Genomic DNA, 51,207 nt, shown 5'->3' with positions numbered 1-51,207 from the left:
CCTCTTCTCGTTCTCGATGGGCTGACCGACATGCATCGTCGGGCGGTACTGGGGCCGTGCGGCGCTGCCGGCCGAGGTCGACTCGGCGATGGCGCATGAACCCAGCCACGACCTGCAGGGCGACACTGGTATGTTCGTGCTCGCGGTCAGCGACGACAGGCCAGTGGCGGGTGGGGGAGTGCGCTTGTCGAGGGTGGCACGTCGCCCCGTTCGGCACCGACCCCTATGCCGACCACTGGCTCGGCAAGAAGGTGCGCTGAATGCGGTGTGTGTCAAGCTCGCGCTCGACGCCCCGCTCCCGCGACCTGGTGCTCCCGAGCCGGCAGCAGCTATTTGAGCAGGTCGGAGTGGTGGATGGCCGCCACGTCCGGGTGCGCGCGCATCCGGCTCTTCAGTGAGTTCTCGCCGTAGGTCGTGAAGATCGGGTTCTCCGGGTCGACCGTGATTCCGGGGGCGTGCAGCTCCTCCGGCAGGGTGAGCACCGGGATGGTGGCGTCCAGCGCCGGACTGTAGAAGAACGGGATCGAGATGCGGTCGTCGCCGATCAGCGGCGAGATCACCCGGTGCACGGTGGCCTTGAGGTACCCGTCGGTGGCCACCTCCAGCAGCTCGCCGATGTTCACCACGAACGCACCGTCCAGCGGGGGCGCGTCGATCCACTCGCCGTCCTTCTCGACCTGCAGGCCGCCCTTGCCCGGCTCGACGAAGAGCAGCGTGAGTACACCGGAGTCCTTGTGTGCTCCGACGCCCTGACGCGGGGCGGGGTCCGACTTTCCGGGATAGCGAACAATCTTGATCAACGTCGACGGCTTGATCGCGAACGCCTCGTCAAATACGTGCTGGTCGGCGCCGAGCGAGAGCGCCCAGGCCTGCATGAGGCGCAGGGCCACGTCGTTGAGCTCGTCGCGCCACTGGGTCATGACCTCTTCGAGGGCGGGAAGGTTCTGCGGCCACTGATTCGGGCCCTCAAGGCGCAGGTAGTCGGCATCGTCGGCGGTGAGCTCGAGAGCGGGTCGCTCCGGGCCGATGTCGATCTGCTCACGCCAGTCCACCTTGCCCTGGGTGAGTTCGCCGCCCACCCGGGTGTAGCCGCGGAAGTGCGGGCTCTGCAGGTTCTCGATGGCCATCTTGTCGTCTTCGGAAAGGTTGAAGAACGCCCGCGAGGTGCTCATCACCCGGTCGATGAGCTCTGCCGGCACGCCATGCCCGGTGAGGTAGAAGAAGCCGTACTCGTGGGTGACCTCGCGCAGTTCCGTTCTAAACGCCTCGGCTTCTTCCGGCCCGGCATCGAGCCTGGACAGGTCCAGGATCGGCAGGGACAGGGTGGAGCTCTTCGCGGCGGGTGAAGTTATCATGACAACTATTCTGCCGTGATCCACCCGCAAAGCGGCTGTGTTACACAGCGTTGCCGGGGTCGAAGATCCTGCGCGTACGCCCCGGCGGGAAGGTGCCCGATCGCAGGAAACGACGTCAGGCGCCCGACTTCAGCAGGCCGCGGGCCGCCATGATCTCCTCGGCGCTGCCCGGCTGGGCGCGCGCGGGGATGCCGAGCAGGATCGACCGCGGCGGGGCGTCCTTCGTGACGACGGCGTTGGCCCCCACAGTGCTCCACGCGCCGAGCGTGATCGGGCCGAGAATCTTCGCGCCGGCGCCCACGGTGACGCCGTCCTGAAGGGTCGGATGCCGTTGGGCGCCCGGCACGATTCCATGCCGGCTCTTTCCACCCAGCGTGACCCCGTGGTACAGCATCACGTCGTCGCCGACCACAGCGGTCTCCCCGATCACGACGCCCATGCCGTGGTCGATGAACAGCCGGCGGCCGATGCTCGCACCGGGGTGGATTTCCACCCCGGTGAGGAACCGGGCGTACTGGGAGAGTAGCCGGGCCGGCAGGCGGTATCCGCCCAGCCACAACCGGTTCGTGACCCGGTAGGCCCAGACCGCGTGCACGCCGCTGTAGGCGAGCACGACCTCGGCCTTGCTGTGCGCGGCAGGGTCGTGCTTCTGCGCCATCGCGATGTCCTCGCGAATACGGGCAAACACTCCCATGCCGGGCACCTGTCTGTTATCTGTCGAGCGGGTTGATCGAGCGTTTCCGAACGCCTAGTCGACGAGGTCTTCGTAGAGGACCGTGCTGATGTAACGCTCTCCGAAACCGGGCACGATCACCACGATGGTCTTGCCGGCGTTCTCGGGCAGTTTTGCCTGCTCGAGGGCGGCCCAGACGGCGGCGCCGCCGGAGATGCCGGCGAGGATGCCTTCCTGGGTGCCCAGGGCGCGGGCGGTGGCGATCGAGTCGGCAAGGGTCACATCGGTGACCTCGTCGTACACCTGGGTGTCGAGCACCGAGGGCACGAAGTTGGCGCCGATGCCCTGGATCTTGTGCGGGCCGGGGGCGCCGCCGTTCAGGATCGGGGAGTCCTTGGGCTCGACCCCGACGACCCGCACGGAAGGCTTGCGTTCCTTGAGCAGCTGGCCGGCGCCGGTGATGGTGCCGCCGGTGCCGATGCCGGCAACCAGCAGGTCGACGGCTCCGTCGGTGTCATCCCAAATCTCCACACCCGTGGTGGCCTTGTGGATGGCGGGGTTGGCGGGGTTGTCGAACTGGCGGGCCCAGATCGCGCCGGGCGTCTCCGCGGCGATCTCCTTGGCCTTCTCGACCGCGCCGCGCATACCGTCGGGGCCCGGGGTCAGCACCAGCTCGGCGCCGTAGGCTCGCAGCAGGATTTTGCGTTCCTTGCTCATGGTCTCGGGCATCGCGAGGATCACCTTGTAGCCGCGCGCCGCACCCACCAGGGCCAGCGCGATGCCGGTGTTGCCGCTGGTGCCCTCGACGATCGTGCCGCCGGGCTGCAGTTCGCCGGACTTCTCCGCGGCGTCCACGATGGCCACACCGATACGGTCCTTGACGCTGCTGGACGGGTTGTAGAACTCAAGCTTGGCAAGCACCGTTGCGGTGGAATCGCCCGGAAGCCGGTTCAGCTTCACCAGCGGGGTGCCGCCGACGGTTTCGGTAATGTCTGAGTAGATCCGTGCGGACATCGGTAGACCTTTCCTGCGGGCTCATCAGGGAGCCTCGTGATTCTGCGGACGAGCCGCTGGGTGGGTAACGCCGTAACGGGAGCTGTGCAGTAAGCCCCGTTCAGCCTAGAGCCCTGACGATACTCAGGGAGGTGCGTAAGATTTCACTTTGTGACAGCTCCCAGCAATCCTCCAGCTTCATTCTCGGATGACCCCACCCCCGAACCGGGTCCGGTAACCGTCGATCGCGTTCGCGCCGACACCGTCGCCAGGCTCGCCCGAGCGGGTATCGAAGACGCCGAGGTGGATGCCGACCTGCTCATCGGCCACGTGCTGGGCCAGAGCCGCGGGCAGGTGCAAGCCGCCGCCATCATGGGCCGCGTCCTCACCGCCCCGGTTGCCGCCGCCATCGCGGACCTCGTGCAGCGCCGGGAAAAGCGCGAGCCCCTGCAGCACATCACCGGCCGGGCGCCGTTCCGCGGTCTGGAGCTGAACGTCGGTCCCGGGGTCTTCGTGCCCCGGCCGGAGACCGAGGGCGTCGCCCAGATCGCCATCGACGCCCTGCGCTCGATGGCGGATCCGGAACCGATCGGCGTTGACCTCGGCACCGGCAGCGGCGCGATCGCGCTTGCCCTGGCCACCGAGGTGCCGCACGCCAGGGTCTATGCCTGCGAGAACTCCGCGGAGGCGTTCCCCTGGACCAGCCGCAACTTCGCCGAGGTGGCGGCGCCGAACGCGACCCTGGTGTTCGCCGACCTCGCCGAGGCGTTCGGCGAACTCGACGGCACCGTCTCCGTCGTCGTCTCCAACCCGCCGTATATTCCCGCCGACGCCATCCCGCGCGACCCGGAGGTGCGCCTGTTCGACCCCGCCCAGGCGCTGTTCGGCGGCGAAGACGGCCTCGACGTGGTGCGACTGGTGTCGCAGACCGGCCTCCGCCTGCTCCACGCCGGGGGAGCGCTCATCATCGAACACGGCGAGCTGCAGGGCGCCGAGATCCGGGCCCTCCTGGATTCCGACGGCTGGCGCGCCACGGCCACTCACCGCGACCTCACCACCCGAGATCGCACCACAACCGCAGTGCGCCCGTAGACCGGAGAACGGTGCGGAACAAGGACAACGGTCCGAAATAAGGGCCCTGGGACCACTTTCGTCCTAGTGCCGCCACTTTTTCCTTAGAACGGTTCCGCCGGCCCAGCCAGGGCGCCCTCCGGCCCTCTCAGGCAGGCTGCACTAGAATCGTGCCCGATGACACGAATCTATGACTGCTCGGTCGACGAGGAATACGCGACCGGCATGCGACTGGCACGCGCGGCGATCGGCCGCGGCGCGCTCGTTGTCATCCCCACCGACACCGTCTATGGCGTCGCCGCCGACGCGTTCAACCCCGAGGCCGTGCAGAAGCTGCTGGATGCCAAGGGACGGGACCGGCAGTCGCCGCCGCCCGTGCTGGTCCCCGGCATCCCCACCCTCGACGCCCTCGCCGAGAACGTGCCGCAACCCGTGCGGGACCTCGTCGCCGCTTTCTGGCCGGGCGGCCTCACGGTCGTGCTCACCGCCCAGCCGTCACTGGTCTGGGACCTCGGTGAAACCCGCGGCACCGTCGCCCTGCGGATGCCGCGCAACCAGGTGGCCCTGGACCTCCTCGCCGAGACCGGCCCGCTCGCCGTCTCCAGCGCCAACACGAGTGGCCTTCCGTCCGCCATCGACGTGATCGGCGCCGAAGAGATGCTCGGCATCAGCGTCGCGGTCTACCTCGACGGGGGAGTGGCCGGCCTCGAGTACGAGGCGATCGGCGACCGCCCGGGCGACACCTCCTCCACCATCATCGACGCGACCGGTTTCGACACCAACGGCGGCAAACTGGAGATCGTGCGCAACGGTGTCATCTCCCGCGCCGCCATCGAGGCCGTGATCGGGGATGCGCTCGCCCCGGTACCAAAACAATGACCCTGTTCCTCATCCTGGCCCTCGTGTCGGCTGTCGTCACCTTCGTCATGTCGAAGGTGGTCCTCAAACTCACCCATAAATACCGGCTCTACCCCAAGATTCGCGAACGCGACGTGCACACCCGGCCCACGCCGCGGCTGGGCGGGATCGCGATGTTCCTGGGCATCCTGGTCGCGTTCGGGGTGTCCTACCTGGTGGCCTCGCAATTCGCGCCGCTGCGGCTGATCTTCGCCGACCCGCACCAGATCATGGCCATCCTCGGCGCCGCCCTGCTGATCGTGCTGCTCGGTGTGGCCGACGACATCTGGGACCTGGACTGGATGACCAAGCTGCTCGGCCAGTTCATCGCGGCCGGCCTGGTCGCCTGGCAGGGCGTGCAGGTCTTCTCCCTGCCCATCGGCGGGCTCACGGTGGGGTCGTCGTGGATGTCCATCGTGATCACCGTGATGGCCATCGTCATCGTGATGAACATGATCAACTTCATCGACGGGCTCGACGGCTTGGTCGCCGGGGTGGCCCTGATCGCCAACGGCGTGTTCTTCATCTACAGCTACCTGCTGGTGCGCGATACCTCACCCACCAACTACTTCAACCTGGCCTCACTGATCGCCGCGATCCTGGTCGGCGCCTGCGTCGGCTTCCTGCCGGTCAACTGGCGCCCCGCGAAGATGTTCATGGGTGACGCCGGCGCCCTGCTGGTCGGCCTGCTGATGGCCACGTCTGCGATCGCCATCACCGGCCAGGTCGACCCCACCGCGATCAACCGCGCCCAGCTGTTCCCCGCGTTCATCCCGCTGATCCTGCCCGTGGCGATCCTCATCATCCCGCTGCTCGACTTCGGGCTGGCGGTCTTCCGGCGGGTGCGCGCGGGCAAGTCCCCGTTCAGCGCCGACCGCAAGCACCTGCACCACCGGCTGCTGGACATGGGCCACTCCCACCTGCACGCCGTGCTCATCTTCTACGGTTGGACCGCGGCCGCGTCCATCGGCTGCCTGCTCTATTACGTGCTGCCCGTGTTCTTCGGCCTGCCGAGCGGTTGGGCCACCGTATTCCTGGTGACCTCCCTGGTCATCTGCACCATCGTGACGCTCGCTCCGCTGAGCCGCCGCAAGGCCATTGAGGCGGCCAGCCAGCTGGCGCCGGCCACTGCGGTCATCGGCACGGAGCCGAGCGCCGTACTCGACCCCCTCGACGAGGCGTCTGACGACGCCAAGGAGCACGCATGAGCACCGCACCCAGCACCCAGCCCACCTCGATCCCGGTCTTCCGGCAGGTCCTCGTCTACGGCGGCATCCTCGCCCTCGCCATAGCGCTCATCGGAATGGTGGTCGGCGGCCTCACCGTCGGCGGGGTCGGCGTGCTCAGCGCGCTGATCGGCACCCTGATGGCCGTCGTGTTCATGGGCATCACCGCCGCCAGTATTCTGTTGGCCAATCGTTACGCGGGCAACGAGAACTCGATCGGCGCATTCTTCGGCATTGTGATGGGCGGCTGGCTGCTCAAATTCATCGTCTTCCTGGTCTTGCTGCTCCTGCTCAAGGACCAGCCCTGGATTCACCCGCTGGTGCTGTTCCTGAGCATCATCGCGGGCGTTCTCGGCTCCCTCGTGGTTGACGCGATCGTGCTCTTCAAGAGCCGGATGCCCTACGCGAGCGACGTCGTATTGCCGCCCGCGCCGCACGACGACTGAGGCTGGCCTGACCCGCGACTCGCCGCACGGCCCAATCTCTCACTGAGCGGGCCCCTCTCGATTCGTAAGCTGGGCTTGTTTATTGCTAGGGTTATGAGCGATTCACCCCGGACCGACGTTGCCCATGCTGGCGCGAAGACCGGCATCATTATTCGTCGTTGCGAGAGCAGAGCTCCACGCCCCGAAACAGGAGAAAGCGCTGCTAGAAACCGCCGTAAACCTGCTCGTTCCGCTCGCGTCTGACGACGGTGAGTTCCACGGTCCAACGATCAACGAGTTTTTCCCCGACGCGATCTTCTTCGCGAACACTCCGTTCGAGATGAACCGCATTATCCTCATCCGCTTCATCGCGGTTGCCGTGATGATGCTGCTCTTCTGGGCCGGAACCCGTCGCATGAAGATCGTCCCGACCCGCCTTCAGAGCCTGGTCGAAATGGGCCTGGACCTCGTGCGTGTCAATATCGCAGAGGACCTGCTCGGCAAGAAGGACGGCAAACGCTTCCTTCCGCTGATCACCACCATCTTCTTCATGGTGCTCTTCATGAACCTCACCGGGGTGATCCCGTTCCTGAACATCGCGGGAACCTCGGTCATCGGCGTTCCGCTGGTGCTCGCCCTGGTCGCCTACGGCGCGTTCCTCTACGCCGGAATCAAGAAGCACCCGGGCAAGTTCTTCCGCAACTCGCTCTTCCCGCCCGGAGTTCCCCCGGTGCTGTACATCATCGTCACGCCGATCGAGTTCGTCTCCACGTTCCTGATCCGCCCGGTCACGCTCACGCTGCGACTGCTGATGAACATGGTTGTCGGCCACCTCCTGCTGGTGCTGTTCTTCGCGGCGACCCAGTTCTTCTTCTTCACCGCTGACGGCGGCTTCAAGCTGTTCGGTGTCGGTACCCTCGCGTTCGGCTTCGTGTTCACTTTGTTCGAACTCTTGGTGGCGACGCTGCAGGCGTACGTCTTCGCATTGCTCACCGCTGTCTACATCCAGCTCGCGCTGGCTGACGAGCACTAACCTCGTACCCGGCGATCGCCGGATACGTCACTACGGAAGGAAATACACGTGGACGCAGTTACCGTTCTCGCGGAAATCAACGGCAACATTGCCACCGTCGGCTACGGCCTCGCGGCTATCGGCCCGGCAATCGGCGTTGGTATCGTCGTCGGCAAGACCATCGAGGGTGTCGCACGTCAGCCTGAGCTGGCCGGCCGCCTGCAGGTGCTGATGTACATCGGTATCGCATTCACCGAGGCGCTTGCGTTCATCGGTATCGCTACGTACTTCATCTTCGTTTAGTCCTCTTTTCTACAACTAGTTAGGAGGCACGATGCTTCACTCAGTGATTGCAGCCGCCGCAGAAGCGGAAGAGACGGTCAATCCGCTCATTCCCGCGATCTACGACATCATTTGGTCGTCCTTCGTCTTCGTCGTCATTCTCTTCTTCTTCTGGAAGCTCGTTCTTCCACGGATGCAGAAGCTCCTCGACGACCGCGCAGAGGCCATTGAAGGAAACATCGCGAAGGCCGACGAAGCTCAGCGCAAGGCAGAGGCCGCTCTCGAGCAGTACACCGCCCAGCTCGCTGCAGCCCGCGTCGAAGCCGGCCAGATCCGCGAGCAGGCTCGCGCCGACGGTCAGCAGATCGTCGCCGAGCTCCGTGAGCAGGCGTCCAATGACGCCGGCCGGATCCTGGCCACCGCCAAGACCCAGATCGAGGCAGAGCACCAGGCCGCCATCACGTCGCTTCGCAGCGAGGTCGGTACCCTGGCTCTCGACCTGGCCTCCGGTGTCATCGGGGAGAGCCTGACCGACGACGCGCGCGCCAGCGCCATCGTCGACAGGTTCCTCGCCGACATCGAGTCCTCCGAGAACACGGCCCCGTCGGCCGGAAAGCACTAGACACATGGGAAGCGCCACCAGAGAAGCCTTGGCCTCGTCGCGGACGGCCTTGGCCGCCCACGCCGACTCGGCCGATCTGGCGACGGGCGAAAGCCTCTTCGACGCCGGCCGAGTCATCGGCAACTCCTCACAGTTGCTGGCCGCCATCGGCGACGCCTCGGCCGAGGAGACCGCCAAGACCGCCCTCGTCCGGGCGGTCTTCGCGCCGACCGTGACGCCGGTCGCACTCGAGCTGCTGCAGTCCGCTGCCGCAGCCCGGTGGTCCAATCACCAGGACCTGCTCGCCGGCATCGAAGCACTCGGTCTTCGCGTCGTCGCAGCATCCGCCCCGGCGGACGTGGCAATCGATGCCGAGCTGTTCACCTTCGGTGCAGCGGTGTCCTCGGACGCCGAGCTCGAACTGGCGCTGACCAGCAAGCTCACCCCGGCCGTTGCCAAGGTGAGCCTCGTTGACGCCCTGCTCAAAGGCAAGGCCAGCGACCAGACGCTCACCATCGTGCGTCACCTCGTGCGGCAGCCCCGCGGTCGCCGTATCGGCGAACTGCTGAGGGACGCGGCCACGATCGTCGCCGATCAGGCGGACTCCGTCATCGCCACCGTCACCTCCGCGACACCGTTGCAGAGCGCGCAACTGGACCGGCTGGCCAAGAGCCTGTCGGCCCGGTACGGACGTAACCTCACCATCAACCAGGTCATCGACGCATCCGTCGTCGGCGGCCTGAAAGTACAGATCGGCGATGACGTCATTGACGGCAGCATCGCCACTCGTCTCAAGGACTTGAGATTGCAGCTTGCTGGATAACCTTCGGGTTCCCAGATCACACAAACCTCGAGACGGTAACGTGTCGAAAAGACAAAGCCTGTACTGCTGTACAGAAAAGGGAAGATGATGGCAGAACTAACGATCAGCCCCGATGAGATCCGTGACGCTCTCCAGGACTTCGTAAAGTCCTACGAGCCGAACAAGACCGCGACGACCGAGGTCGGCTACGTCACCACCGCGGGCGATGGCATCGCCCACGTTGAGGGTCTCCCCGGTGTCATGGCCAACGAGCTCATCAAGTTCGCCGACGGCACCCTGGGCCTCGCGCTGAACCTCGACGAAGACGAGATCGGTGTTGTCGTCCTCGGCGAGTTCGCCGGCATCGTCGAAGGCATGGAGGTGTACCGCACCGGCGAGGTCCTCTCCGTTCCCGTCGGCGACGGCTACCTCGGCCGCGTCGTCGACCCGCTCGGCGCTCCCATCGACGGTCTCGGTGAGATCGCAACGGATGGCCGCCGCGCCCTCGAACTGCAGGCGCCCGGCGTCATGCACCGCAAGAGCGTGCACGAACCGATGCAGACCGGCATCAAGGCCATCGACGCCATGATCCCGATCGGCCGTGGCCAGCGCCAGCTGATCATCGGTGACCGCCAGACCGGCAAGACCGCCATCGCGGTGGACACCATCATCAACCAGAAGGCCAACTGGGACTCCGGCGACGCCAACAAGCAGGTTCGCTGCATCTACGTTGCCATCGGCCAGAAGGGCTCCACCATCGCTTCGGTGAAGGGTGCGCTCGAGGACGCCGGAGCAATGGAGTACACGACCATCGTCGCCGCTCCCGCCTCCGACCCGGCCGGGTTCAAGTACCTCGCCCCGTACACCGGCTCGGCCATCGGCCAGCACTGGATGTACGCCGGCAAGCACGTCCTCATCATCTTCGATGACCTGTCCAAGCAGGCCGAGGCCTACCGTGCGGTGTCGCTGCTGCTGCGTCGCCCGCCGGGACGCGAAGCCTACCCCGGTGACGTGTTCTACCTGCACTCCCGCCTGCTCGAGCGTTGTGCCAAGCTCTCCGACGAGCTCGGCGCCGGATCGATGACCGGCCTGCCGATCATCGAGACCAAGGCCAACGACGTTGCCGCCTACATTCCGACCAACGTGATCTCGATCACCGACGGCCAGATCTTCCTGCAGTCCGACCTCTTCAACGCCAACCAGCGCCCCGCTGTCGACGTGGGAATCTCGGTCTCCCGAGTCGGTGGTGACGCCCAGGTCAAGTCGATCAAGAAGGTCTCCGGTACCCTCAAGCTCGAACTGGCCCAGTACCGCTCGCTCGAGGCCTTCTCGATGTTCGCATCGGACCTCGACCCGGCCAGCCGTCGTCAGCTTGCTCGTGGCGCCCGCCTGACCGAGCTGCTCAAGCAGCCGCAGTACTCCCCGTACCCGGTCGAAGACCAGGTCGTCTCGATCTGGGCCGGCACCAACGGCAAGCTCGACGAGGTTCCCCTCGAAGACATCCTGCGTTTCGAACGCGAACTGCTCGATTACCTGGGCCGTAACACGGGTATCCTCACCACCCTGCGCGAGACCAATGTGCTCTCCGACGACACCGTCGCCGAGCTGACCGCGGCCGTCGACACCTTCAAGCGCGAATTCCAGACCGGTGAGGGCAAGTCACTCGCCTCCGTCGGCCGCGAGGAATTCGTCGCCACCAAGGCGGAAGACGTCAACCAGGAAAAGATCGTCAAGCACAAGCGCTAGCGCTTCGTTCCGGTTCGCGCCTGCGTCAAGGCGGCGCGAACCGGAGCTGCTCGACACCCACCGACACGATAGACAAGTAAGCACAGGAGACACATGGGAGCGCAACTTCGGGTCTACCGGCAGAAGATCAAATCTGCCCAGACGACCAAGAAGATCACTCGGGCCATGGAGCTGATCTCCGCCTCGCGCATCCAGAAGGCGCAGGCGAGGGTTGCTGCGTCCACCCCGTATTCGCGTGCGATCACCCGGGCAGTTTCCGCGGTCGCCACGTACTCGAACATCGAGCACGTCCTGACCACCGAACCCGAGGTGATCAACCGCGCAGCGGTTGTGATCTTCGCGTCCGACCGTGGCCTGGCTGGAGCGTTCAGTTCCCAGGTGCTCCGCGAAGCCGAGCAGCTCACCGAGCTGCTGCGCAGCCAGGGCAAGGACGTCGTCTACTACCTCGTCGGCCGTAAGTCGCTGGCGTATTTCAGCTTCCGCCGCCGCGTCTCGGAGCGATCCTGGACCGGAGGCACCGACCAGCCGCAGTTCGACACCGCCCAGGAGATCGGTGAAGCTCTCCTCGAGGCGTTCCTCCGCGAAGCGGATGACGGCGGCGTCGACGAGATTCACATTGTCTACAACCGCTTCGTCAGCATGGTCACCCAGGTTCCCGAGGTCGTCCGCCTGTTGCCGCTCGAGGTCGTCGAGGGTGAAGAAGCACCTGAGGCGTCCGCGGTGCTGCCGCTCTACGAATTCGAGCCTGAGGCCGAGACCGTTCTCGACGCCCTCCTGCCGGTCTACATCGAAAGCCGCATCTTCAACGCCATGTTGCAGTCCGCCGCTTCCGAGCACGCCAGCCGTCAGAAGGCCATGAAGTCGGCCAGCGACAACGCCGACAAGCTCATCAAGGACTACACGCGGCTGTCGAACAACGCGCGCCAGACCGAGATCACGCAGCAGATTTCCGAGATCGTGGGTGGAGCCGACGCGCTCTCATCCGCCAAGAACTAACCCAGAGAAGAGAGAGTTATGACTGACACCGCAATCGCGCCAGTCCTCGAGGAGGACACAGCCGGCGCTGTGGGCCGTATCGCACGCGTTACGGGACCCGTCGTGGACATTGAGTTCCCGCACGACTCGATTCCTGGAATGTACAACGCGCTCAAGACGACCATCGTCATTGGCGACGTGTCGACCGAGATCACCCTCGAGGTCGCACTGCACCTCGGCGACGACCTCGTTCGCGCCATCGCCCTGAACCCGACCGACGGACTCGTCCGCGGCCAGGAGGTCCAGGACACCGGCTCGCCCATCATGGTTCCGGTCGGCAACGTCACCAAGGGTCGCGTCTTCAACGTCATCGGCGAGGTGCTTAACGCCCAGCCCGGCGAGACCATCGAGATCACCGAGCGCTGGCCCATCCACCGCAAGCCCCCGCCCTTCGACCAGCTGGAGTCCAAGACCCAGCTGTTCGAGACCGGCATCAAGGTCATCGACCTCCTCACGCCGTACGTGCTCGGTGGAAAGATCGGCCTCTTCGGTGGTGCCGGTGTCGGCAAGACCGTCCTGATCCAGGAAATGATCCAGCGCGTCGCGCAGGACCACGGTGGTGTGTCCGTGTTCGCCGGGGTCGGCGAGCGTACCCGTGAGGGCAACGACCTCATCGGTGAAATGGAAGAGGCCGGTGTCTTCGACAAGACCGCCCTCGTATTCGGCCAGATGGACGAGCCGCCGGGAACGCGACTGCGCGTCGCGCTGTCCGCGCTGACCATGGCCGAGTACTTCCGTGACGTCGCCAAGCAGGACGTGTTGCTCTTCATCGACAACATCTTCCGCTTCACCCAGGCCGGCTCGGAGGTGTCGACCCTGCTGGGCCGTATGCCGTCCGCCGTGGGTTACCAGCCGAACCTCGCCGACGAGATGGGCATCCTTCAGGAGCGCATCACGTCGACCCGTGGCCACTCGATCACCTCGCTGCAGGCCATTTATGTGCCTGCCGACGACTACACCGACCCGGCCCCGGCGACCACGTTCGCCCACCTCGACGCCACCACCGAGCTCTCCCGTGAGATCGCGTCGAAGGGCCTCTACCCGGCCGTCGACCCGCTCACCTCGTCCAGCCGGATCCTCGACCCCCGCTACTTGGGCGCCGACCACTACAACACGGCCGTGCGCGTCAAGGCGATTCTGCAGAAGAACAAGGAACTCCAGGAGATCATTGCGATCCTCGGTGTTGACGAGCTCTCTGAAGAAGACAAGGTGACCGTGGCCCGCGCCCGGCGCATCCAGCAGTTCCTGTCGCAGAACACCTACATGGCGAAGAAGTTCACGGGCGTCGAGGGTTCGACGGTGTCGCTCAAGGACACCATCGAGTCGTTCACGGCGATCGCCAACGGCGACTTCGACCACGTGTCCGAGCAGGCCTTCTTCAACGTCGGTGGCATCGGCGACGTCGAAGAGAAGTGGGCTCAGATCCAGAAGGAGAACGGCTAAGCATGGCTTCGGCTCCGCTTTCCGTGAGTGTCGTCTCGGCGGACCAGCAGGTCTGGTCCGGCGAGGCGACCATGGTCGTGGCCCGCACCGTGGAAGGCGAGATCGGTATTCTCGCCGGCCACGAGCCGTTGCTGGCGATCCTCTCCAGCGGTGAGGTTCGGGTCACCCTGGCCGACGGCACCAAGGTCGTCGCTGAGGCGGCCGACGGTTTCCTCTCGGTCGAGAACGACACCATCACCATCGTGGCCCGCAAGGCCGCACTCGTTTAGGAACTAGCCCAACTAGGACACCGTGTTTGTATTACTACCGCCGTCGGAGACGAAACGCTCCGGCGGCGGTTTTGCGTCCCTGGACGTGGATTCGCTGGCCTTCCCGGCTCTCAACCGCCGCCGCTGCACCCTGGTTCGGGCGCTGAAGGCGCTGGCCAAGGACGAAGACGCCACCGTGCGCGCTCTCAAACTCGGCCGGACCCAGCTGGGTGAGGTGCAGCGCAACGCCACCGTCGGCAGCTCGCCGACCGCCCCGGTCATCGACCGCTACACGGGCGTGCTGTATGACGCTCTGGCAGCCGACACGTTGTCGCCGAACGGCCGCGCCTTCGCCGGGGAGCACCTGCTGGTGCATTCCGCATTGCTCGGCCCCGTTGGCGGCCTGGACCTGGTGCCCGCCTACCGGCTGTCGCATGACTCCCGGGTGCCCGAGCTTTCGCTTAAGAAGCACTGGGCAGCCGATGTATCCGCGGTGCTGGAGAAGACCAGCGGACTGTTGCTCGACCTGCGCTCGGAGGGGTACGTGTCACTGGGGGCCGCCGCCGCACACCCCCAGCGGCACTTCCTGCGGGTGGTCACCGAGGGCGCCGACGGTCAGACCCGGGCCCTCAACCACTTCAACAAGAAGTCCAAGGGAGAGTTCACTCGTGCCCTGCTCGAAAACGGCCAGGACTTCGGCTCCGTCGAGGAACTCCTCGCCTGGGCGCCGACGGCGGGACTGACCCTGCGACCAGGCGCGGCGGGGGAGCTGGAACTCGTCGTGACCGGCCACTGAACCCCGGCCGCCGCCTAGGATGAAGGCGTGCAGAGACAACGAGTAAACGTCACCGTCACCGGCGCCGGGGGCAACATCGGCTATGCGCTGATGTTCCGGATCGCGTCCGGCCAACTGCTCGGGTGGAACGTTCCCGTCGCACTGAAACTGCTCGAGATCCCGAGCGGCCTTCAGGCCGCAGCGGGCAGCGCATTCGAACTCCAGGACAGCGCGTTCCCGCTGTTGCGGGACGTGCGGGTGACCGATGACCCGGTGCAGGCCTTCGACGGCTGCAACATCGCCATTCTCGTGGGCTCCCGCCCCCGCGGGCCCGGCCAGCAACGCGCCGACCTGCTCGAGGGTAACGCCCGCATCTTCGGTCCGCAGGGTGCCGCTATCAACGCCGGCGCCGCCGACGACGTGCGGGTGGTCGTGGTGGGTAACCCGGCCAACACCAATGCCCTTGTCGCGGCGAGTCACGCGCCGGATGTGCCCGCGGACCGGTTCACCGCGCTCACCCGGCTCGACCACAACCGGGCGGTCGCCCAGCTGGCCACGCACCTCCAGGTGCCGGTGACCTCGGTGAGCGGGGTCGTGATCTGGGGCAACCACTCGGCCACGCAGTACCCGGACGTCACCCACGCCACCGTCGACGGCCGCCCGGTGCGGGAGCTGGTGGACGAGGCCTGGCTGGTGCACGAATTCATCCCGCGGGTGGCCAACCGTGGTGCCGAGATCATCGCTGTGCGCGGCGCCTCGTCGATGGGCTCGGCCGCCAGCGCCACCGTCGACCATGTCTACGATTGGGTGAACGGCACCGGCAGCGACTGGACCAGCGCCGGAGTGGTCTCCGACGGGTCATACGACGTGCCGGCCGGGCTGGTGTCGTCCTACCCGGTGCGCTCCCTCGGCGGCCGCTGGTCGATCGAACCCGGTCTGGAGATCGACGCGTTCTCGAGGGCGCGGATCGACGCGTCGGTCGCGGACTTGGTTGCCGAGCGGGAGGCCGTCAGCGCGCTGGGCCTGCTCGGACCGCGCTAGCGACACCGGCCCGGCTCTACCGCCTAGGCCGGCCTCGGAGCGAGGTGACAGCCGACCACGTGGTCGTTCACCAGGCCGCTGGACTGCATCAGTGCGTACATCGTGGTGGGGCCGACGAACCGATAGCCACGGGAGCGGAGTTCCTTGCTCAGCGCGGAGGACTCCGGAGTGATCGCCGGCACCTCGGTCAGGCTGGGCAGCGGCACCGACCGCTGCGAGGGGGCGAAGCTCCAGATCAACTCGGCGAGGTTCTCGCCGAGGGCGAGGGTGGTGCGGGCATTGCCGATCGTTGCGTTGATCTTGCCCCGATGTCGGATGATGCGGTCGTCGGCGAGCAATCGCTCCACGTCGTTTGCGGTGAAGGCCGCCACCGTCTGGACGTCGAAGTTCGCGAACGCCGCCCGGAACGCGGGTCGGCGGCGGAGGATGGTGATCCAGGAGAGGCCGGCCTGGAAGCCCTCCAGGCAGAGCTTCTCGAACAGCGCCCGCTCGTCGTGCAACGGGCGGCCCCACTCCTCGTCGTGGTACCGCCGGTACTCGGCGTCGCTCGCTGCCCAGCCGCACCGGGACAGACCGTCCTCGCCCACGATCGCTGAGGGGCGTGTCGCCAGCTGGGGCTGGGTCATCCGACGAACTCGATGCGCTCGTGTCGCAGCAACCACTGCTTGGTGGGGATTCCCTCACCGGCGCTGAAACCGGTGATGCGGCCATTGGAGGCGAGCACCCGGTGGCAGCCCACCAGGATCGGCGCGGGGTTCGCGCCGACGGCCCCGCCGATGGCCCGCCCCGCACCGCTCTTGCCGATCGACCGGCCGAGCTCGCCGTAGGAGAGATGATCGCCGAAGGGAACGGCGGCCAGGCCCAACCAGACACTCCGCTGGAACTCGGTGCCCCTGGAGAGCCGCACGGGAACGTCGAAGGCGAACCGATCGCCCGCGAAATACTCGGTGAGCTGCTGCACGGCCCGCTGCAGAAGGGAATTGGGAGCCTCCGGCAGTCCCTCGAACGGCAGGTGACCGTTCCGCATGATCGCCAGCGAGAAAATCTCGTCGTCGTCGCCGGTGAGTTCGAGGCCGCCGAGCGGGCTCTGCACGCGGATCAGGTTCTGGGGGAGGGAAGCTGGGCTGCTCATACTGCGACTGTAGTCGGCGAACCCGACCGGCCCCGGCGGTTTTCGGACACGGGAATCTTCCGCCGCCGGGTGGCCTGTGGAGGAGGGGAGAAAGGTCGTCACAGGGACTCGCGAGAGGAATAGTCTGGTGGAATGGCTCAGATCGACTATCGCGCTCTCGGCAAATCAGGACTGGTCGTTTCGACGATCGGGCTCGGCTGCAACAACTTCGGCCGCACGGGCACGACCACCGAAGACCAGGCCGGTACCTCCCGGGTGTTGGACGCGGCCATCGACACCGGAATCACCCTGTTCGACACCGCGGACATCTACGGCGCCGAACGGGGACTCAGCGAGACACTGATGGGGCACGCCCTCCGTGGCAAGCGGGAGAAGATCGTGCTCGCCACCAAGTTCGGCATGGACATGGCCGGGGCCAACGGGCCGGACTGGGACGCGCGCGGCTCCCGCCGCTACATCCGCCTGGCCGTCGAGGCATCGCTGAAGCGCCTGCAAACCGACTGGATCGACCTGTACCAGCTGCACCGGCCAGACCCGAACACTCCCATCCAGGAAACCCTGTCGGCCCTGGACGATCTCATCCGCGAGGGCAAGATCCGCTATATCGGCCACTCCAACCTCGCCGGCTGGCAGATCGCCGAGGCCGAGTTCACGGCCCGGTTGGCGGGGCATCCCGCGTTCATTTCCGCGCAGAACGAGTACAGCCTGCTGGTGCGTGACGCCGAGGAGGAAGTGCTCCCCGCCGTGAACGCGTACGGGCTGGGCTTCCTGCCGTTCTTCCCGCTGTACAACGGCCTGTTCACCGGCAAGTTCACGCGCGCCGGCGGCCCGGCCGACAGCCGCATCATGATGGTGCGCCGGCACCTGCTCGACGACGCCCCCTGGGACACCATCGAGCGGTACCAGCAGTTCTGCGACGACCGGAGCGTGAGCATGCTCGCCGCGACCCTCGCCTGGCTACTGGCTCAGCCGGGCCTGACCAGTGTGATCGCCGGCGCCACCAAACCGGAACAGATCGTGCAGAACGCCGAGGCGGCCAGCTCCTGGCGGCCCACCGACGAAGATGTCGCATACATCTCCGCCCTGTTCGCCTGATGCTCTGGAAACTACTCGTCCGTTACCTTCGACCGCATTGGCGGTTGCTGGTCGCCGTGGTCGTCTTCCAGCTGGCCCAGTCGATCGCGTCGCTGTACCTGCCGGCGCTGAACGCCGACATCATCGACGAGGGCGTGGCCACCGGGGACACCGGCTACATCCTCCGCACCGGCGGGGTCATGCTGCTGATCACGCTCGGGCAGATCATCTGCGCCATCATCGCCGTCTACTTCGGCGCGAAGGCGGCCATGGCACTCGGCCGCGACCTGCGCGGCGCCGTCTTCACCCGCGTCGGTGAATTCTCCGAGCAGGAGGTCAGCCGGTTCGGGGCTCCATCGCTGATCACCCGGTCGACCAACGACGTGCAGCAGGTGCAGATGCTGGTGCTGGCCACCTGCACCCTGCTGGTCTCCGCGCCCATCCTCAGCATCGGCGGCGTGATCATGGCAATGCGCCAGGATCTCGGGCTGTCCTGGCTGATCGCCGTCAGCGTGCCGGTGCTCCTGGTCGGCGTCGGCCTCATCATCGTGCGGATGGTGCCGCTGTTCCGGGTGATGCAGGTGCGCATCGACACCGTCAACCGGGTGCTGCGGGAGCAGCTCACCGGCATCCGTGTCATCCGCGCCTTCGTGCGCGAAGACCTGGAAACCCAACGGTTCGGCCAGGCCAACACCGACGTCACCACCACCGCGCTGCAGGCCGGGCGGCTGATGGCGCTGATGTTCCCGGTCGTGATGCTGGTCCTGAACGTTTCCAGCGTCGCCGTGATCTGGTTCGGCGCGTTCCGGATCGAAGACGCTTCGATGCAGGTGGGCACCCTGATCGCGTTCCTCAGCTACCTCATGCAGATCCTGATGGCCGTGATGATGGCCACCTTCATGGCCGTGATGATCCCGCGGGCCACGGTGTCCGCGGACCGGATCGGCGAGGTCCTCGACACCGCCTCCAGTGTGGTGCCGCCCGCGAACCCGGTGAACGCGACAACCGGGCACGGGGAACTGGAGCTTCGGGGCGTCGGCTTCGCCTACCCCGGCGCCGACCAGCCCGTGCTGAGCGACATCAGCTTCGTCGCAACGCCCGGCCGCACGACCGCCATCATCGGCAGCACCGGCTCCGGCAAGAGCACCCTCGTGAACCTGCTGCCCCGCCTGTTCGACGCCACCAGCGGCACCGTGCTCTTCGGCGGCGTCGATGTGCGGGAACTCAACCCCGACCTGCTCTGGGGCCACATCGGACTGGTGCCGCAGAAGCCCTACCTGTTCTCCGGCACCGTACGCAGCAACCTGCTCTACGGCAAGCCGGATGCCACCGAGGCGGAGATCTGGCAGGCGCTGGTAACCGCGCAGGCCCGCGACTTCGTCGAACGGCTGGACGGCGGCCTGGACGCCCCCATCTCGCAGGGCGGCACCAACGTCTCCGGTGGGCAGCGGCAGCGCCTCGCCATCGCCAGGGCGCTGGTGAAACGGCCGGAGCTGTATATCTTCGACGATTCGTTCTCGGCGCTCGACCTGACCACGGATGCCCGCCTACGAGCAGCCCTTGCCGAGGACGTCGGCGACGCGACCATGATCATCGTCGCCCAGCGGGTGTCCACGATCATCGACGCCGACCAGATCCTCGTTCTCGAGGACGGCCGGATCGTGGCGCACGGCACCCACGAGCAGCTGCTGGCGACATCGTCGACCTACCAGGAAATCACCGCATCCCAGCTGGCGGCGGAGGCGACCCGATGAGCGACGACGACACCGACGACGTCAAGGTTCCCGCCCGCCCGCCGCGCGGCGGTGGACCTTTCGGCGGAATCAACATGCCGGCGGAAAAGGCGATGAACTTCTCCCAGAGCGCGAAACGGCTCGTCGGCACGCTGCGCCCCGAACGGGTCTGGCTGGCGCTGGTGCTCCTGCTCGCGGTGATCAGCGTCACGTTCTCGGTGATCGGCCCGCGCCTCCTGGGCGAGGGCACCAACCTGATCTTCGCCGGCGTCGTGAGCAAGGCCCTGCCGGCCGGGGTGACCCAGGCCGAGGTGATCGCGGGGCTCCGCGCCTCCGGCGACACCACCCAGGCCGACATGCTCAGCGCCATGACGCTCACCCCGGGGCTGGGCATCGATTTCGCCGCCCTGTCAGCGGTGCTGTTCTGGGTCCTCGCGCTCTACATCCTCGCCTCCGTGTTCAGTTGGCTGCAGGCTCTGGTGCTCAACGCCGTCGTCCAGCGCACCATGTACCGGCTGCGCGAGGAGATCGAGGCGAAGATCAACCGGCTCCCGTTGGCCTACTTCGACACGGTCAAGCGCGGGGACCTGCTCAGCAGGGTCACCAACGACGTCGACAACATCTCGCAGAGCCTGCAGCAGTCGCTCAGCCAGGTGGTCACGTCGCTGCTCACCGTGATCGGCGTCATCGTGATGATGCTGCTCCTGTCACCCATCCTCGCCCTGATCGCCCTGGTCACGGTGCCGCTGACCCTGGTCACCACGGTGCTGATCGCCAAGCGCTCCCAAAAGCTCTTCGTGGCGCAGTGGAAGCACACCGGGGAACTCAACGGCCAGATCGAGGAGACGTTCTCCGGGCACGCCCTGGTCAAGGTCTTCGGCCGGCAGAAAGAGGTCGAACAGCGCTTCAGCGACAAGAACGACGAACTCTTCCAGGCGAGCTTCGGCGCCCAGTTCGTCAGCGGCATGATCATGCCCGCGATGACATTCATCGGCAACCTCGTCTACGTGGCCATCGCCGTGGTCGGCGGACTGCAGGTGGCCTCCGGGGCCATGCAGCTCGGCGACGTGCAGGCGTTCATCCAGTACTCCCGGCAGTTCACCCAGCCGCTGGCCCAACTCGGCTCGATGGCCAACCTGCTGCAGTCGGGGGTGGCCAGCGCCGAGCGGGTCTTCGAACTGCTGGATGCCGAGGAGCAGACTCCCGACGCCGACCCGGCCGAGACGCCGGCAGAGACCCGAGGCCGACTCGTGTTCGAGGAGGTGGCCTTCAGGTACAGCTCCGATAAGCCCCTCATCGAGGGCCTGAACCTGGTGGCCGAACCGGGCCAGACGGTGGCCATCGTCGGCCCGACCGGGGCAGGCAAGACCACCCTGGTGAACCTGATGATGCGCTTCCACGAGCTTCAGAGCGGCCGGATCACCCTGGATGGCGTCGACATCGCCCAGATGAGACGGGACGACCTGCGCGGCCGGATGGGCATGGTGCTGCAGGACACCTGGCTGTTCGGCGGGACCATCCGCGACAACATCGCCTACGGCCGGCCGGACGCCACCGAGGAGCAGATCCTCGAGGCGGCCAAGGCCACCTACGTCGACCGGTTCGTGCACTCGCTGCCGGAGGGGTACGACACCGTGCTCGACGACGAGGGCGGCAACGTCAGCGCGGGGGAGAAGCAGCTGCTCACCATAGCCCGGGCGTTTCTCGCCCGGCCCAGCGTGCTGATCCTGGACGAGGCCACCAGCTCGGTGGACACCCGCACCGAGGTGCTGGTGCAGCACGCCATGAGCGCGCTGCGTGCCGACCGCACCAGTTTTGTGATCGCGCACCGCCTGTCGACCATCCGCGACGCCGACCTCATTCTGGTGATGGAGGCCGGCCACATCGTGGAGCAGGGCACGCACCAGGAGCTGCTCGAAGCCGACGGCCCCTACCGGGCTCTGTACGATTCCCAGTTCGCCGCGGCCATCGAGTGATCGGTTACTTGGCGGGCCAGACGGGAAGGGCAGCGCGTCCCGCGGTGGCGTTGTAGACCACGGCGAAGGAGCCGTACCAGGCCAGCAGTGCCGTGAGGATGCCGAACCAGCCGCCGAGCTGGTGGATCGCGGTGATCCCGGTGAAGGCGCCGAGCGCCAGCAGGATGAACGTGATCGACAGTACGACGAAGACTATGAAGATCGACCCGTTGGTCTTCTTGGCGGCCACGGTCATGTACGCCGTGAAGATCGCCCAGGCGAGCAGGAAGGTACCCATGCCGGGGGCGCCGGCCACGATGTTCCCACCGGTGCTTTCCAGGTACCAGAAGGACAGCCAGAACGCGCCGAACGAGGTGAACGCGGTCGCGCCGAACGTGTTGCGGTTGTGCAACTCCCAGATGCCGGCGATGACCTGGGCGACACCGCCGTAGAACAGGGCGAGGCCGAGGACCGCGGCGTTGGACGGGACGATGCCGGTGTTCGACATACTGAGGACGAAGGTGGTGAGCGCGAAGGCGCCCAACCCGAGCGCTCCCGGATCGGCCAGGGCGCCATGGGCCGTGACGGGCGGTGCGGAAGGTGCTGTCAGGTCGGCCACTGGTGCCGCCGGATTTGTTCTATTAATCTGAGTCATTTGGTTCCGAGATTATCAGCCGGGCCGGAACGCCCCGTCCCTGCACAGGCGTCGACGGCACGCACTCTGCACAGGTCGTGGTCCGCTTCCGCGCCCGCGGCAGGTTCGGGCGCAGGGTGGCCGCATGAAGAAGACACTCGTGAAGACCCCGACCCCACAGGATTTCCTCGCCCTCGTGCCCCAATTGGTGGGCTTCCTGCCCGAGACCAGCCTGGTGCTCGTCGCGTTTCGCGGTAACCGCACCTGCGGTGCCCTGCGGTTCAACCTTCCCCCCGGCGAAGCCGACGCCCACCAGTTGCGCCGCATCGCCGGCACCCTGCTCGGCACCCTGTGCAAGATCCCCGGCGTCGATGCCCTCGTGCCGGTCGTCTACACGGAGGAGAACATCGGTGAGGGAGCCGGAGTCGCTGCCGATCTGCCCCACGGCGCCTTCCTGGCGGCGATCCGGCACCGGGCGGAGCAGTCCGGCTTCCTGGTGCGCGACGCCCTGTGCGTCGCCGCCGACGGCTGGACGTCCTACCTTGAGGCCGACGAGCCCGGCGCCCAGCGCGGCCGAAGACTTCGGCACCCGTTGAGCGACATCGCCGAGTCGCCGGTGAACGATTCGATTCCGGGCAATGCCCGCAGGGACCTGGCCCGGGTGCACACCGGGGCCGACCTGCCCAAGGTCGACCTGGCCACCCGGGAGCGCTGCGCCAGGCGGTTGGCGCGCTACCAACGCCTCGGCCCGGACATGGGTCCCATCCCCGAACTGATCGAGATGGTGGGCGACATGCTGGACCCGGTCGGAACCGCCGAGACTGCCTTGAGCCTTGACCCGGCGGACCTCAGCATCGATGAGGTCGCCGCGCTCCTGTTCCTCATGCAGGGACCGGCAACGCGTGACCAGATGATGCTGCAGTTCGCCTTCGGGGAGGAGGAGGGCCGGCGCAGCCACGCGCTGAACCGGCACTACGCCCAGCGGCAGCGTGAGACCGGCCTGAGCATGGACGACCTCGTCGCGGCGGACATGGCCGCCGGCCGGGCGTTCGAACAATCGACGCCGACCACCGGTGACCTGATGCTCGGCGACAGCCGCGACCGGCCGGACCCGGAGCGCATCGTCCGCGGTATCGGGCTGCTCAAGCTGCTCGTCGCCATGGCGCCGCGCTCGGCGAGGCCGGCGCCGCTCTGCATGCTGGCCTGGCTGAGCTGGGCGCTCGGCCAGGGTTCTGTCGCGGGTATCTACATCGACACGGCGCTCGACATCGACGCCGACTACGGCATGGCGCTGTTGCTGCTGCAGATGATCGGCACCGGGCACCTGCCGGACTGGGCGTTCGCCGTACCCGGCGACGCCACAGTCGTGCCCTGACCGTTACGAGGCCGCCGGCGCCTGCGCGATGCGGACCGTGTTGCCCGACGGGTCGCGGAAGGCACAGTCCCTCGGGCCCCAGGGTTGATCCATCGGTTCCTGGAGCACCTCGGCGCCGGACGCGCGTACATTCTCGAAGGTCGCGTCGACGTCGTCGGAGCTGAAAACGAGCATGGGCAGGACGCCCTTGGAGAGCAACTCCTGCAACGCGTCGCCGTCGACCGGCGAGCGGCCGGCATGCGGCTCGGAGAGAACGATCCCCAGCCCGGGCTGTGCGTTGCTACCGAGCGTGACCCAGCGGTACTTACCGGAGGAAACATCGTTCATCACCTCGAGGCCGAGCGCATCCCGATAGAAGGCCAGCGCTTCATCGACGTCGGCGACAGTGGCGTTGCAGTACTGGAGTGAGATTGTCATAGTGAGGAATCTAGGCCGGGCACCAGCCCGCGCCTAGAGGTGCTTCGGCGCCTCCGACAGGACGCCATACAGGATGTCGCCGATCTCGCGGATCTCGGCTGGGCCGATGGTCAGGGGCGGCGCAAGCTGCACAACCGGGTCGCCGCGGTCGTCCGCCCGGCAGTACAGTCCCGCGTCGAAAAGGGCCCCGGACAGGTAGCCGCGCAGGAGCCGCTCCGACTCGTCATCGGTGAAGGTCTCCTTGGTGCTCTTGTCCTTGACCAACTCGATGCCGAAGAAATACCCCTCGCCGCGCACGTCGCCCACGATCGGCAACGCGAGTAGCTTCTCGAGCTCGGCGCGGAAGACCGGCGAGTTCTCCCGCACGTTCTCGTTGAGGTTCTCCTCCTCGAAGATGTCGAGATTGGCCAGTGCCACCGCGGCCGACACCGGATGGCCGCCGAAGGTGTAGCCGTGATAGAACGCGGTGTCACCGTGCTTGAACGGTTCGTAGATGCGGTCGCTGATAATCGTGGCACCGATCGGCGAGTATCCGCTCGTCATCCCCTTCGCGCAGGTGATCATGTCGGGTTCGATTCCGAAGGTCGTCGACGCGAACATGTTGCCGATTCGGCCGAACGCGGTGATGACCTCATCTGCCACCAGGAGGACGTCGTACTGGTCGCAGATCTCCCGAACCCGCTTGAAGTAGCCCGGCGGCGGCGGGAAGCAGCCGCCGGAGTTCTGCACAGGCTCCAGGAACACAGCGGCCACGGTCTCCGGACCCTCGAACTGGATCATCTCCTCGATGCGGTTGGCCGCCCACAGGCCGAACGCTTCCACGTCGTCGCCGTGGCCGGAGCCCATCTCGTCTGCGCGGTAGAAGTTGGTGTTCGGCACCCGGAACCCGCCCGGGGTCACCGGCTCGAACATCGCCTTGAGAGCCGGGATGCCCGTGATGGCCAGGGCGCCCTGGGTGGTGCCGTGGTACGCGACGGAGCGGGAGATCACCTTGTGCTTGGTGGGTCGGCCCTGCAGCTTCCAGTAATACTTCGCGAGTTTGAATGCGGTCTCGACGGCCTCGCCACCGCCGGTGGAGAAGAAGACCCGGTTGAGGTCGCCCGGCGCCTGGTCGGCCAGCCGGTCGGCCAGCTCGATGGCGCTCGGGTGGGCGTAGGACCAGAGCGGGAAGAACGCGAGCTCCTCCGCCTGCTTCGCGGCCGCCTGGGCAAGACGGGTGCGCCCGTGCCCGGCGTTCACCACGAATAGTCCGCTCAGGCCGTCGATGTACTGCTTCCCGGTGGAGTCCCAGATATGGTGACCGAGGCCCTTGGTGATGATGGGCACGCCCTGGCCGGATTCCATCACGGACTGCCGGGCGAAGTGCATCCACAGATGGTCCTTCGCCTTCTTCTGCAGATCGGCGTTCTCGGCGTCGGTGTAGACGCGCGCGCCGGTGGCCTGGTCGGTCGTGGTCATCTCGGTCACCGTGTTCCCCAGTTGTACAACTGTTTGTGAAGCTTGAGATAGACGAAGGTCTCGGTTGAGGAGACTCCGTCCAGATTGCGGATTTGCGCGTTGAGCAGCTCGATCAGCTCGTCATCGTTCTCACAGACCACCTCGGCAAGGATGTCGAAGGAGCCCGCGGTGAGCACCACGTAGTCGACGGCGGGGATCGCAGCGAGGGCGTCGGCCAGCAGCCGGGTGTCGCCGGAGGCCCGGATACCGATCATCGCCTGCCGGTAGAAACCCAGCTGCATCGGGTCGGTCACCGCGACGACCTGCATGACCCCGGCCTCGGTGAGCTTCTGCACCCGCTGCCGCACGGCGGCTTCGGAGAGGCCGACGGCCTTGCCGATCTCGGCGTACGAGCGCCGGCCGTCCACCTGGAGTTGTTCGATGATCTTCTTCGACACCGCATCCAGTTGCGCTGGTTTACCCGCACTGCCGCGTCCGCTGCTGCTCATGACCCGATTGTGACAGTCGAAGCGCCCGTCGGCAAGTGAATCAGTTGTGAGACGATACTCGTACAACTGATTCCCCTCAAGCGCGCGGTTCTCTCGGCTGGGCGGCCGGTAAGACGGCGGACGGCAGGGGCGGTAACCTGATCGAGATATCTTCCAGTGGGCGCAGTGTCGTTCGCTGCGTTGCCGCACGTTCGTCCGGAAGGCACCACCCGTGACCCAGATAGGTCAAGGCTCATCCAGCCACACGATCGCGCTCCCCGCCGTGAACAAGTCCGTAACCCTGGCGTGGGCCGCACTGACCGATGTCGGCCATCGCCGGGAAGTCAATGAGGACAGCCTGGTCGCCCGGTCGCCGATCTTCGCGGTGGCCGACGGCATGGGCGGCCACTCCGCGGGCGATGTCGCCAGCAATGCCGTCGTCACCCGACTGGCCGAAGCCGCCGACGCCGCGGCCCCCGGTGAGACGGTCACCGCTGAGGCCATCAACACCGCCCTTGGCCTCGCCGTCGCCGATATGAAGGCCGGCGAAGGTGTCACCGACCAGGGCACCGGCACCACCGTCACCGGCGTCGCCCTGGCCATCGTGTCGGATGCGCCGCAGCTTATTTCGTACAACATCGGCGACTCCAGGGTCTACCAGCTCACCGGCGGTGTGCTCGAACAGGTCACGATCGACCACTCGGTGGTGCAGGAACTCGTCGATGCGGGCCGGATCACCCGCGAAGAGGCCGACGTCCACCCGCACGGTAACGTCATCACCCGCGCCGTCGGCTTCCACGAGCCCCCGGTGCCCGACTACCGGATCCTGCCGGTCTCGCCGGGCCAGCGCATCCTGGTGTGCTCGGACGGGCTCACCAAGGAACTGACCGCGTACGGCATCCGGCATTTCCTGATGACGAACCCGCGGGCAGAGGATGCGGTGGCGGCACTGGTGACCGCCGCACTGGAGAACGGCGGCCGCGACAATGTGACGGCGATCGTTCTCGACGTGCTGAGCGTCGAGAGCCTGACGGGGCAGGCGGACCAGTCAGAGCCGCCCGTCAGCGCCGCCGACCGGACCGACCCGGCCGGCCCTTCCAACCCTTCCGACCCGGCCGACCCGGCCGACCCTGCCAACCTGGCGGATACCGGCCCGTTGGGCTGAGCCGGCGCGGCAACGGCGGGCGGTCGCTACGCTGAGAAGAGGACCGGGCGGGCGGTCGCACGATGGGCAGGCTGAGGGGACCTGGCGGAAGCAGGAAAGGAATGAACGTGTGAACTGCCAGATCTGCGGCGAACACCTGCCTCGGGGTGCCATGTTCTGTGGGGGCTGCGGCAGCTCGACCACCGCCACGCCGGCCTCCCGTAAACGCGCCGATCCCCGCCCCAGCGACACCACCATCATCCAGCCGCTCCCGCCGCGCTCCACCGTGATCTCCGTGCCGTTCTGGCCGGCCGGGCCCAACGAGCCCGCCGCCGCACCGGCCGAGGCCCTGCGCACCCGGTACACCCTGCAGTTCAGCACCGGTGAGACCGTCTCCGTGCGCGGCACCGGCCTGATCGGCCGGCGTCCGCTGCCGCAGCCCACCGAAACGTTCGACCACCTGATCCAGATCACCGACCCGGGCCGGTCGGTGTCGAAGAGCCACCTCGAATTCGGTCAGCACGACGGCGAGTTCTGGGTGAACGACCGGTTCTCCGGCAACGGCACAGTCGTACTCCAGGCGCCGGCGAGTGCTGTGCGCTGCGAACCGGGTCAGCGCTACCCGGTCGCCCGGGGTTCGATAGTCGAGATCGGCGACCAGCACTTCGTGCTCAGGTAACACCCCGGTACGGCGCTCCTCCACACCCTGCGGGGCACCGTGTTTCGCACCGGGCGGGTCCCGTCCACGAGCACAGCGCGGGGGAGGGGTCCACTGGACGTATGACCGCCGTTGCCGATCCGCCGCCTCGCCCGGTGTCTCCCGCCACCCGGATGCCGGCCCTGCCTGCCGCGCCGACCCGGCCCGGGTTTCCCGTGCTGGCCTGTATGGCGCCCCTGGTCGCCGCCGGCCTGATCTGGTGGGTCACCGGCTCAGTGTTCGTGCTCGTGTTCGCGGCGCTCAGCCCCGTGATCGCCGTCGCCGGGCTTCTCGACGGGCGCCGGTCCTCCTACCGGCAGCGCCGCCGCGACGCGGCCGGGTATGCGGCAGCGATGGCCGAGGCCGGCGACGCGGTCGACGAACGACTGCAGCAGCTGCGCCGGGACGCCTGGCGCGCGGTTGCGTCCCCGCACCGCATCCTCGGCAGCCCGAACGACCCCGACCGGTGGGCGGACACCGAGCCCGTGTCCGTGGTGCTCGGCGCGGGGGAGACCCCGAGTGGCCTGAGGCTCGACGGCGGGCAGGGTCGGCCGGAGCAGACGGAACTGCAGGCTCGTGCATCCGTTCTGAGTCGCGCCCCGATCACCGTCGACCCCGCCGGAGGGATCGGGCTGATCGGCCCGCCGGTTCTGGTGCGGGCCCTGGCCCGCAGCCTTATCGTCCAGCTCACCGGGCAGCTGAGCCCTGGAGCGCTCGGCGTCCGTACGCCCGCCGGCGATGGCTGGGACTGGGCGCGCGCGCTGCCGCACGTCGGACGGGGAACTCCCGGCCGCCGGCTCACCGTGACGGAAGGCGGTGACCTCCGGCCGGCGGTCGCGGTCGGTGGCATCCGGCTCGCCCTGGCCGATGCCGGGGCGCGGCTACCGCCGGGACTGGCCACCATCGTCTCCGTGCACGGGGCCGCCCAGGGCGAGATCATCCGAGCGCCGGGGCATCCGGCCGGTCTGGAGTTCACCCCGCTCCTGCTCGCCGAACGGCAGACGGATGGATTCGCAGCTCAGCTCACGCTGGAGGCCGCCGCTGCCGGGCTGGGCGCAGCCGGGGCTGCCCTGCCCGACACCGTCTCGTTCGAGTCGTTGAGAAACGAGTCGTCGAGCGCCCAGACGGCGGGCCGATCGGTGGACGGCCCGGGGCCGGGGAGCCTCGACTGCGTGATCGGCCGGGGAGCGGACGGCCCGTTCAGTGTCGACCTCGCTGCCGACGGGCCGCACGCCCTCATCGGTGGCACGACGGGCAGCGGCAAGAGCGAACTGCTGGTCACCTGGGTGACCGCGATGGCGGCCAGGTACCCGCCGAGCCACGTCACGTTCCTGCTGGTGGACTTCAAGGGCGGCGCCGCCTTCGACACCGTGCGGGAGTTGCCGCACTGCGTCGGGCTGATCACCGACCTCGACGAGCGGGAGGCGATGCGCGCCCTGGCCAGCCTGACCGCCGAGCTCCAACACCGCGAGCGGGTGCTCAGGGAAGCGGGGGCCCGCGACGTCACCGACCCGCGCGGAGCGGGCCGGCTGGCTCGCCTGGTGATCCTCGTCGACGAGTTCGCGACCATGCTGGGCGCGTTTCCGGCTCTGCACGCCGTCTTCGTGGACATCGCGGCCCGGGGCCGGTCGCTGGGCGTGCACCTGGTGCTCTGCACGCAACGGCCGGCCGGGGTGGTGCGGGACTCGCTGCTGGCCAATTGCAGCCTCCGGTTCTCCCTGCGGGTGAACAACCGGGCCGACAGCCAGGCGGTGCTCGGCTCGGATGCCGCGGCCCAGGTCGACGTCGCGCTGCCCGGCCGGTGCGTCATCGGCCGAGGCACCGCTGCCGTGCAGTCCTGCCAGGTGGCCACCACCACTGACGCCGACGTCCGTGCCGTGTTGCGGGACAGCCCCGTCGGCCCTGCTCCGCGCCGGCCCTGGCTCGATCCCCTGCCGGACCGGGTGACCACCGCGGGGCTGGCTCTGCTCGTGCCGGGCGGTCGTCCACCGGACCTGCTGCTCGGGGTGCTCGACGAGCCCGACCGGCAACGCTACCGCGCAGCCGGCTACGACCCGACGGTCGACGGCAACCTCCTCGTGGTGGGCGGCCAGGGTGCCGGTAAGTCGACCGTCCTGGCGGCGCTCGCCGCGCAGGCGCCGCAGCGTACCGAACTGGTTCCCGCCGACGTCGAGGGCACCTGGGACGCCCTCGTGCGGGCCAGGAACGACCTCGACGTCCCGGACGGAGGGGCGGCGGACCGCTTGCTGCTTCTCGATGACGTCGATTCGGTCCTGGCCCGCTGGGGTGAGGAACACCGGGCGGCGGCCCTTGACCTGCTCACGGGGCTGCTGCGCGACGGTGCGGCCGCCGGGCTCCGCGCGGTGGTGACCGCCCAGCGCGTCACCGGGGCGCTGCAGGCGTTGCCGGCGCTCTGCCCGAGCCGGCTGGTGTTGTGCCTGCCCAGTGTGTACGAGCACCAGGCCGCGGGAGAACCGGCGGCCGGTTACGACGGCACGCTGCCGCCGGGCGGCGGCACCTGGCGCGGCCGGCGGATCCAGCTCGTGCTGCCGGAGGGTCCCGGCCACGCGGGCCACCGGGACCACGAGGCGGCCCAGCGGCTGGTCGAAGCGGTCCCGTCGGTGTTGGCTGCCGCGGCGACGCCCATCCTGATCGTCGTCGCCGGGTCGGCGACCCGCACCAGCACGACGCTGCGGGCGGCGCGCCCGCCGCACTTCCCCGACATTCTCGACCTCGGCGCGCTCGCCGGAAACCGACCGGGCGAACGTCTCGAACTCGCCGAGGTGGGCTCCGGAACCGTGCTGATCGCCGATGTCGACACGTGGCAGGCGCACTGGCCGCTGTTGGCGGGGTTGCGGCAGCGCGCGCCAGTGCTCTTCGACGGCTGCAGCATCGCCGACTTCCGCACCATCACCCGCCGGCGAGACCTGCCGCCGCCCCTGGCCTCGGCCAGGGCCAGGGGCTGGCTTCTCGGCCTCGACGGCGTCGTGCGCCGGGTGAGCGTGCCCTGACCGGGACTCGGCTCAGCCCAGGACCTCGGCCAGGGTCCGCGACGGGAGCGCGTGGGCGGTGGCGACCGGCGCATTGGTAAGGGTGCCACGGTGGGCGTTGAGACCGAGCGCGAGCGCCGGGTCGGCGCGGAGGGCATCGGCCCAGCCGAGCCTGGCGATGGCCCGCACGTAGGGCAGGGTGGCGTTGGTGAGCGCGTACGTCGATGTGCTCGGAACGGCGCCGGGCATGTTGGCGACGCAGTAGAACAGCGACCCGTGCACCCGGAAGGTGGGCTCGGTGTGAGTGGTGGGATGCGTGTCGGCGAAGCAGCCGCCCTGGTCGACGGCGATGTCCACGAGCACGCTGCCCGGCTTCATGCGGGAGACGAGCTCGTTGCTGACCAACTTGGGCGCCTTCGCTCCAGGGATCAGCACCGAGCCGATCACCAGGTCCGACTGCACCAGGGCGGTGTCGATCTCGAAGGCGTTGGACGCGATGGTCTTCACCCGGCCGTAGTACTGGGCATCCAGCTCCCGCAGCCGGAATAGGTTGGTGTCGAGCACCGTGACCTCTGCGCCGAGGCCGACGGCGACTTGCATGGCGGCGGTCCCGGCCACGCCGCCACCGAGCACGGTGACCCGGGCGGGGTGGGTGCCGGGCACGCCGGGAACGAGGAGACCTGGGCCCCCGTTGGGTTTCAGCATGGCGTTGGCGCCCACGATCGGAGCCAGTCGCCCGGCTACTTCACTCATCGGCGCCAGCAGCGGCAGCGCCCGGCTGGGCAGTTGCACGGTTTCGTAGGCGATCGCGGTGACGCCCGCCGCCAGCAGGGCCTGGGTGAGCCCGGGCTCGGCGGCCAGGTGCAGGTAGGTGAACAGCACCAGGTCGTCCCGGAAATACCGGTACTCGCTCGGCACCGGCTCCTTCACCTTGAGCAGCAATTCCGCGGCGGCCCAGGTCGACTCGGCATCGGGCAGAATCGTCGCCCCGGCGGATCGATACTGCTCGTCGCTGATCGTGGACCCGGCACCCGCATCGCTCTGGATCAGCACCTCGTGGCCATGCAGGACCAGGTCGTGCACGCCGGCCGGGGTGATCGCCACCCGGAACTCGTTGTCCTTGATCTCGGATGGAATAGCAACTCGCATGATGCTCCTGAGCCTGAAGGGGACTGCCTGAGGATGCACAGCCTACTGGGGCTGGTGCCACGTTTTCCGAAGGTGCTCGCCCGTCACAAACGACGATATCGGTTGAAAATTGCGAGAATGTTAACGTTTTGATCATTTCATGGCGCGTCAGGCTCCGTCTGTGTCAGTATCGGTCCACTCGACACGCAGAATGCAAGGAGACCGCCCATGGCGCCCAGGCCGATGCCCGCAGACCCGATGATCCAGCAGCTCATCCGCCAAGCCCGGCAGGCGCAGCTCGGCCGCCGGGCCCTGTTGACCGGCGCGGGAGCCTCGGCAGCGGCGCTGGCGCTCGCCGCATGTTCGACCGGCGGCGCCGCCCAACCGACCGCCGCGCCCGACAAGTCCGACAGTGACAAGACACTGCGCTGGGATAACTGGGCGCTCTACATCGACGTCGACGACTCCGGGGACTATCCGACCCTCGACGCGTTCACCGAGGCGACCGGCATCAAGGTCGCGTACACGGAAGCCGTGGACGACAACAGCACCTACTACGGCAAGGTCAAGGACCAGCTGGCGCTGGGCAAGGACATCGGCGCAGACGCCGTCTGCCTGACCGACTGGATGGTGGGCCGGCTCGCCCGAATCGGCTATCTACAGGAACTGGACCACAGCAACATCCCCAACCTGGGCAACCTGTTGCCCACCCTGAAAGACGTCGATTTCGACCCCGGCCGGGCACTGTCAGTGCCGTGGCAGGGCGGTCTGACCGGGATCTGCTGGGACAAGGAGCAGTTCCCGAACGGCATCACGAGCGTGGCGGAGCTGTGGAGCAACGCGGACCTGAAAGGTCGGGTCGGTGTGCTCTCCGAGATGCGCGACACCATGGGCCTGATCATGCTCGACCAAGGCGTCGACATTGCCGGTGACTGGGGCGATGACGAGTTCACCGTCGCGATCGACGAACTCAAGAAGCAGGTCAGCGACGGCCAAGTGCGCAATATCAAGGGCAACTCGTACAAGGAAGACCTGGTCAACGGCGACACGCTCGCCGCCATCGTCTGGTCGGGCGACATCGTGCAGCTCAACGCTGAGAACGGCGACAAGTGGGGATTCGCGGTGCCCGAGAAGGGCGGCACCATCTGGAACGACAACTTCGTGGTGCCGATCGGCTCCGCCCACAAGGCCAACGTCGAAGAGCTGATCAACTACTATTACGACCCGGCCGTGGCAGCCGAGGTCGCCGCGTACGTGAACTACATCACCCCGGTCGCCGGCGCCAAGGAGGCGGCAATGGAGATCGACCCCGAACTGGCCGAGAACCCGCTGATCTTCCCGGATGACGCCACCCTCGCCAAGGCCAAGGTGTTCCGCACCCTCAGCGGCGCCGAGGAGCAGACCTACGGGGCGCAATTCCAAAGCATCCTGCTGGGAGCCTGACCCGATGGTCACGGGTGCGTTCGCCGACCGGGGAGCCGATCTCGAACTCGTCGGCATCCAGAAACGATTCCCCGGTTTCACCGCCATCGAACACCTCGACCTGGTCATCCCCGCCGGGTCGTTCTTCGCCCTGCTCGGCCCGTCGGGGTGCGGCAAGACCACCACCCTCCGCCTGGTCGCCGGGCTGGAGGAACCCACCGACGGGCGCATCCTGATCGGCGGCAAGGACGTCACCACCCAGAAGGCCTACCAACGGCCGGTCAACACGGTCTTCCAGAGCTACGCGCTGTTCCCGCACATGACGGTGCTCGAAAACGTGGCCTTCGGGCTGCGCCGGCGCAAGATCACTGATGCGCGGAGCCTCGCGCACGAAGCGCTCCGGCTGGTCGAACTCGACCATCTGGCCGCCCGCAGACCCGGGCAACTCTCCGGCGGCCAGCAGCAGCGGGTGGCCCTGGCCCGCGCCATCGTCAACCGGCCCGCGCTACTGCTGCTCGACGAGCCGCTCGGCGCGCTCGACCTCAAACTGCGACGCCAGATGCAACTGGAACTCAAGAGCATCCAGGAAGACGTCGGCCTCACCTTCTTGCACGTCACCCACGACCAGGAAGAGGCCATGACCATGGCCGACACCATCGCGGTCATGAACAAGGGGCGCATCGAGCAGCTCGGCGCGCCGGAGCAACTCTACGATCTGCCCAAGACCGCATTCGTGGCGAACTTCCTCGGCCAGTCCAACCTCTTCACCGGCCCGGTGCTGGGGGAGACGAGCACCTCGATCACCGTCGACGTCGCCGGCCGTGGCATCGTGGTGCCCAAGGCGCGCTCACACCGGCACGCCGGCGACGTGACCATCGGGGTTCGGCCGGAGAAACTGACTCTGCACCGGGAAAATCCGGTAGCGGACTCCTCCCACAACGTGATGGGCCCCGGCCGGGTGCGAGATGTCTCGTTCACGGGGGTGAGCACCCAGTACCTCGTCGCGGTTCCCGGCATCGGCACCCTGGTGGTGTTCGAACAGAACCGCTCGTTCGGGCCGGTCGAGGGTGAGGGCGACGAGGTCTGGCTGACCTGGAACGTGGAACACGGCTTCGGTCTCGACGACGACCCGGCCGACTGGGAAACGAAGTTCGTCGCTGACACCAGCACGAAGAGCATCGCGGCCCAGCGTCGGGCCACGCTCGTCACGGAGCTGGAGGAAGCCTAGGCATGGCGTTCGCGGCATTCGCCAGCACGACGGCTCCGACGACCGACGCGCCGGCGCGCCGTCGGAGCAAGGTGGCGCTGCTCCTGTTGCTGCCCGGCATCCTCTACCTGGTGCTGTTCTTCCTCGCCCCGCTGGTGTCGCTCATCCTCACCTCGCTGCAGGCGCCGAGCGAATTCGGGGACATCGGCATGTACAGCTACGCGTTCCGGTGGGAAAACTACGCCGCGGTGATCGAGCAGTACTGGCCGCACATCCTGCGTTCCTTCGGCTACGCGCTCATCGCCACGGTGCTCGCGCTGGCGTTCAGCTATCCGTTGGCGTACTTCATCGGGGTCACCGCCCGGCGCTGGCCGCTGCTGCAGAGCCTGATGCTGGTGCTCGTGATCGCGCCGTTCTTCATCAGCTTCCTGCTGCGCACCCTGGCCTGGAAGCAGATCCTGTCCGACGAGTCGTTCCTGGTGACCTCGCTCAAAGCGGTGTCGCTGCTTGCCCCGGACGCGCACCTGACCGGCACCGCGTTCTCGGTGATTTTCGGCCTCACCTACAACTTCATCCCGTTCATGACCCTGCCCCTGTACACGACCTTGGAGCGGTTGGATTTGCGCTACCTCGAGGCCGGCAACGACCTCTACGCCAGCGGGTTCCATACCTTCCGTACCGTCACCCTCCCGCTGTCGATGCCCGGCATCGTGGCGGGCACCCTGCTCACGTTCATCCCCGCGGCAGGCGACTACATCAACGCCAGCCGGGACTTCCTGGGCGGAGCGGACACCCAGATGATCGGCAACGTGATCGAGGCGAACTTCCTCGTGCTGCTGAACTATCCGGCGGCGGCGGCGCTGTCCCTGATCCTGATGACGGTGATACTCGTGATCGTCGGCGTCTACGTCAAGCGGGCCGGAACGGAGGAACTGCTGTGACCCGGATCTCGTTCGGCAAGTGGCTCCTGCCGCTGTACGCGGCACTCGCGCTGATCTTCCTGATGGTGCCCATCGTGTACACCTTCATCTTCTCATTCAACGATTCGCTGAAGTCGAACATCACCTGGCGCGGCTTCACCCTCGACAAATGGCTCCACGTGTGCGCGGTGCAGAACGGCGCCGTCTGCCAGGCGTTCGGCAACAGCCTCGTGATCGGGCTGGTCGCCACGGTGATCGCCACGACCCTTGGCACCATGATCGCCATCGCCCTGGTGCGCTACCGGTTCAAGTTCCGTTCGGCGACCAGCCTGCTCCTGTTCCTGCCGATGGCCACCCCCGAGGTGGTGCTCGGCGCCGGGCTGGCCGCCCAGTTCCTCTCCCTCGGGGTGCCCAAGGACATGCTGACGATCATCCTGGCGCACACCATGTTCTGCATCAGCTTCGTGGTGGTCACCGTGAAGGCGCGCGTCGCGGGCCTCGATCCGGCGCTCGAGGAGGCCGGCCGGGACCTGTACGGCTCTCCCGGCCAGGTGTTCGCCCGGATCACCTTCCCACTGCTGTTGCCGGGCATCCTCGCCGCAGCGCTGCTGTCGTTCGCATTGAGCTTCGACGATTTCATCATCACCAATTTCAACTCCGGCGCGGTCACCACGTTCCCCAAGTACATCTACATCTCGGCGTCGCGCGGCATCCCGGCTGAAGCGAACGTGATCGCCTCGGCCGTGTTCATCCTTGCCCTGGTGCTCGTCGTGACGGCGCAGGTCTCCAGCGCCGCCCGCGCTAAACGGCAGGCCGGCCTCGGCTAGCGCCGCTTGTCGTCGGCGGATGGGGACGCGGCATCCGCCGGCGCCCCGTCGTCGTCACCGTCGGCGGCCGGCCTGGTGAACGGCACCGTGCCGAGAACCTCGGAGGACGTGCGCACCGGTCCGACCGTGCGCTTTCGCAACGGGTCCCGGCGCAGGTCGACGTACAACGACACGCACAGGCCGATGATGATCAGCACGAACGGGGTCGCCGCCAGGATCGTGAAGGTTTGCAGCGCACCCAGGCCGCCCACGAACAGGAGCACCGCGGCGACGGCGGCGGTGAGCACCGCCCAGAAGATCACCAGCGGTTTCCACGGTTCCTTGCGGCCGCGACTTGAGAGCGTCCCGAGTACGAGAGCGCCGGCATCCGCGCCGCTGACGAAGAACACTGCCGTGAGCACCATCACCACGAGGGCTGATCCGATGAAGAACGGGTACTGCTGCAGGGCGGCGAAGAACCCGGCCGCCTCACTGCCGGTGCCGGCGATGTCTATGCCGCCCAACTGCAGGTGCAGCCCGGCCCCGCCGAAGACGACGAACCAGAGGATGCTGACGGCAGTCGGCACCAGCAGCACACCGAGAACGAATTCGCGGATGGTGCGGCCGCGGGAGATCCGGGCGATGAAGGCGCCGACGAACGGGGTCCAGGAGATCCACCACGCCCAGTAGAAGATCGTCCAGCTGGCCAGCCAGTCACCGCCGCCGAAAACGGCGGAGTGGAAACTCATCGGAACGAGATCGGTCAGGTACGCGCCGACGGCCGACGGCAGCAGGTTCAGGATGAACACCGTCGGGCCGACCACGAAGACGAACACCACGAGCACGGCGGACAGCACCATGTTCGTGTTGCTGAGCCACTTGATCCCCTTCGCGAGTCCGCTCGCGGCGGAGAACACCACGCCGACCGTGAGCACGCAGATGACGCTGATCGGCAGGGCGGTGCCGGGGTCGTCGGCGAACTCGCCGGTGGTGAGCAGCGAGAAACCGGCCGCGATCTGTAGCGCGCCCAGCCCCAGCGACGTCGCCGAGCCGAACTTGGTGCAGATGATCGCCAGGATGTCGATCGGCTTGCCCCAACCCTTCTTGACGATGCGGTCCCCGCCGAAGATGGCCTGGAATGGGGAACTCATCAGGTTGCCGCGCCCCATCCGGTAGGTCGAGTAGGCCAGCGCCAGGCCGACCACGGCGTAGATCGCCCACGGATGCAGGCCCCAGTGGAAGAAGGTGTAGGCCATGGCCGCGTTGGCGGCTTCCGGGCTGTTCGGCTCAGCGTCGACGATCGGCGGCGGCGACGCCAGGTGGGTGACCGGTTCGAAGACACCGTAGAACATCAGCCCGATCCCCATGCCGGCGCTGAACATCATCGACACCCAGGACAGGGTCGAGAATTCGGTCTTCTGCCCTTCGCGGGAGAGGGGGATGCTGCCGTACCGGCCGAATGCCAGCACCAGCGCGAAGATCACGAAGCCGGAGGCCCCCAGGATGAACAGCCAGCCCAGGTTGCCGGTGACCCAGCCCAGGGCGGCGGACGCGCCGGCGCCGACGGCATCGGTGAAAAACACCCCGAGCAGGCAGACCACCAGGATGATACCCGCGGAGACCCCGAAAACTGTCTTGTCCACCGTGGCCCAGCCGGCGCGGGCGGGTTCGTCCACCGCGTCCCCGAGCGCGGACTCGATGCCATCGTCGGACAAGCCTCTGGCCATGGTGCTCCTCGCCGACCGAACCAACTCCGATCAGCTTCGATTGCGTACGATCTGGTCGATGTCGCGGGGGCGGTGCCCGCGACTTGAGTCAACGCTACGCGGATGCAGGTGGCATTACTATAGTTATCGCTATGGCTGATCTCGATGAATCCGGGCTCGCTGGGCCCTCGCTGTATACCGGCAGGGGCGATTCCGGGCGCACCACCTTCGGTCGGCACGGCGACGTGGCCAAGACCGATGTGCGCGTCGTCGCCTATGAGGAATGCGACGAGGCCAACGCGCTGGTCAGCGTGGTGATGGCCGTCGGCAACCTCCCGATCGGGATCACGTCCACCCTGGCGAGCGTGCAGAACGACCTGTTCGACCTGGTCGCCGACCTCGCCGTGCCGCTGGATGCTGCCGGGCCCGCGGCCGCGCGCATCCGCGAATCCCACCTGACCCGCCTTGAACGGGCCGTCGACCACTACGAACCGGATGCCGCCGACCTCAGCGGCCTCGTGCTTCTCGGCGGCACCGTCGCCGCCTCGCTGCTGTACCAGGCGCGGGCCGTGGTGCGGCGCGCCGAACGCGCCGTCTGGCTCGCCGTCGAGACGCACCCGACGACGGTCAGCCCGCTGTGCGCGCGCTACCTGAACCGGTTGTCAACGCTGCTGTTCGTGCTCGCTCGGGGGGCGAACGCCGAGCACGGCGATGTGCAGTGGGCGCCGGAGGCGTCGGCGCTGGCGATGGCGCAGGAGGACGGCGCCACGGACCCCGCCGCCCCGGCCTGATCGGCGCCCACGACCGCTTTCGTGAACGAGTCAGACGTAACTGGCGCGGATCTGGCCGATGGGCTTGCCGCCGCCGGAGACCGTGAGCTTCAGCTCCGGGATGAGAGCGTCGACGTCGGCGCGGGCGACGGCCCCGGCATCCGCGAGCAGGCTCAGCACCACGATCGTGGCGGCCCGGAGGTTGCCGTCGAGGATCTTGAGTGCGACCGTGGTGCCGTTCTCGGCGGAGGCCACCATGATGCCCTCAGCGCCGCCCTTCATGAACAGACCCAGGCGCTCGATCGCGATCGAATCCGGCAGGCCGGGGCCGGCGATGGCCCAGCCGTTCTCGCGAACGGCCTCGGCCAGGAACCCGGCCTCGCGGTAGATCGCGAACGGTGAGCTGGACTTCGAGGTGGCGATGCGGGCGATACCGCGGGCCAGCGCGGTCAGTGACAGCGCGTGCACCGGGGCGCCGCAACCGTCCACGCCGCTGGCGGCGGGCCGTTCGCCGGTGAACCGCTCGACGACGTCGAGGATACGCTTCTGCAGCGGGTGCTCGGGATCGAGGTACCCGTTGGTGATCCAGTGGTTCTGCACGCAGGCCACGAGCATCGCCGCGTGCTTGCCGGAGCAGTCCGAGTAAATCGGGGCGGGTCCGGCGCCCTGCCGCACCAGGTGGTCGCGGGTGGCGGAGTCGCCTGGCCAGGTCGGCGTGCAGCCCAGGTCGGCTTCGGAGAGCCCCGCGCGTGCCAGGAGCCCCCGCACCAGGTCGGTGTGCTTCTGGGTGCCGGAGTGGCTGGAAGTCGCGATCGCGGCGTCCTCTCCGCGCAGCACCACGCCGCTGGCCATCACGGCGATGGCCTGGAACGGCTTCATTGAGGATCGGGGGAACACCGGTGCGGTGACATCGCCGAGGGCCCGGAGCACGGCGCCGTCGCCGCTGAGGACCACGGCCGCTCCGGCGTGGCGGGACTCGATGAAGCCGGAGCGTTCCACGACGGCCAGTTCGACCGAGTCGATCACCTCGATGGTTCCAGCGGTGGAGGGGGCTGCCGCGCCGAACGCGGCCGGAGTCGACGTCGTCACGATTACAGTGCCGCAATCGCGTCGTCGATGACCGACAGGGCGTCGGCCAGCAAGGCATCCGTCACGGCCAGGCTCGGCAGGAACCGCAGCACGTTGCCGTAGGTGCCGGCCGTGAGCAGCAGCACGCCGTGCTGGGCCGCGTAGGCGGCGATCTTGGTGACCGCCGCTGCGTTGGGCACCTTGGCGGTGTCCTTTGTGCCGGATTCGACCAGTTCGATGGCGATCATGGCGCCGCGACCGCGGATGTCGCCGATGATGTCGTACTTGTCAGCCAGGGCGGTGAGGCCGGCCACGAGGGTCTTCTCGATGCGGGCGCCCTCGTCGAGGAGGTTGCTGCGTTCGATGGCGTCGAACACGGCGATCGCGGCGGCGCAGGCCACCGGGTTGCCGCCGAAGGTGCCGCCCAGCCCGCCGGGCTGGGAGGCGTCGAGGATCTCCGCGCGGCCGGTCACGGCGGCCAGCGGCATGCCGCCGGCGATGCCTTTGGCCACGAGCACCAGGTCGGGCTCCCAGCCGAAGTGCTCGCTGGCGAAGTACTTGCCGGTGCGGGCCATGCCGCTCTGGATCTCATCGGCGATCATCACGACCCCGTTGGCGGTGCACCATTCCTGCAGCAGTACCAGGTAGCCCTCGGCGGGCACCATGAAACCGCCCTCGCCCTGGATGGGCTCAACGACGAGGCAGGCCAGGTCGCTGGCGCCGATGACCTTCTCGAGGTAGGCGATGGTGCGGGCCGCGGCCTGCTGGCCGGTGAGGCCGTCGTGATACGGGTACGAGTTCGGGGCGTGGTAGACATCGCCCGCCAGAGGGCCGTAGCCGGTGGCGTACGGGGCAGCCTTGTAGTTCATCGCCATGGTCAGCACCGTGCGGCCGTGGTACGCGTGGTCGAGCACGGCGACGGCGCGCCGACCGGTGAACTTGCGGGCGATCTTCACGCCGTTCTCCACGGCCTCGGCGCCCGAGTTGATCAGCACGGTCTTCTTCGCGAAGCTGCCGGGGGTGTGCGCGGCGAGCAACTCGGCCACCCGCACGTACTCCTCGTACGGGGTGATGGTGAAGAGAGTGTGCACGAAGTCGTTCAGCTGGCCGGTCGCGGCGGCGACGACGCTGGACTCCGAGTGCCCGACGGTGGTGACGCCGATTCCGGCGCCCAGGTCGATGAACTGGTTGTCGTCCAGGTCGACGACGATGGCGCCGCTGGCCTTGCGGATGTACACCGGCAGGGCGGAACTGACACCGGTGGACACCGCGGCCAGGCGTCGCTCATGCATGGCCGTCGACCGCGGGCCCGGAATGGCCGTCACGATGCGGCGCTCCTGGGTCACCGTGTACACCGGGGACGAGGGGGCGGAGGCGGCTGCGGAATCAGTCAACGTGTCAGTCATGATCGGGCCAGTTTACCGCCAGCCCGGGACGGCACCGGGGCTATTCCCTGCGAGAATTGACAGCAAGCGGAAAACCCGGAGGAGACACCATGATCGGTGCACATCACTATGCGGTGCAGATCCAGTGGACCGGCAATCGGGGCACCGGCACCAGCCACTATCGCGCCTACGGCCGGGACCACACCCTGACCTCGCCGGGCAAACACCAGATCCTCGGATCTGCCGACCGTGCGTTCCACGGCGACGTCGAGCGCTGGAACCCCGAGGAATTGCTGTTGGCCGCGCTCAGCCAGTGCCATATGCTGTCCTACCTGCACGTGGCGCTGAAGCACGGGGTGGTCGTCCTCGGCTACACCGACAACGCGATCGGCACCATGGCCCAGAACGCGGATGGCGGCGGTCACTTCACCGCGGCGACCCTGCGGCCCCAGGTCACCATCGCCGACCCCGCCCAGGTGGAGCTGGCCGCGTCGCTGCACGCCGAGGCAGCCAAGGCTTGCTTCATCGCCGCGTCGGTCAATTTCCCGATCGGCCACGAACCGGTCACCCGGGTGGCCGATCCGGCGTCGCTGCTCTGACCGGTCGTTAAGCCGCGAAAGCGGCCCCGTGGTCACGTCCGCCCAGCGGAGATGACCACGAAACCGCTTTCGCGAGGAGCGCGCCTATTCTTGGGCGGCCGCGAACAGGGCGAAGGCCTCTTCGAGCACCGAGGCGGCGTCGTCGATGAGGGCTTCGGAGATGACCACAGACGGCATGATCCGCAGCACGGAGTCCCAGCTGCCGGCATCCAGCGCGATGACGCCGTTGGTGGTGGCGTGCTTGAGCACGAAGGCGAGCGCCTCGGGGAACGGCTTCTTGGTGCCGGGGTGCACGAGCTCCACGCCGAACATGGCGCCCTTGCCGCGCACGTCGCCGACGATGTCGAAGGTGTCGGCCCAGTCGCCGATGCGAGCCCAGAGGGCCTTCTCCACGCGCTGGGCCTCGCCCAGCAGGTTGTCGCGCTCGATGATGTCTAACACCGCAAGGGCCGCCGCAGTCGACACCGGGTTGCCGCCGAAAGTGCCGCCGATGCCGCCGGGCTGCACGGCATCCATGATCTCGGCGCGGCCGGTGACGGCGGCCAGCGGGAAGCCGCCGGCGATGCCCTTGGCCGTGGTGACCAGGTCGGGCACCACGCCGTGGTGCTCGATGCCGTACCAGGCGCCGGTACGGGCGATGCCGGCCTGGATCTCGTCGGAGACGAAGACGATGCCGTTCTCGGTGCAGAATTCGCTCAGGCGTGTGAAGTAGCCGGGGGCGGGGATGACGATGCCGCCGTCGCCCTGGATCGGCTCGACGAAGAACGCCGCGATCTCGGTGGCGCCGATGTGGGTCTGGATGTAGTCGATCGTCTTCTCCGCCGCTTCCTCGCCGGAGAGGCCGTCCTGGTACGGATAGCTGGTGGGGACGCTGTAAATCTCACCGGGGAACGGGCCCATGCCCACGCGCTCCGGCCAGGGGCGGAAGGTCATCGCCATGGTGAGGTTGGTACGGCCGTGGAACGCGTGGTCCAGGCTCACGATGGCGCGGCGGCCGGTGTACTTGCGGGCGATCTTCACCGCGTTCTCCACGGCCTCGGCTCCGGTGTTCACCAGGATCGAGTGCTTCTCGAAGTCGCCGGGGGTGATCTCGGCGAGCTTCTCCGCGACGCGGACGTAGTTCTCGTACGGCGTGACGGTGAAGAGCGTGTGGGTGAGCTTGCCGGCCTGCTCGGCGGCGGCCGCGGCCACCTCCGGGTGGGCGTGCCCGATCGTGGTCACGCCGATGCCGCAACCCAGGTCGATGATCTGGTTGCCGTCGACGTCGACGAGGATCGCTCCCGCGCCGTGGTCCATGTAGATGTTCGCGAGGGTTCCCGCACCACGAGACACGGCGCGAACGCGTCGTTCCTGCAGCGCGATTGACCGTGGGCCCGGGAGGGCGGTGACGAGCTTGCGCTCCTGGCTGACCGAGAAGGAAGAAGACATGCCCCCCAGCTTACGGATGTCGGCCGGGTGGGAGCGGCGCCTCGCCCTCGGCATGCGCGAGACTGGGCCCATGCCGGATCTCACTGTGCTCGGCGGCGTCGGCAGCCTGGTTGCAGCCGAGATCGACGTGAAACGGTCTCGATTCCTCTGCCGCCTGGTCAGGGTCGAGACCGAGGATGCCGCGCGTGCCGCGATCGACGCCGCGCGCGCGGAGCACTGGGGCGCGCGCCATCACTGCTCGGCCTTCGTGATCGGGCCGAGTGGCACGCCCGATCAGGTGCGCCGGTCCAATGACGACGGTGAACCGTCGGGAACCGCGGGTCGCCCCATGCTCGAGGCGCTGTCCGGGCGTGGCCTCGTCGACTGTGTGGCCGTGGTCTCACGCTATTTCGGGGGCACCCTTCTCGGCGCCGGCGGTCTCGTGCGCGCCTACTCGGAGTCCGTTCTCACCACGATCGACCAGGCCCAATCCCGCGGCCTGCTCGTGGCCCGCGAGCGCCGCGAGCTGTTCCGGCTCGCACTGTCCCACGCGGACGCGGGCCGGATCGAGGCCGAATTGCGCCAGCGCGGGGTGCTCATCCTCGGCACGAGGTACGGGCAGGAGGCCCTGCTCGACATCGCTGGCGAGGACGCCGAGAGGCTTGGTGCGATCGTCGCCCAGGTGACCGCCGGTGCTGTCGACATGGAGGCCCTCGGCCACGAATGGGTCGATGTGGAGCGTTAGCGACCGGCCGCTGCGCCGCGCTCGACGAGGGCGGCGAGCTGACGGATGACCGTGCCCCAACCGTCCTGGAAGCCGAGCTCCTCGTGCTGGTCGCGGTCGGCACCGTTGCGGTGCATGGCCGTGGCGGTGTACTCGGTGCCGTCGGGGTGATCCGTCATGGTGATCACGGCCGTGACGAATGAGGACTCGGCGGGGCGCCAACCGGCGAGGAGGGCATCCGTGTAGACGATGCGTTCGAGCTCGTCGACGGCGAGGAAGCAGCCGGTGATGTGCGGCCCGAACGCGAGGCCATCCTCGCTGATCTCGGTGCGGAATCAGCCGCCCGGGCGCAGGTCCATCTCGCGCACCCGGCAGATTGTCGGCGCCGGCACCCACCACTGTTCGAAGCTGGCCGGATCGGCCCAGGCGTTCCACACCGCGGCGCGGGGCGCCCGGATGATGCGGGAGACGGAGAGGTCGAGTTCGGGGTGAGCGGATGCGGTCATGCGGGGGTCTCCTTGTCGTGGCCGGGGGTCGGTGGCGGTGACGAAGCGCGCGAGCCGGTCGCTGAGCCACCGCTCAATCGAGTGTGACCGGGTGGCGGGAAATAAGGAATGCGAAACCCTAAAAGGACGAAATTCCAGATACTGACCTTTTTTGCGGACTATGTCCTGAGTGGCGCGCGCCGAAGGCAAAGCGGCTAGCGCAGCTCGCGCCACCAGATGGCGCGCTTGACTCGCTGCACGACCGTCGTCGGCGGTGATTCGTTGTAGCTGTGCGCCAGTTCCTGCCCGGTCAGCTCGTGGACCGCGGCCATGATCTCGTCGGTGGCCTTGCGCCGGGCGCGACCGGAGTCGGCGGTGCCGTGCACGCTGACGTCGATGGGCTCGCCGAATTTCACGCTGATGCGGCGGATGCGCGGCATCTTCGAGCCCACCGGCATGATCTCCTGGGTGCCGATCAGGCCCACCGGGACCACGACGGCGCCGGTCGTGAGGGCGAGCCAGCCGACCCCGGTGCGGCCGCGGTACAGCCGGCCGTCCAGTGACCGGGTGCCCTCGGGGTAGATCGCGAAGGCGCTATCCGCGTCGAGGATGTTCCGGCCGGCATCGAGGGCGATCTGGGCGGCCTGCCCGGCGCCGCGCTCGACGCCCACGGCCCCGATCGACGTGAAGAACTGGCGGGACACCCAGCCCTTGAAGCCGGTGCCGGTGAAATAGGTGGACTTGGCCAGGAACTGCACCCGGCGCGGTGCGGTGAGCGGAATGACGATGCTGTCGATGAAGGACAGGTGGTTGCTGGCGAGGATCACCCTGCCCTCGCGAGGGATGTTCTCCTTGCCGGTGATCCGCGGCCGGAAGACCAGGCGGGCGATGGGAGCCATGATGCCGTAGCCGAGGAAATAGACGAACCCGGGCCGCTTGGCCTTTCCGGGCTTTTCAACGGTCTCGTCGGGGGCCGGCACCTCTTCGACGGGGACCACCGGCTCGGTTTCGGGCTCGGACGCTGGGTCGTGCTTGGCTCCGGTCACTCAACGACCCTACAGCCGCTGCCAGTCGCGGCCCGGCATACACCCGCCGTGCGCCTACCATAGGCTCGTGCAGCGAATCATCATTCTCGGGTCCACGGGCTCGATCGGAACCCAGGCCCTCGACGTCATCAAGGCCAACCCCACCCGGTTCGAGGTGGTCGGCCTGACCGCCGGCAGCAACCGGGAACTCCTGGCGGAGCAGGCCGCCGCGTTCAACGTCGACGACACCGCGCTCGGCGCCGTCGAAGCCGAGCAGCTGGTGCGGGATGTCGACGCCGACGTCGTGCTCAACGGCATCACCGGCTCTGTGGGCCTCGGGCCGACCCTGGCCGCGCTCACGGCCGGTCGTACCCTGGCCCTGGCAAACAAGGAGTCCCTCATCGTCGGGGGTGACCTGGTCAAGGCCCTCGCAGCGCCCGGCCAGATCGTTCCGGTGGACTCCGAACACTCGGCGATCGCGCAGGCGCTCCGCTCCGGCACCGCCGACGAGGTCCGCCGGCTGGTGCTCACCGCCTCCGGCGGCCCGTTCCGCGGCCGGTCCCGCGCGGACCTGGCGAACGTGACTCCCCGGGAGGCCCTCGCGCATCCCACCTGGGACATGGGACTGGTCATCACCACCAACTCGGCCACCCTGGTGAACAAGGGACTGGAAATCATCGAGGCGCACCTGCTCTTCGACGTGCCATACGAGAGCATCGACGTGGTCGTGCACCCGCAGTCACTCATCCACTCGATGGTCGAGTTCATCGACGGTTCCACCATCGCCCAGGCGTCACCGCCGAATATGCGCCTGCCCATCTCCCTCGGCCTGGACTGGCCGAACCGGGTGGCCGCGGTCGGCGTGCCGATCGACTGGACCACCCCGCACACCTGGACGTTCGAACCCCTCGACGACGAGGCGTTCCCGGCCGTGGAACTGGCCAAGCAGGTCGGGCGCGCCGGGGGCAGCTACCCCGCGGTGTTCAACGCGTCGAACGAACAGGCGGTGCTGGCGTTCCACGCCGGCCGGGTCGGCTATCTCGACATCGTCGACACCGTGCAGCGCGTGGTGGAGGCCCACGAACCACAGGGCCAGCTCACCCTCGAGTCCCTCGCCGAGGCCGAACGCTGGGCCCGGGCGGCGGCCGACACGATCATCGACCGGATCGCCCGGTGATCGCGGCACGCACCCGCCGCTAGCTGCGGTAGCTCTCCGCTACCGCGACCAGCGCCTCGTCCCACGGGGTGGCCGTCACGCCCAGTTCGCGCTCGGTCGCCGCCGAGTCGATCACGTACGGCACCGTGAACTGGTAGCTGGACTTCTGGACCTCCCACATCAGCGGGCTGACCGTGCCCAACGAGCGCAGCAGCCAGGTCGGGTAGCCGGCCACAATACCGTGGCTGCCGAACCGGGTGTTCAGCGATGCGGCGATATCGGTGCGACTGGATGCCGCGCTCGGCACATGCCAGATGCGGCCCCAGCCGCCGGAGTACCCGGCGGCGGCGATCATCGTGGCGGCGATATCGGGCAGGAAACTCCAACTGTGCAGGGCGGCGGGCAGGCCGACGACTCTCGCGGTCCTGGAGGCCAGCACTTGGCGGAAGAAGGTCTCGCCCAGGTGCGCCGTGCCGGTGACGCCCAGCCCGAAGTAGTCGCTCGCGCGCACCTCGACGGCCCGGATCTCGCCACGCTCGTGCGCCTCGCGCACCCGTCGCCAGCCGTTGCGGCGGATCAGGCCCTTCGATTCCGTCGTGGTCTCGGGGGAGTGCTCGGTCATCGGCCCGGCCGGTGACCCGTACGGATAGAGGTTGCCCATCACCACCAGGCCGGCCTGCGAGACGGATGCCGCACTGATCGCCGCAGCGAACACCGGCGGCCAGCGCCGTGACCAGTCGGGATACGGGGGATTGGTGCACAGGAAGATGGTGTCCATCCGCTCGGCCGCCAGGACGAAGGCGACCGGGTCGGACGCGTCCAGCACCTTCGGAGTGGTGCCGGGCAGCGTCGTGCCCGACCGGGTCGCCACGGTGACGTCGTCGTCGCGGGCCACCAGCTGGCGGGCCAGTTCGCTGCCGACCCAGCCGGCTCCGACGATGAGGTGCTTGGGCATGGGTCCTCCGACTGGCTGGCTGGCGTTTCGAACGGCATAGGCGGTCGCCTGAAATCTTCTCGCCGTGCTCTGTCTAGCAGCAGAGTGCTCTGTTTAGCAGGATGCGACGACTATTCGCACTTGTCCTTCTTCGCGCAGGCGCCGGTGTCGGTTTTGTCCTTGCCGGGCTTCTCCGACTTGGGGGCGGGCTCCGTCGGTTCCTCCTCGACATCGTCGGGTTCCTCGGGTTCCTCGGGTTCCTCGGGTTCCTCGGTTTCAACCGGTGTCTCAACCGAACTCTCGACCGGCGTCTCCACGGGGGCTGGGGCTTCCGGCGTCTCGACCGGGGCCTCCTCGACCGGGGCCTCTTCGGCAGGAGCCTCTTCGACAGGCCCCTCCGCAGGTTCGCCGGCCGGCGCGAGGGCCGCCGCGAGGTCGCCCGCGACCAGGTCGATGGCAGCCTGGATCTCGGCGGCCCGTGCCGCCGTGACACCGTCGGCTTCGATCGCAGCGGTCAGGTCGGTTTGCACGACGCCCAGGGCCGCCTGCGCCCCGGCGAAATCGCCGCCAGCGGCTGCTGAGGTCACCGTGAGCACGCCGTCCTGCAAGCCGGCCGCCGTGTCGGCCGTCAGGTCGGGGGTTTCGGTCGCACAGCCGGCGAGCAGGCTGCCGGCCAGGCCGATGCCGGCGACGGCCAGCACGAGACGGCTGCGGAAAGTCTGGCGGGCGCTCATGGGTTCACGCTTTCCTGGAGCTGCTTCAGGTGGGTGCCGAGGTCGCCGTCGACGGTCGGATAGGCGGGAGGCTCGGCACCCGGGTCGGTCGGTTGCAGGAAGAAGACCAGCGCGATCGCGGTGGCCGCGGCGACGAGGAGACCGACGATCAGCGGCAGGCGGCGCGGGCGACGAGCCGGTACGGCGGCCGGCGCCGGTGGCGCCGGCGAGGTCCGCGGGGCGGGCTCCTCCAGCCGCTCCGTCTGCACGGAACGGTCCGGGGCGCCCGACCGCGGGAGCACCATGGTCCGTTCGTCCCCGGTCGTGGTGGGGTAGCGTTCCGTGGCGGCCGTGCCCGTCGGGGCGGTCAGCAGCGCCGTCGGGGCGTCCAGGAGCTGGGCGGGTGCGGCGGCCGTGGTATCCGAGGAACCGGCCGGGACGAGGTCGCGCAGGAGCACCGCGGCATGCGCTGAGGAGAGCCGGTCGGCCGGGTCGCGGGCGGTCATGCCGGCCAGCACGGTGAGCCACTGGGCGCCGAGCTCCGCCGGGATCTCGGGCTGGCGCTGCAATCTGGCCATGGCCGATTCGATCGCCGTGCCGGGAAAGGCGCGGGCAGCCGTCAGGCTCTCCAGAAGCACCAGGCCCAGGGAATACACGTCGCTGGGTGGCCCGATCGGCTCGCCGAGCGCCTGCTCGGGGCTGAGGTAACCGGCGGTGCCGAGCACGGCGCCGGTTCGGGTGAGGTGGGTGGCGTCGAAGAGCCTGGCGATGCCGAAGTCGGCCAGTTTCGCATGCGACACCCGACCGGGGAAGTCCGACGGGGCGAGGAGCACGTTCGCGGGTTTGATGTCCCGGTGGATGATGCCCTTGGCGTGCACGTAGTGCAGGGCCTCGGCCAAATCGGCGCCCATCCGGGCGACCTCCGCGGGGGCCACCGGGCCGTCGCTGATGCGGCTGCGCAGGTCCCGGCCCTCGATGTACTCCATCACGATGAACGAGCGGGTGCTGCCGTCGACGTGCTGCGAGCCGGCGTCGAACAGGGTGACCAGGGCGAAGTGGTTCAGGCTCGCCAGCACCATGACCTCGCCGCTCTGGCGCTGCGGGCCGGCGTCGTCTGTTGTGTCCATCCGGAACAGCTTCAGCGCGACGGTGCGGCCGAGGGCCAGGTCCGCGGCCTCGTAAACCGTGGCCATCCCGCCGGTGCCGATCAGCCGGTCCAGCCGGAAGCGGTCGGCGAGGACCAGTCCGATGAGGCCGTCAGACTGCGACGAGTCGCCGATGGGCTCGGTTGGTGCAGACAGGGAATCCTCCTGGACGGGCGGTGCAACGCGGCGGTGCACAGTGGCGGTGTAAAAGTGAGAACTAAGTCTTGGGCATAGCTCGGTGCCAGTCAACGACCAGCAGCCTTGCAGCATAAGAAGGCTAATCTACGACTGTGGAAACCGTGCTTTTGTATATCCTGGGCGTCGCCGTGGTCGTAGTCGGCCTGGCGCTGTCCATCGGCCTGCACGAAATCGGCCACCTGGTGCCTGCGAAGCTGTTCGGCGTCAAGGTTACCCAGTACATGATCGGCTTCGGGCCGACCCTGTGGTCCCGGCACAAGGGCGAAACCGAGTACGGCGTCAAGGCCATCCCCCTCGGCGGCTACATCTCGATGATCGGGATGTTCCCGCCGGCGAAGCCCGGCGCCAAGGCCCGCCCGAACAGCACCGGGTTCTTCCAGCAGCTGGTGCAGGAGGGCGAACCGGACAAGAAGTCCGGCGCCCTCGGCACCATGGTCGACGACGCCCGCCAGGCCAGCGCCGACACCATCCGCGAGGGCGAGGAACACCGCGCGTTCTACCGGCTGCCGGTTCTCAAACGCGTCGTCATCATGCTCGGCGGCCCGTTCATGAACCTGGTCATCGCCGTGGTGCTTTTCGCCGTGCTGCTGATGGGCTTCGGCACCACCCAGGCCAGCACGACCGTCGGCAGTGTCAGCGCCTGCGTGCTGCCCGCCACGAGCGACCGGCAAACCTGTGCGGCGGACGACGAGGCCGCGCCGGGCGCCGCAGCGGGCCTCGAGCCCGGCGACCGCCTGGTGAGCATCGACGGCACCGCCATCACTAGTTGGGAGCAGTCCACCGCGATCATCCGGCAGTCCTCCGGCACTCCGCTGCAGGTCGTCGTCGACCGGGACGGCGCCGAGCAGACGCTCGTCATCACGCCCAAGCTCACCGAGCGCTACGTCACGGATGACGCGGGCGAGATCGTGACGGACGCCGACGGCACCGAACAGACCACCGAGGTCGGCTTCGTCGGCATCGGCCCGGCCGGCGAACTCGTGCAGCAGCCGGTCACCGCGGTGCTGCCCGCCGTCGGCGAGAACATCTCCGGGGTCTTCCACATGATCCTGAACCTGCCGCAACGCCTGATCGACGTGGCCAACGCCGCGTTCGGACAGGGCGAGCGGGACCCGAACGGCCCGATCAGCGTGGTCGGTGTCGGCCGGGTGGCGGGCGAGATCGCCAGCATCGACACGATCCCGATCGCGAGCAAGACCGCGAGCCTGATCGGCCTGCTGGGCTCGCTGAACATCGCCCTGTTCGTGTTCAATCTGGTGCCGCTGATGCCGCTGGATGGCGGGCACGTAGTGGGGGCGCTCTGGGAGGGCATCCGCCGTTGGATCGCGAAGCTGTTCAGGCGCCCGGACCCGGGGCCCGTCGACTCGGCCCGGCTGATGCCGCTGACCCTGGCGGTGGCCGTGATCCTCGGTGGTATGAGCCTGCTGCTGATCTACGCCGACATCGTCAAGCCGGTCAACCTGTTCGGCTGACAGGCTCCCCGCTGGGGAAGGGCTCAGCTTTGCCAGATCACCGGCGCGTAAGCTACGTTCGTGGCCGCAATCAACCTGGGTACGCCCAAAGTCCCCGTAATCCTCGCTTCCCGACGCAAGTCCCGCCAGATCAAGGTCGGCAAGGTCCTCGTCGGTGGTGACGCGCAGGTCAGCGTGCAATCGATGACGACGACCCCGACGACGAACATCAACGCGACTCTGCAGCAGATCGCCGA

The 51,207-nt window shown here is 67.8% G+C and carries 49 protein-coding genes and 1 pseudogene; 31 read left to right on the top strand and 19 right to left on the bottom strand.

The genetic code is table 11. The annotated features are described in order from the left end of the window. Positions 1–329 precede the first annotated feature (329 nt). From JWP54_RS02535 to cysK, 3 genes are all read right to left on the bottom strand, one after another. A complete protein-coding gene (locus tag JWP54_RS02535; RefSeq protein ID WP_297366756.1) occupies positions 330–1,355 on the bottom strand; it encodes a 2-oxoglutarate and iron-dependent oxygenase domain-containing protein in 1,026 nt (341 codons plus the stop codon). 115 nt (positions 1,356–1,470) lie between these two features. Further along, entirely contained in the window at positions 1,471–2,049 is a 579-nt protein-coding gene (gene epsC / locus JWP54_RS02530; RefSeq protein WP_297366753.1) for a serine O-acetyltransferase EpsC, read from the bottom strand. A 54-nt stretch (positions 2,050–2,103) separates the two neighbouring features. Then, positions 2,104–3,042 (bottom strand): cysteine synthase A, encoded by a 939-nt coding sequence (gene cysK, locus JWP54_RS02525; RefSeq protein ID WP_297366751.1) that lies wholly within the window; start codon positions 3,040–3,042, stop codon positions 2,104–2,106. A 150-nt stretch (positions 3,043–3,192) separates the two neighbouring features. On the opposite strand from cysK, the gene prmC reads away from it, so the two are divergent. The 14 genes from prmC (at position 3,193) to JWP54_RS02455 (ending at position 15,625) form a co-directional block, all read left to right on the top strand. Further along, entirely contained in the window at positions 3,193–4,113 is a 921-nt protein-coding gene (prmC, locus tag JWP54_RS02520) for a peptide chain release factor N(5)-glutamine methyltransferase (RefSeq protein ID WP_297366749.1), read from the top strand. 156 nt (positions 4,114–4,269) lie between these two features. Further along, complete coding sequence (locus JWP54_RS02515) at positions 4,270–4,971, top strand: L-threonylcarbamoyladenylate synthase (RefSeq protein ID WP_297366746.1); 702 nt, start codon at positions 4,270–4,272, stop codon at positions 4,969–4,971. Then, on the top strand, positions 4,968–6,197 hold the full coding sequence (locus tag JWP54_RS02510; RefSeq protein ID WP_297366744.1) for an MraY family glycosyltransferase: 1,230 nt from the start codon (positions 4,968–4,970) through the stop codon (positions 6,195–6,197). The genes JWP54_RS02515 and JWP54_RS02510 overlap by 4 nt, the downstream gene beginning before the upstream one ends. Then, positions 6,194–6,661: a hypothetical protein gene (locus tag JWP54_RS02505; protein ID WP_297366742.1), complete on the top strand. Its 468-nt coding sequence runs from the start codon at positions 6,194–6,196 to the stop codon at positions 6,659–6,661. Before JWP54_RS02510 ends, JWP54_RS02505 begins: the two co-directional genes overlap by 4 nt. A gap of 124 nt (positions 6,662–6,785) precedes the next feature. Continuing rightward, positions 6,786–7,673, top strand: a complete 888-nt coding sequence (gene atpB, locus JWP54_RS02500) for a F0F1 ATP synthase subunit A (RefSeq protein WP_297366740.1) — start codon at positions 6,786–6,788, stop codon at positions 7,671–7,673. Positions 7,674–7,721: 48 nt separating this feature from the next. Beyond that, on the top strand, positions 7,722–7,955 hold the full coding sequence (gene atpE, locus JWP54_RS02495) for an ATP synthase F0 subunit C (protein WP_066593671.1): 234 nt from the start codon (positions 7,722–7,724) through the stop codon (positions 7,953–7,955). Between the two features lie 31 nt (positions 7,956–7,986). Further along, positions 7,987–8,556: a F0F1 ATP synthase subunit B gene (locus JWP54_RS02490; RefSeq protein WP_297366734.1), complete on the top strand. Its 570-nt coding sequence runs from the start codon at positions 7,987–7,989 to the stop codon at positions 8,554–8,556. A gap of 4 nt (positions 8,557–8,560) precedes the next feature. Next, the gene (locus JWP54_RS02485; protein WP_297366732.1) at positions 8,561–9,358 is read left to right on the top strand and encodes a F0F1 ATP synthase subunit delta; all 798 of its coding nucleotides are present in this window, start codon (positions 8,561–8,563) and stop codon (positions 9,356–9,358) included. A gap of 87 nt (positions 9,359–9,445) precedes the next feature. Continuing rightward, entirely contained in the window at positions 9,446–11,083 is a 1,638-nt protein-coding gene (gene atpA / locus JWP54_RS02480) for a F0F1 ATP synthase subunit alpha (protein ID WP_297366762.1), read from the top strand. A 93-nt stretch (positions 11,084–11,176) separates the two neighbouring features. Further along, positions 11,177–12,079 (top strand): F0F1 ATP synthase subunit gamma, encoded by a 903-nt coding sequence (locus tag JWP54_RS02475; protein ID WP_297366730.1) that lies wholly within the window; start codon positions 11,177–11,179, stop codon positions 12,077–12,079. Positions 12,080–12,097: 18 nt separating this feature from the next. Further along, on the top strand, positions 12,098–13,561 hold the full coding sequence (gene atpD, locus JWP54_RS02470; RefSeq protein ID WP_297366728.1) for a F0F1 ATP synthase subunit beta: 1,464 nt from the start codon (positions 12,098–12,100) through the stop codon (positions 13,559–13,561). Between the two features lie 2 nt (positions 13,562–13,563). Then, positions 13,564–13,830 carry a F0F1 ATP synthase subunit epsilon gene (locus JWP54_RS02465; protein WP_297366726.1) on the top strand — a complete coding sequence of 89 codons (267 nt, stop codon included), beginning with the start codon at positions 13,564–13,566 and terminating at the stop codon, positions 13,828–13,830. Positions 13,831–13,852: 22 nt separating this feature from the next. After that, positions 13,853–14,605, top strand: a complete 753-nt coding sequence (locus JWP54_RS02460) for a peroxide stress protein YaaA (protein ID WP_297366724.1) — start codon at positions 13,853–13,855, stop codon at positions 14,603–14,605. Between the two features lie 27 nt (positions 14,606–14,632). Beyond that, a complete protein-coding gene (locus JWP54_RS02455; protein ID WP_297366722.1) occupies positions 14,633–15,625 on the top strand; it encodes a malate dehydrogenase in 993 nt (330 codons plus the stop codon). Positions 15,626–15,648: 23 nt separating this feature from the next. Here JWP54_RS02455 and JWP54_RS02450 read toward each other — a convergent pair whose 3' ends face one another. Beyond that, a complete protein-coding gene (locus JWP54_RS02450) occupies positions 15,649–16,251 on the bottom strand; it encodes a DNA-3-methyladenine glycosylase I (RefSeq protein WP_297366720.1) in 603 nt (200 codons plus the stop codon). Further along, complete coding sequence (locus JWP54_RS02445) at positions 16,248–16,757, bottom strand: methylated-DNA--[protein]-cysteine S-methyltransferase (RefSeq protein WP_297366718.1); 510 nt, start codon at positions 16,755–16,757, stop codon at positions 16,248–16,250. The genes JWP54_RS02450 and JWP54_RS02445 overlap by 4 nt, the downstream gene beginning before the upstream one ends. 132 nt (positions 16,758–16,889) lie before the next feature. On the opposite strand from JWP54_RS02445, the gene JWP54_RS02440 reads away from it, so the two are divergent. Genes JWP54_RS02440 through JWP54_RS02430 form a run of 3 tightly spaced genes read left to right on the top strand, consistent with a single transcriptional unit; the run spans position 16,890 to position 21,540 of the window. After that, positions 16,890–17,852 carry an aldo/keto reductase gene (locus JWP54_RS02440; protein WP_297366715.1) on the top strand — a complete coding sequence of 321 codons (963 nt, stop codon included), beginning with the start codon at positions 16,890–16,892 and terminating at the stop codon, positions 17,850–17,852. Beyond that, on the top strand, positions 17,852–19,585 hold the full coding sequence (locus tag JWP54_RS02435; protein ID WP_297366713.1) for an ABC transporter ATP-binding protein: 1,734 nt from the start codon (positions 17,852–17,854) through the stop codon (positions 19,583–19,585). Before JWP54_RS02440 ends, JWP54_RS02435 begins: the two co-directional genes overlap by 1 nt. Beyond that, positions 19,582–21,540 (top strand): ABC transporter ATP-binding protein, encoded by a 1,959-nt coding sequence (locus tag JWP54_RS02430; RefSeq protein WP_297366711.1) that lies wholly within the window; start codon positions 19,582–19,584, stop codon positions 21,538–21,540. The genes JWP54_RS02435 and JWP54_RS02430 overlap by 4 nt, the downstream gene beginning before the upstream one ends. A gap of 4 nt (positions 21,541–21,544) precedes the next feature. Here the strand turns inward: JWP54_RS02430 and JWP54_RS02425 are convergent, their stop codons facing one another. Then, complete coding sequence (locus JWP54_RS02425; RefSeq protein ID WP_297366709.1) at positions 21,545–22,138, bottom strand: acetate uptake transporter; 594 nt, start codon at positions 22,136–22,138, stop codon at positions 21,545–21,547. A gap of 160 nt (positions 22,139–22,298) precedes the next feature. Here JWP54_RS02425 and JWP54_RS02420 point away from each other — a divergent pair, with 160 nt between their 5' ends. Further along, positions 22,299–23,528: a DUF4192 family protein gene (locus JWP54_RS02420; RefSeq protein ID WP_297366707.1), complete on the top strand. Its 1,230-nt coding sequence runs from the start codon at positions 22,299–22,301 to the stop codon at positions 23,526–23,528. Positions 23,529–23,531: 3 nt separating this feature from the next. Here JWP54_RS02420 and JWP54_RS02415 read toward each other — a convergent pair whose 3' ends face one another. From JWP54_RS02415 to JWP54_RS02405, 3 genes are read right to left on the bottom strand one after another with little or no spacing between them, the layout of a single operon-like run. Next, positions 23,532–23,945: a VOC family protein gene (locus JWP54_RS02415; protein WP_297366705.1), complete on the bottom strand. Its 414-nt coding sequence runs from the start codon at positions 23,943–23,945 to the stop codon at positions 23,532–23,534. A gap of 33 nt (positions 23,946–23,978) precedes the next feature. Next, positions 23,979–25,403, bottom strand: a complete 1,425-nt coding sequence (locus tag JWP54_RS02410; RefSeq protein ID WP_297366703.1) for an aspartate aminotransferase family protein — start codon at positions 25,401–25,403, stop codon at positions 23,979–23,981. A gap of 5 nt (positions 25,404–25,408) precedes the next feature. Beyond that, on the bottom strand, positions 25,409–25,891 hold the full coding sequence (locus tag JWP54_RS02405; RefSeq protein WP_297366701.1) for an Lrp/AsnC family transcriptional regulator: 483 nt from the start codon (positions 25,889–25,891) through the stop codon (positions 25,409–25,411). A 211-nt stretch (positions 25,892–26,102) separates the two neighbouring features. Between JWP54_RS02405 and JWP54_RS02400 the strand changes: the two genes are divergently transcribed. From JWP54_RS02400 to JWP54_RS02390, 3 genes are all read left to right on the top strand, one after another. Then, a complete protein-coding gene (locus tag JWP54_RS02400; RefSeq protein WP_297366699.1) occupies positions 26,103–27,035 on the top strand; it encodes a protein phosphatase 2C domain-containing protein in 933 nt (310 codons plus the stop codon). Positions 27,036–27,144: 109 nt separating this feature from the next. Then, positions 27,145–27,693 (top strand): FHA domain-containing protein, encoded by a 549-nt coding sequence (locus JWP54_RS02395; protein WP_297366697.1) that lies wholly within the window; start codon positions 27,145–27,147, stop codon positions 27,691–27,693. A 101-nt stretch (positions 27,694–27,794) separates the two neighbouring features. Continuing rightward, positions 27,795–30,722, top strand: a complete 2,928-nt coding sequence (locus JWP54_RS02390; RefSeq protein ID WP_297366695.1) for an FtsK/SpoIIIE domain-containing protein — start codon at positions 27,795–27,797, stop codon at positions 30,720–30,722. Between the two features lie 12 nt (positions 30,723–30,734). Here the strand turns inward: JWP54_RS02390 and ald are convergent, their stop codons facing one another. Continuing rightward, positions 30,735–31,850, bottom strand: coding sequence for an alanine dehydrogenase (gene ald / locus JWP54_RS02385; RefSeq protein ID WP_297366693.1), 1,116 nt, complete (start codon positions 31,848–31,850; stop codon positions 30,735–30,737). A gap of 207 nt (positions 31,851–32,057) precedes the next feature. Here ald and JWP54_RS02380 point away from each other — a divergent pair, with 207 nt between their 5' ends. From JWP54_RS02380 to JWP54_RS02365, 4 genes are read left to right on the top strand one after another with little or no spacing between them, the layout of a single operon-like run. Then, entirely contained in the window at positions 32,058–33,272 is a 1,215-nt protein-coding gene (locus JWP54_RS02380; RefSeq protein ID WP_297366691.1) for a PotD/PotF family extracellular solute-binding protein, read from the top strand. 4 nt (positions 33,273–33,276) lie between these two features. Beyond that, on the top strand, positions 33,277–34,479 hold the full coding sequence (locus JWP54_RS02375) for an ABC transporter ATP-binding protein (protein WP_297366689.1): 1,203 nt from the start codon (positions 33,277–33,279) through the stop codon (positions 34,477–34,479). A 2-nt stretch (positions 34,480–34,481) separates the two neighbouring features. Beyond that, complete coding sequence (locus JWP54_RS02370) at positions 34,482–35,399, top strand: ABC transporter permease (protein WP_297366687.1); 918 nt, start codon at positions 34,482–34,484, stop codon at positions 35,397–35,399. Next, positions 35,396–36,205, top strand: coding sequence for an ABC transporter permease (locus JWP54_RS02365; RefSeq protein ID WP_297366684.1), 810 nt, complete (start codon positions 35,396–35,398; stop codon positions 36,203–36,205). The genes JWP54_RS02370 and JWP54_RS02365 overlap by 4 nt, the downstream gene beginning before the upstream one ends. Here the strand turns inward: JWP54_RS02365 and JWP54_RS02360 are convergent. Beyond that, the gene (locus JWP54_RS02360) at positions 36,202–37,911 is read right to left on the bottom strand and encodes a BCCT family transporter (RefSeq protein ID WP_297366682.1); all 1,710 of its coding nucleotides are present in this window, start codon (positions 37,909–37,911) and stop codon (positions 36,202–36,204) included. The two genes, JWP54_RS02365 and JWP54_RS02360, sit on opposite strands and share 4 nt — an antisense overlap. A 131-nt stretch (positions 37,912–38,042) precedes the next feature. Here JWP54_RS02360 and JWP54_RS02355 point away from each other — a divergent pair, with 131 nt between their 5' ends. Next, positions 38,043–38,681 (top strand): cob(I)yrinic acid a,c-diamide adenosyltransferase, encoded by a 639-nt coding sequence (locus tag JWP54_RS02355; RefSeq protein ID WP_297366680.1) that lies wholly within the window; start codon positions 38,043–38,045, stop codon positions 38,679–38,681. A gap of 30 nt (positions 38,682–38,711) precedes the next feature. Here the strand turns inward: JWP54_RS02355 and JWP54_RS02350 are convergent, their stop codons facing one another. Together JWP54_RS02350 and gabT are read right to left on the bottom strand one after the other, a co-directional pair. Further along, positions 38,712–39,749, bottom strand: a complete 1,038-nt coding sequence (locus JWP54_RS02350) for an asparaginase (RefSeq protein ID WP_297366678.1) — start codon at positions 39,747–39,749, stop codon at positions 38,712–38,714. A gap of 2 nt (positions 39,750–39,751) precedes the next feature. Further along, positions 39,752–41,134 (bottom strand): 4-aminobutyrate--2-oxoglutarate transaminase, encoded by a 1,383-nt coding sequence (gabT, locus tag JWP54_RS02345; protein WP_297366676.1) that lies wholly within the window; start codon positions 41,132–41,134, stop codon positions 39,752–39,754. Between the two features lie 89 nt (positions 41,135–41,223). Here gabT and JWP54_RS02340 point away from each other — a divergent pair, with 89 nt between their 5' ends. Further along, positions 41,224–41,712 (top strand): OsmC family protein, encoded by a 489-nt coding sequence (locus JWP54_RS02340; protein WP_297366674.1) that lies wholly within the window; start codon positions 41,224–41,226, stop codon positions 41,710–41,712. An 84-nt stretch (positions 41,713–41,796) separates the two neighbouring features. Here the strand turns inward: JWP54_RS02340 and JWP54_RS02335 are convergent, their stop codons facing one another. Then, positions 41,797–43,140, bottom strand: coding sequence for an aminotransferase class III-fold pyridoxal phosphate-dependent enzyme (locus JWP54_RS02335; protein WP_297366672.1), 1,344 nt, complete (start codon positions 43,138–43,140; stop codon positions 41,797–41,799). A gap of 70 nt (positions 43,141–43,210) precedes the next feature. Here JWP54_RS02335 and JWP54_RS02330 point away from each other — a divergent pair, with 70 nt between their 5' ends. After that, complete coding sequence (locus JWP54_RS02330; protein ID WP_297366670.1) at positions 43,211–43,864, top strand: YigZ family protein; 654 nt, start codon at positions 43,211–43,213, stop codon at positions 43,862–43,864. Here the strand turns inward: JWP54_RS02330 and JWP54_RS02325 are convergent. Together JWP54_RS02325 and JWP54_RS02320 are read right to left on the bottom strand one after the other, a co-directional pair. Then, a pseudogene (locus JWP54_RS02325) lies at positions 43,861–44,349 on the bottom strand (SRPBCC family protein). The gene JWP54_RS02330 and the pseudogene JWP54_RS02325 overlap by 4 nt on opposite strands. 194 nt (positions 44,350–44,543) lie before the next feature. Continuing rightward, positions 44,544–45,227: a 1-acyl-sn-glycerol-3-phosphate acyltransferase gene (locus JWP54_RS02320; RefSeq protein WP_297366760.1), complete on the bottom strand. Its 684-nt coding sequence runs from the start codon at positions 45,225–45,227 to the stop codon at positions 44,544–44,546. Positions 45,228–45,441: 214 nt separating this feature from the next. Between JWP54_RS02320 and dxr the strand changes: the two genes are divergently transcribed. After that, positions 45,442–46,530 (top strand): 1-deoxy-D-xylulose-5-phosphate reductoisomerase, encoded by a 1,089-nt coding sequence (dxr, locus tag JWP54_RS02315; protein ID WP_297366668.1) that lies wholly within the window; start codon positions 45,442–45,444, stop codon positions 46,528–46,530. A gap of 19 nt (positions 46,531–46,549) precedes the next feature. Here dxr and JWP54_RS02310 read toward each other — a convergent pair whose 3' ends face one another. The 3 genes from JWP54_RS02310 to JWP54_RS02300 all read right to left on the bottom strand — a co-directional run bounded on the left by JWP54_RS02310 (position 46,550) and on the right by JWP54_RS02300 (position 49,496). Beyond that, complete coding sequence (locus tag JWP54_RS02310; RefSeq protein ID WP_297366666.1) at positions 46,550–47,464, bottom strand: NAD-dependent epimerase/dehydratase family protein; 915 nt, start codon at positions 47,462–47,464, stop codon at positions 46,550–46,552. Between the two features lie 110 nt (positions 47,465–47,574). Beyond that, positions 47,575–48,177: a hypothetical protein gene (locus JWP54_RS02305; protein ID WP_297366664.1), complete on the bottom strand. Its 603-nt coding sequence runs from the start codon at positions 48,175–48,177 to the stop codon at positions 47,575–47,577. Continuing rightward, the gene (locus JWP54_RS02300; protein WP_297366662.1) at positions 48,174–49,496 is read right to left on the bottom strand and encodes a serine/threonine-protein kinase; all 1,323 of its coding nucleotides are present in this window, start codon (positions 49,494–49,496) and stop codon (positions 48,174–48,176) included. The genes JWP54_RS02305 and JWP54_RS02300 overlap by 4 nt, the downstream gene beginning before the upstream one ends. A 95-nt stretch (positions 49,497–49,591) precedes the next feature. Between JWP54_RS02300 and JWP54_RS02295 the strand changes: the two genes are divergently transcribed. Together JWP54_RS02295 and JWP54_RS02290 are read left to right on the top strand one after the other, a co-directional pair. Continuing rightward, positions 49,592–50,971 carry a site-2 protease family protein gene (locus JWP54_RS02295; protein WP_297366660.1) on the top strand — a complete coding sequence of 460 codons (1,380 nt, stop codon included), beginning with the start codon at positions 49,592–49,594 and terminating at the stop codon, positions 50,969–50,971. Between the two features lie 60 nt (positions 50,972–51,031). Further along, a partial coding sequence (locus JWP54_RS02290; protein WP_297366758.1) for a flavodoxin-dependent (E)-4-hydroxy-3-methylbut-2-enyl-diphosphate synthase occupies positions 51,032–51,207 on the top strand: 176 nt, incomplete at its 3' end.

The organism is Cryobacterium sp. (genome assembly GCF_025463825.1).
Taxonomy (GTDB): Bacteria; Actinomycetota; Actinomycetes; order Actinomycetales; family Microbacteriaceae; genus Cryobacterium.
Note: the sequence above shows the minus strand (reverse complement) of the source record. Positions and strands in the feature narration are given on the sequence as shown.

Coding starts and splice junctions, on each gene's coding strand:
- JWP54_RS02305 (WP_297366664.1), bottom strand. CDS start 48,177: ATGAGCGCCCGCCAGACTTTCCGCAGCCGTCTCGTGCTGGCCGTCGCC.
- ald (WP_297366693.1), bottom strand. CDS start 31,850: ATGCGAGTTGCTATTCCATCCGAGATCAAGGACAACGAGTTCCGGGTG.
- JWP54_RS02410 (WP_297366703.1), bottom strand. CDS start 25,403: ATGACCACGACCGACCAGGCCACCGGCGCGCGCGTCTACACCGACGCC.
- JWP54_RS02405 (WP_297366701.1), bottom strand. CDS start 25,891: ATGAGCAGCAGCGGACGCGGCAGTGCGGGTAAACCAGCGCAACTGGAT.
- JWP54_RS02380 (WP_297366691.1), top strand. CDS start 32,058: ATGGCGCCCAGGCCGATGCCCGCAGACCCGATGATCCAGCAGCTCATC.
- JWP54_RS02430 (WP_297366711.1), top strand. CDS start 19,582: ATGAGCGACGACGACACCGACGACGTCAAGGTTCCCGCCCGCCCGCCG.
- JWP54_RS02475 (WP_297366730.1), top strand. CDS start 11,177: ATGGGAGCGCAACTTCGGGTCTACCGGCAGAAGATCAAATCTGCCCAG.
- JWP54_RS02440 (WP_297366715.1), top strand. CDS start 16,890: ATGGCTCAGATCGACTATCGCGCTCTCGGCAAATCAGGACTGGTCGTT.
- JWP54_RS02505 (WP_297366742.1), top strand. CDS start 6,194: ATGAGCACCGCACCCAGCACCCAGCCCACCTCGATCCCGGTCTTCCGG.
- JWP54_RS02435 (WP_297366713.1), top strand. CDS start 17,852: ATGCTCTGGAAACTACTCGTCCGTTACCTTCGACCGCATTGGCGGTTG.
- JWP54_RS02450 (WP_297366720.1), bottom strand. CDS start 16,251: ATGACCCAGCCCCAGCTGGCGACACGCCCCTCAGCGATCGTGGGCGAG.
- JWP54_RS02370 (WP_297366687.1), top strand. CDS start 34,482: ATGGCGTTCGCGGCATTCGCCAGCACGACGGCTCCGACGACCGACGCG.
- epsC (WP_297366753.1), bottom strand. CDS start 2,049: ATGGGAGTGTTTGCCCGTATTCGCGAGGACATCGCGATGGCGCAGAAG.
- JWP54_RS02375 (WP_297366689.1), top strand. CDS start 33,277: ATGGTCACGGGTGCGTTCGCCGACCGGGGAGCCGATCTCGAACTCGTC.
- JWP54_RS02515 (WP_297366746.1), top strand. CDS start 4,270: ATGACACGAATCTATGACTGCTCGGTCGACGAGGAATACGCGACCGGC.
- JWP54_RS02335 (WP_297366672.1), bottom strand. CDS start 43,140: ATGTCTTCTTCCTTCTCGGTCAGCCAGGAGCGCAAGCTCGTCACCGCC.
- JWP54_RS02485 (WP_297366732.1), top strand. CDS start 8,561: ATGGGAAGCGCCACCAGAGAAGCCTTGGCCTCGTCGCGGACGGCCTTG.
- gabT (WP_297366676.1), bottom strand. CDS start 41,134: ATGACTGACACGTTGACTGATTCCGCAGCCGCCTCCGCCCCCTCGTCC.
- JWP54_RS02415 (WP_297366705.1), bottom strand. CDS start 23,945: ATGACAATCTCACTCCAGTACTGCAACGCCACTGTCGCCGACGTCGAT.
- JWP54_RS02490 (WP_297366734.1), top strand. CDS start 7,987: ATGCTTCACTCAGTGATTGCAGCCGCCGCAGAAGCGGAAGAGACGGTC.
- JWP54_RS02310 (WP_297366666.1), bottom strand. CDS start 47,464: ATGCCCAAGCACCTCATCGTCGGAGCCGGCTGGGTCGGCAGCGAACTG.
- JWP54_RS02465 (WP_297366726.1), top strand. CDS start 13,564: ATGGCTTCGGCTCCGCTTTCCGTGAGTGTCGTCTCGGCGGACCAGCAG.
- atpD (WP_297366728.1), top strand. CDS start 12,098: ATGACTGACACCGCAATCGCGCCAGTCCTCGAGGAGGACACAGCCGGC.
- JWP54_RS02340 (WP_297366674.1), top strand. CDS start 41,224: ATGATCGGTGCACATCACTATGCGGTGCAGATCCAGTGGACCGGCAAT.
- JWP54_RS02320 (WP_297366760.1), bottom strand. CDS start 45,227: ATGGCTCCCATCGCCCGCCTGGTCTTCCGGCCGCGGATCACCGGCAAG.
- JWP54_RS02510 (WP_297366744.1), top strand. CDS start 4,968: ATGACCCTGTTCCTCATCCTGGCCCTCGTGTCGGCTGTCGTCACCTTC.
- atpA (WP_297366762.1), top strand. CDS start 9,446: ATGGCAGAACTAACGATCAGCCCCGATGAGATCCGTGACGCTCTCCAG.
- JWP54_RS02420 (WP_297366707.1), top strand. CDS start 22,299: ATGAAGAAGACACTCGTGAAGACCCCGACCCCACAGGATTTCCTCGCC.
- cysK (WP_297366751.1), bottom strand. CDS start 3,042: ATGTCCGCACGGATCTACTCAGACATTACCGAAACCGTCGGCGGCACC.
- JWP54_RS02360 (WP_297366682.1), bottom strand. CDS start 37,911: ATGGCCAGAGGCTTGTCCGACGATGGCATCGAGTCCGCGCTCGGGGAC.
- JWP54_RS02355 (WP_297366680.1), top strand. CDS start 38,043: ATGGCTGATCTCGATGAATCCGGGCTCGCTGGGCCCTCGCTGTATACC.
- atpB (WP_297366740.1), top strand. CDS start 6,786: ATGCTGGCGCGAAGACCGGCATCATTATTCGTCGTTGCGAGAGCAGAG.
- JWP54_RS02535 (WP_297366756.1), bottom strand. CDS start 1,355: ATGATAACTTCACCCGCCGCGAAGAGCTCCACCCTGTCCCTGCCGATC.
- JWP54_RS02390 (WP_297366695.1), top strand. CDS start 27,795: ATGACCGCCGTTGCCGATCCGCCGCCTCGCCCGGTGTCTCCCGCCACC.
- JWP54_RS02445 (WP_297366718.1), bottom strand. CDS start 16,757: ATGAGCAGCCCAGCTTCCCTCCCCCAGAACCTGATCCGCGTGCAGAGC.
- JWP54_RS02330 (WP_297366670.1), top strand. CDS start 43,211: ATGCCGGATCTCACTGTGCTCGGCGGCGTCGGCAGCCTGGTTGCAGCC.